The sequence below is a fragment of the uncultured Umboniibacter sp. genome, from assembly GCF_947497555.1.
Lineage (GTDB): Bacteria > Pseudomonadota > Gammaproteobacteria > Pseudomonadales > DSM-25080 > Umboniibacter.
Genome location: NZ_CANMGY010000001.1, coordinates 403,700 through 461,370 on the forward strand (window position 1 = coordinate 403,700; position 57,671 = coordinate 461,370).

Annotated in this window: 48 protein-coding genes (2 of these 48 running past the window's edge); 18 read left to right on the forward strand and 30 right to left on the reverse strand. The window is 49.9% G+C overall.

Annotation, left to right across the window (positions count from 1 at the left end; genetic code table 11):
* From Q0698_RS01765 to Q0698_RS01780, 4 genes are all read right to left on the reverse strand, one after another.
* Positions 1-633: the 5' end (the start) of an N-acetylmuramoyl-L-alanine amidase gene (locus Q0698_RS01765; RefSeq protein WP_298633121.1), read on the reverse strand. Its footprint begins 666 nt before the window's first position; only the first 633 of its 1,299 coding nucleotides appear in the window; it begins with the start codon at positions 631-633; its stop codon lies off the left edge, out of view.
* Positions 633-1,091 carry a tRNA (adenosine(37)-N6)-threonylcarbamoyltransferase complex ATPase subunit type 1 TsaE gene (gene tsaE, locus Q0698_RS01770; protein ID WP_298633123.1) on the reverse strand — a complete coding sequence of 153 codons (459 nt, stop codon included), beginning with the start codon at positions 1,089-1,091 and terminating at the stop codon, positions 633-635. Before tsaE ends, Q0698_RS01765 begins: the two co-directional genes overlap by 1 nt.
* Positions 1,082-2,545 (reverse strand): NAD(P)H-hydrate dehydratase, encoded by a 1,464-nt coding sequence (locus Q0698_RS01775; protein WP_298633125.1) that lies wholly within the window; start codon positions 2,543-2,545, stop codon positions 1,082-1,084. The genes tsaE and Q0698_RS01775 overlap by 10 nt, the downstream gene beginning before the upstream one ends.
* Before the next feature lie 69 nt (positions 2,546-2,614).
* On the reverse strand, positions 2,615-2,935 hold the full coding sequence (locus Q0698_RS01780; RefSeq protein ID WP_298633127.1) for a cytochrome c: 321 nt from the start codon (positions 2,933-2,935) through the stop codon (positions 2,615-2,617).
* A 111-nt stretch (positions 2,936-3,046) separates the two neighbouring features.
* Between Q0698_RS01780 and queG the strand changes: the two genes are divergently transcribed.
* Positions 3,047-4,147 (forward strand): tRNA epoxyqueuosine(34) reductase QueG, encoded by a 1,101-nt coding sequence (gene queG / locus Q0698_RS01785; protein ID WP_298633129.1) that lies wholly within the window; start codon positions 3,047-3,049, stop codon positions 4,145-4,147.
* A gap of 45 nt (positions 4,148-4,192) precedes the next feature.
* Here the strand turns inward: queG and orn are convergent, their stop codons facing one another.
* Positions 4,193-4,735 carry an oligoribonuclease gene (gene orn / locus Q0698_RS01790; protein WP_298633131.1) on the reverse strand — a complete coding sequence of 181 codons (543 nt, stop codon included), beginning with the start codon at positions 4,733-4,735 and terminating at the stop codon, positions 4,193-4,195.
* Between the two features lie 159 nt (positions 4,736-4,894).
* Here orn and Q0698_RS01795 point away from each other — a divergent pair, with 159 nt between their 5' ends.
* From Q0698_RS01795 to asd, 4 genes are read left to right on the forward strand one after another with little or no spacing between them, the layout of a single operon-like run.
* On the forward strand, positions 4,895-7,738 hold the full coding sequence (locus tag Q0698_RS01795) for a pitrilysin family protein (RefSeq protein ID WP_298633133.1): 2,844 nt from the start codon (positions 4,895-4,897) through the stop codon (positions 7,736-7,738).
* Between the two features lie 54 nt (positions 7,739-7,792).
* Positions 7,793-8,809, forward strand: coding sequence for a small ribosomal subunit biogenesis GTPase RsgA (gene rsgA, locus Q0698_RS01800; protein ID WP_298633135.1), 1,017 nt, complete (start codon positions 7,793-7,795; stop codon positions 8,807-8,809).
* 9 nt (positions 8,810-8,818) lie between these two features.
* Entirely contained in the window at positions 8,819-9,622 is an 804-nt protein-coding gene (locus tag Q0698_RS01805; RefSeq protein WP_298633136.1) for a rhodanese-like domain-containing protein, read from the forward strand.
* Complete coding sequence (asd, locus tag Q0698_RS01810) at positions 9,619-10,518, forward strand: archaetidylserine decarboxylase (RefSeq protein WP_298633138.1); 900 nt, start codon at positions 9,619-9,621, stop codon at positions 10,516-10,518. The genes Q0698_RS01805 and asd overlap by 4 nt, the downstream gene beginning before the upstream one ends.
* A gap of 125 nt (positions 10,519-10,643) precedes the next feature.
* On the opposite strand, the gene Q0698_RS01815 is transcribed toward asd, so the two are convergent.
* The 11 genes from Q0698_RS01815 to pilM all read right to left on the reverse strand — a co-directional run bounded on the left by Q0698_RS01815 (position 10,644) and on the right by pilM (position 25,816).
* Entirely contained in the window at positions 10,644-11,978 is a 1,335-nt protein-coding gene (locus Q0698_RS01815; RefSeq protein ID WP_298633140.1) for an HD-GYP domain-containing protein, read from the reverse strand.
* Positions 11,979-12,122: 144 nt separating this feature from the next.
* The gene (hemE, locus tag Q0698_RS01820) at positions 12,123-13,187 is read right to left on the reverse strand and encodes a uroporphyrinogen decarboxylase (protein ID WP_298633142.1); all 1,065 of its coding nucleotides are present in this window, start codon (positions 13,185-13,187) and stop codon (positions 12,123-12,125) included.
* Between the two features lie 81 nt (positions 13,188-13,268).
* On the reverse strand, positions 13,269-14,687 hold the full coding sequence (locus Q0698_RS01825; protein WP_298633144.1) for an FAD-dependent oxidoreductase: 1,419 nt from the start codon (positions 14,685-14,687) through the stop codon (positions 13,269-13,271).
* 10 nt (positions 14,688-14,697) lie between these two features.
* On the reverse strand, positions 14,698-19,137 hold the full coding sequence (gltB, locus tag Q0698_RS01830; protein WP_298633146.1) for a glutamate synthase large subunit: 4,440 nt from the start codon (positions 19,135-19,137) through the stop codon (positions 14,698-14,700).
* Positions 19,138-19,337: 200 nt separating this feature from the next.
* Positions 19,338-20,423, reverse strand: a complete 1,086-nt coding sequence (gene aroB, locus Q0698_RS01835; RefSeq protein WP_298633148.1) for a 3-dehydroquinate synthase — start codon at positions 20,421-20,423, stop codon at positions 19,338-19,340.
* Positions 20,410-20,940: a shikimate kinase AroK gene (gene aroK / locus Q0698_RS01840; protein WP_298633150.1), complete on the reverse strand. Its 531-nt coding sequence runs from the start codon at positions 20,938-20,940 to the stop codon at positions 20,410-20,412. Before aroK ends, aroB begins: the two co-directional genes overlap by 14 nt.
* Before the next feature lie 7 nt (positions 20,941-20,947).
* Positions 20,948-23,023: a type IV pilus secretin PilQ family protein gene (locus Q0698_RS01845; RefSeq protein ID WP_298633152.1), complete on the reverse strand. Its 2,076-nt coding sequence runs from the start codon at positions 23,021-23,023 to the stop codon at positions 20,948-20,950.
* A gap of 15 nt (positions 23,024-23,038) precedes the next feature.
* Positions 23,039-23,581, reverse strand: coding sequence for a pilus assembly protein PilP (locus tag Q0698_RS01850; RefSeq protein ID WP_298633154.1), 543 nt, complete (start codon positions 23,579-23,581; stop codon positions 23,039-23,041).
* Positions 23,581-24,189: a type 4a pilus biogenesis protein PilO gene (gene pilO / locus Q0698_RS01855; protein WP_298633155.1), complete on the reverse strand. Its 609-nt coding sequence runs from the start codon at positions 24,187-24,189 to the stop codon at positions 23,581-23,583. Before pilO ends, Q0698_RS01850 begins: the two co-directional genes overlap by 1 nt.
* Positions 24,190-24,753 carry a PilN domain-containing protein gene (locus Q0698_RS01860; protein ID WP_298633157.1) on the reverse strand — a complete coding sequence of 188 codons (564 nt, stop codon included), beginning with the start codon at positions 24,751-24,753 and terminating at the stop codon, positions 24,190-24,192. It lies immediately after the preceding gene.
* A complete protein-coding gene (gene pilM / locus Q0698_RS01865) occupies positions 24,740-25,816 on the reverse strand; it encodes a type IV pilus assembly protein PilM (protein WP_298633159.1) in 1,077 nt (358 codons plus the stop codon). Before pilM ends, Q0698_RS01860 begins: the two co-directional genes overlap by 14 nt.
* 285 nt (positions 25,817-26,101) lie before the next feature.
* Here pilM and Q0698_RS01870 point away from each other — a divergent pair, with 285 nt between their 5' ends.
* Complete coding sequence (locus tag Q0698_RS01870) at positions 26,102-28,504, forward strand: PBP1A family penicillin-binding protein (RefSeq protein WP_298633161.1); 2,403 nt, start codon at positions 26,102-26,104, stop codon at positions 28,502-28,504.
* 92 nt (positions 28,505-28,596) lie between these two features.
* Here Q0698_RS01870 and fba read toward each other — a convergent pair whose 3' ends face one another.
* From fba to tkt, 4 genes are read right to left on the reverse strand one after another with little or no spacing between them, the layout of a single operon-like run.
* Positions 28,597-29,661, reverse strand: a complete 1,065-nt coding sequence (gene fba / locus Q0698_RS01875; RefSeq protein ID WP_298633163.1) for a class II fructose-bisphosphate aldolase — start codon at positions 29,659-29,661, stop codon at positions 28,597-28,599.
* A gap of 52 nt (positions 29,662-29,713) precedes the next feature.
* A complete protein-coding gene (locus Q0698_RS01880) occupies positions 29,714-30,880 on the reverse strand; it encodes a phosphoglycerate kinase (protein WP_298633165.1) in 1,167 nt (388 codons plus the stop codon).
* Positions 30,877-31,893, reverse strand: a complete 1,017-nt coding sequence (locus Q0698_RS01885; RefSeq protein WP_298633166.1) for a glyceraldehyde 3-phosphate dehydrogenase NAD-binding domain-containing protein — start codon at positions 31,891-31,893, stop codon at positions 30,877-30,879. The genes Q0698_RS01880 and Q0698_RS01885 overlap by 4 nt, the downstream gene beginning before the upstream one ends.
* Positions 31,894-31,901: 8 nt before the next feature.
* Positions 31,902-33,899, reverse strand: coding sequence for a transketolase (gene tkt / locus Q0698_RS01890; RefSeq protein ID WP_298633168.1), 1,998 nt, complete (start codon positions 33,897-33,899; stop codon positions 31,902-31,904).
* 190 nt (positions 33,900-34,089) lie between these two features.
* Between tkt and Q0698_RS01895 the strand changes: the two genes are divergently transcribed.
* The 4 genes from Q0698_RS01895 to Q0698_RS01910 are packed head-to-tail and all read left to right on the forward strand — an operon-like array spanning position 34,090 to position 38,421.
* Complete coding sequence (locus tag Q0698_RS01895; RefSeq protein WP_298633170.1) at positions 34,090-35,067, forward strand: metalloregulator ArsR/SmtB family transcription factor; 978 nt, start codon at positions 34,090-34,092, stop codon at positions 35,065-35,067.
* Positions 35,060-36,289 (forward strand): methionine adenosyltransferase, encoded by a 1,230-nt coding sequence (gene metK, locus Q0698_RS01900; protein ID WP_298633171.1) that lies wholly within the window; start codon positions 35,060-35,062, stop codon positions 36,287-36,289. Before Q0698_RS01895 ends, metK begins: the two co-directional genes overlap by 8 nt.
* Positions 36,290-36,308: 19 nt before the next feature.
* Entirely contained in the window at positions 36,309-37,673 is a 1,365-nt protein-coding gene (gene ahcY / locus Q0698_RS01905; RefSeq protein WP_298633173.1) for an adenosylhomocysteinase, read from the forward strand.
* Positions 37,674-37,680: 7 nt separating this feature from the next.
* The gene (locus Q0698_RS01910; protein ID WP_298633174.1) at positions 37,681-38,421 is read left to right on the forward strand and encodes a 16S rRNA (uracil(1498)-N(3))-methyltransferase; all 741 of its coding nucleotides are present in this window, start codon (positions 37,681-37,683) and stop codon (positions 38,419-38,421) included.
* Here Q0698_RS01910 and Q0698_RS01915 read toward each other — a convergent pair.
* The 8 genes from Q0698_RS01915 to pilG are packed head-to-tail and all read right to left on the reverse strand — an operon-like array spanning position 38,418 to position 50,015.
* Positions 38,418-38,912, reverse strand: a complete 495-nt coding sequence (locus Q0698_RS01915) for a chemotaxis protein CheW (RefSeq protein WP_298633176.1) — start codon at positions 38,910-38,912, stop codon at positions 38,418-38,420. The two genes, Q0698_RS01910 and Q0698_RS01915, sit on opposite strands and share 4 nt — an antisense overlap.
* 11 nt (positions 38,913-38,923) lie before the next feature.
* On the reverse strand, positions 38,924-39,778 hold the full coding sequence (locus Q0698_RS01920; RefSeq protein WP_298633178.1) for a chemotaxis protein CheB: 855 nt from the start codon (positions 39,776-39,778) through the stop codon (positions 38,924-38,926).
* Positions 39,778-45,645 carry an Hpt domain-containing protein gene (locus Q0698_RS01925; protein ID WP_298633180.1) on the reverse strand — a complete coding sequence of 1,956 codons (5,868 nt, stop codon included), beginning with the start codon at positions 45,643-45,645 and terminating at the stop codon, positions 39,778-39,780. Before Q0698_RS01925 ends, Q0698_RS01920 begins: the two co-directional genes overlap by 1 nt.
* A 14-nt stretch (positions 45,646-45,659) precedes the next feature.
* Entirely contained in the window at positions 45,660-46,475 is an 816-nt protein-coding gene (locus Q0698_RS01930) for a CheR family methyltransferase (RefSeq protein WP_298633181.1), read from the reverse strand.
* Positions 46,476-46,491: 16 nt separating this feature from the next.
* Entirely contained in the window at positions 46,492-48,579 is a 2,088-nt protein-coding gene (locus tag Q0698_RS01935) for a methyl-accepting chemotaxis protein (protein ID WP_298633183.1), read from the reverse strand.
* A gap of 49 nt (positions 48,580-48,628) precedes the next feature.
* Positions 48,629-49,198, reverse strand: coding sequence for a chemotaxis protein CheW (locus tag Q0698_RS01940; RefSeq protein WP_298633185.1), 570 nt, complete (start codon positions 49,196-49,198; stop codon positions 48,629-48,631).
* Between the two features lie 7 nt (positions 49,199-49,205).
* Positions 49,206-49,583, reverse strand: coding sequence for a twitching motility response regulator PilH (gene pilH, locus Q0698_RS01945; protein WP_298633187.1), 378 nt, complete (start codon positions 49,581-49,583; stop codon positions 49,206-49,208).
* A 33-nt stretch (positions 49,584-49,616) separates the two neighbouring features.
* On the reverse strand, positions 49,617-50,015 hold the full coding sequence (gene pilG / locus Q0698_RS01950) for a twitching motility response regulator PilG (protein WP_121875571.1): 399 nt from the start codon (positions 50,013-50,015) through the stop codon (positions 49,617-49,619).
* Positions 50,016-50,196: 181 nt separating this feature from the next.
* On the opposite strand from pilG, the gene gshB reads away from it, so the two are divergent.
* The 4 genes from gshB to ruvX are packed head-to-tail and all read left to right on the forward strand — an operon-like array spanning position 50,197 to position 52,995.
* A complete protein-coding gene (gene gshB / locus Q0698_RS01955; RefSeq protein ID WP_298633191.1) occupies positions 50,197-51,147 on the forward strand; it encodes a glutathione synthase in 951 nt (316 codons plus the stop codon).
* A 7-nt stretch (positions 51,148-51,154) separates the two neighbouring features.
* Positions 51,155-52,006, forward strand: a complete 852-nt coding sequence (locus Q0698_RS01960) for an energy transducer TonB (RefSeq protein ID WP_298633192.1) — start codon at positions 51,155-51,157, stop codon at positions 52,004-52,006.
* A gap of 18 nt (positions 52,007-52,024) precedes the next feature.
* Positions 52,025-52,579 carry a YqgE/AlgH family protein gene (locus tag Q0698_RS01965; RefSeq protein WP_298633193.1) on the forward strand — a complete coding sequence of 185 codons (555 nt, stop codon included), beginning with the start codon at positions 52,025-52,027 and terminating at the stop codon, positions 52,577-52,579.
* Complete coding sequence (gene ruvX, locus Q0698_RS01970; protein ID WP_298633194.1) at positions 52,576-52,995, forward strand: Holliday junction resolvase RuvX; 420 nt, start codon at positions 52,576-52,578, stop codon at positions 52,993-52,995. Before Q0698_RS01965 ends, ruvX begins: the two co-directional genes overlap by 4 nt.
* Here the strand turns inward: ruvX and Q0698_RS01975 are convergent, their stop codons facing one another.
* Positions 52,996-54,138, reverse strand: coding sequence for a PilT/PilU family type 4a pilus ATPase (locus Q0698_RS01975; protein WP_298633196.1), 1,143 nt, complete (start codon positions 54,136-54,138; stop codon positions 52,996-52,998).
* Positions 54,139-54,147: 9 nt separating this feature from the next.
* Positions 54,148-55,182 (reverse strand): type IV pilus twitching motility protein PilT, encoded by a 1,035-nt coding sequence (locus Q0698_RS01980; RefSeq protein ID WP_298633198.1) that lies wholly within the window; start codon positions 55,180-55,182, stop codon positions 54,148-54,150.
* 20 nt (positions 55,183-55,202) lie between these two features.
* Here Q0698_RS01980 and Q0698_RS01985 point away from each other — a divergent pair, with 20 nt between their 5' ends.
* The 4 genes in view from Q0698_RS01985 to Q0698_RS02000 are tightly spaced (at most 36 nt apart) and all read left to right on the forward strand, a layout consistent with a single transcriptional unit that may run on beyond the window.
* On the forward strand, positions 55,203-55,916 hold the full coding sequence (locus tag Q0698_RS01985; RefSeq protein WP_298633199.1) for a YggS family pyridoxal phosphate-dependent enzyme: 714 nt from the start codon (positions 55,203-55,205) through the stop codon (positions 55,914-55,916).
* Entirely contained in the window at positions 55,913-56,734 is an 822-nt protein-coding gene (proC, locus tag Q0698_RS01990; RefSeq protein ID WP_298633201.1) for a pyrroline-5-carboxylate reductase, read from the forward strand. Before Q0698_RS01985 ends, proC begins: the two co-directional genes overlap by 4 nt.
* A gap of 2 nt (positions 56,735-56,736) precedes the next feature.
* Positions 56,737-57,321 (forward strand): YggT family protein, encoded by a 585-nt coding sequence (locus tag Q0698_RS01995; protein WP_298633202.1) that lies wholly within the window; start codon positions 56,737-56,739, stop codon positions 57,319-57,321.
* A 36-nt stretch (positions 57,322-57,357) separates the two neighbouring features.
* A protein-coding gene (locus Q0698_RS02000) for a homoserine O-acetyltransferase (protein ID WP_298633203.1) crosses the window boundary here: on the forward strand, positions 57,358-57,671 show its start. 817 nt of this gene lie beyond the right edge of the window; only the first 314 of its 1,131 coding nucleotides appear in the window; its start codon is at positions 57,358-57,360; the stop codon falls past the right edge of the window.

A 57,671-nucleotide genomic window follows, 5' to 3' on the forward strand; every position in this document is an offset into this window, starting at 1 on the left:
GGCGATGTCGTTTCGCCCTCGCAGCGGGATATAGTAATCACCATCACGGGTTAAGTAGGCTTCGTAGCCAGCCGTTGCGTTAAGCTTATCCACTAAGCGTTTGGCGATATCGAGGACAACATTTTTTTCTCGCAAGCCTCCGGGCCCAGAGGCACCGGGATCCTCACCGCCATGACCGGGATCCACAACTACCCTAATGTTACGGTTAGCGGAGGTATCAACGGCAATAACGGAAGAGGGCGCGTCGACTTCAGGAACGTCGACCACCAGCCGAGGGCCCGCATCAGCCGTTGCACCAAGAGTAAGGGTTTTAACCCCTACACTACGGCTTAAATCAATGACTATGCGCAGTTTGTCGTCACTGGTTGAATAGCGTAAGCCATCCACACTGCTGCTTTCTTCAAAGCTGGGTAGGCCTACGTGAGAAAGTAAGCTACCCCTCTCAATATCAATCACAAAACGGCTAGGATTATCTAACGCGAAGGAGCTGTAGGAGGCTGCTTCATTCATATCGAACACGATGCGGGTGTTATCCGGGGCGTGGTAAGTTCGGATCCCCTGCACCGTGTTAGCGAGACTAGCGGCGCTAATAAAGATCAGAATAAGGGCAATACAACCGTTACGCAGTATCATTATTGGCCATCCTGCGACGTAATGGCCGCAACCAAATTCTTTGCCGCCTCACTGCGATGTTCAAAACTAACTTCCCGGCCTTCATTCTTCGCATTCAAATTAATGATCAAGTCCGGCGAAGGCAACATTCCTGCTCCACGTTCGTCCCACTCAATCAGCGCGATACTTCGATCCGAAAAGTAATCACGAATACCCATGTATTCTAATTCTTCGGGATCACCCAAGCGGTATAGGTCGAAGTGGAAAAGTTGCCACGGTTTGAGGTCGTAGGGTTCTACTAGCGTGTAGGTTGGACTCTTCACCGCGCCAGCATGACCGAAGCCTTGTAAAATACCACGACTGAGCGTGGTTTTACCCGCGCCTAGGTGCCCGCGAAGAAAGACCACTGCTCCACCCTGTAAGCCACGCGCTATGCTCTTCCCTAGCGCAATTGTAGCGGCCTCGTCTGCTAACCACATGTGCCTAACTCTACTCCATTGATATGCGCTCGAATGAGCACCAATAATTCACTCACACTTAATCCGCGTTCGCCATGATTGTCTCGCCACTGGTCGGCTGCCTTACCGTGCCAAAATACGCCAGCGGCGGCGGCCTCAAAGGGAGTAAGTCCCTGTGCCTGAAGCGCCGCAATCACTCCGGTGAGAATATCGCCCGAACCGGCCACGCCCAGCGCTGGGTTACCCGATGAATTGATGATACATCTATCCGCGTCACACACAATGGTTCCCGGGCCTTTTAACACCACAACACCACCAAATCTCCGCTGTATCTGCTTAGCGGCTGTTATTCTATCAGCATTTACGGCCGCTGCAGAAACTCCTAATAGCGCCGCGGCTTCACCTGTATGAGGTGTTAACACCCACTGGTTAGAAAAGCTTGGCTTCGTCGCCAACAGCCTGAGCGCTCCGGCATCCAGGACGGCAGGGCAATCTAATTGATGGCAAAGCGTCAGCGGGCTATGGTCATCGTCAGCCAAACCTGGACCCAGTGCCAAAACAGAGAGCGACGCAATATGCTCTAGCTGTTCATGGCGACACACCATAATTTCGGGCCGGCGAGCATTGATGGCAGCTTGTCCTAGCTCATCGGTAGCCAACGTTACCAACCCAGCACCACTAAATAGTGCCGCTTCCGCCGTGAGTATGGCGGCTCCCGCAGTTTGCCGTGCGCCGCCATAGACGACAACATGCCCTGCTTGGTGTTTAAAATGATTGATCGAGCGCGCGGGCAATGAATCTACGGATATTAACAGTTCGGCCTGGCGCTGATAGGGTTCAATGAATCGAGCATGGCAACCTAGGTCAAATTTTTCTACTTGCCCAGCAACCTCTTTGCCGCCCCCGGTAAGCAAACCCGGTTTCAAGCTGAGGAAGGTTGCGGTGACTTTTGCAGGAATTGCATTGACGGCGTCTCCTGTATCAACATTTAAGCCCGAGGGACAGTCCACGGCAAGGACAGGAATGTCACTGTCTATAACATTTTGAAACAGTGTCTTTAAGTTGGGTTTTAAGGGAGGTTCGAAGCCCACACCAATTAGCGCGTCGACGAGTAGATCGGCATTAAACGCCACACCTTTAGACCAATTCAGCCAAGATACCCCAATCTGGGCAGCCGCTTCGAAGGCTAATTTAGCGTCGCCCATGAGTGACCCTGGGTCTACCACAGTGACAACCTCCACGGACCAACCCGTTTCTTTGAGTTCGGCGGCTATTTGCCAACCGTCGCCACCATTATTACCACCGCCACATAGCACGATGCAGTGCTGGGGATTGAAATGTGTCTGGATAAGCTCCACACAGCAGTGAGATGCCCGTTTCATGAGGGAATAGCCGGATATGCGTTCTACCTGTTGAAAATCCCTATCAAGCAGCTTTACGTTGTCACTTGATAGGGTGGGCTGCCAATGCAACATGGCTAATCTCCGCTTCGTTTATAACCAGTGTTCCGTGTTACAAAGCGAGTTGCAAGGCTAGTTTTACAGTTAGTTAGCCATCGCTGCGTAATAGGCGGCAAGGTTTTCGATATCCGCATCGGATAACGCCGCTGCTTGGCCGGCCATCACTGCACCGTTACCGACGGGTTTTCGATCGCCACTTCGGTAAGCTTTGATTGAGTTGATCAAGTAGAGCTCATTCTGCCCCGCTAGATTTGGGTACCCTGGAATCACGGCCTTACCATCTGCGCCATGACAGGCAGTACAGACGGCGGCCTTTGCTTCCCCAGCGACGGGGTCACCCGCACCGATAGCAACCGAGCTTAGCGCGATACCTAAAGTCAAAGTAGCTAGATTAGCTTTATTCATATCATTATCTCCATGAGTGAAATCGTGATTGTCTACGCTTTATACGCTAAGATTCGCAATTCGTCTCTGTTGTTGATAGCAGAAATTTCAACGTCACCCCAAGTGAGTGTTATGACCGAATCACACCCTCTTAATCTGCAAACGGCAGCCCGACAAATAAAGACCTGGGGCACGGAGCTAGGCTTCAATGACCTTCGTATCACCGATACGGATCTCGAATTGGATGCGGCACGCCTGAAGGCATGGCTCGGCAATAATATGCACATGCCATTAGAGTGGATGACGGACCATGGCGACATGCGCTACACCCCTAATTCTCTTTTGGAAGGCACTCAGCGGGTGATCTCAGTAAGACTTAACTATTTACCTGAAGACGTTGACCTTATTGCTCCGCTAAAGAACGAAAACGCGGCCTACATTTCGCGCTATGCCTTGGGCCGCGATTATCACAAACTGTTTCGTAAGCGTCTCGCTAAGTTGGCAGCCAAAATTTCCGAGGCCTTTCCCAACAGTACTCAGCGGGCGCTAGTGGACTCGGCGCCGGTGATGGAAAAAGCACTCGCTCGCAAGGCTGGTCATGGCTGGGTAGGTAAAAACTCGTTAATTATCCACCCTGAAGATGGCAGCTACTTCTTTTTGGGGGAAATTTATACGGATCTTGAATTGCCGATTGATCAACCCGATGATGCGGACCGCTGCGACGATTGCGAAGCTTGTCTGAAGGTTTGCCCTACCGACGCGTTCATAGCGCCCTACCAGCTAGAAGTGAAGCGCTGTATTTCGTATCTAACCATTGAGAATACCGGCCCCATTCCACTCGAATTCCGTGAGGCGATTGGCAATCGGGTTTTTGGGTGTGATGATTGTCAAATTATCTGTCCCTGGAACAAACAGCCCGCTACCACCAATGAAGTCGATTTCTCGCCGAGGAACGATCTGGACAGTGCGGATCTATCGCGGTTATTTCGCTGGAATGAGGAGGAGTTTTTGACAGCCACCGTAGGCTCGCCATTACGGAGATCTGGCTATCACAATTTCCTGCGCAATTTGGCAATCGGCCTCGGTAACGCCCCAAGTAGCGACGAACATATCTCCTTGCTTAAACAGCGCCTCGCGGAGAATATCAGCGAACTGCTCAACGAACATATTCAGTGGGCTATCGAACGCCAGGAGTCGCGCCGCAAGCGTCGCCGCAAAAGTAAACGAGCCTAGAACCCAGAACCCAGAACCCAGAACCCAGAACCCAGAACCCAGAACCTAGAGCTTAAAAAGCTGCTCTCGATAGACTACCAACTCGGCGATAGAGTCCCGAATATCATCTAAGGCAAGGTGTGAGCCTTTCTTATGTACCTGATCAAGCGTGGCAGGGCTCCAGCGACGAGCCAATTCCTTGAGCGTAGAAACATCGATCATACGGTAGTGAAAATACGCTTCGAGTGCCGGCATATACTTCACTAAGAATCGACGATCTTGACCAACTGAATTGCCACAAATCGGTGAGACGCCGCTGGGCACCCACTGTTTTAGAAATTCAATCGTCTCCGCTTCGGCTTTAGCAAGATCAACGTGGCTGCGTAGACATCTTTCGGTCAGCCCTGAACGACCGTGATGCTCTATACACCATTCATTCATAGCAGCTAACGCTTCCTCACTATGGTGAATGGCGATGCTAGGCCCCTCGGCCAATACATTAAGTTCGGCGTCAGTAACAATGGTGGCAATTTCAAGAATGGTATCAACCTCAGGCTCTAAACCCGTCATTTCTAGGTCAATCCAAATTAAGCGCTGATCAACAGACATAGTGGCTTCCTAATTAGTCTCATCGCGATGATAGCACAGCTTAAGCCACCACGTAGAATCCACAGTAGAGCACCTCTTAGTTTCACTGGCAACTACTGTATCCCCCGCAGAAACTGTGCAATACTCGTACTTCGAAAAAATCAATTATGGACTCAAAAAATGAAGAAGCTGCTTGCGTTTTCCCTTGCTATCTTCGCGGTCACTGGTTGCCAACAAAACAGTTCTTCTGACGAACTCGTTTTACCGGCTGGCATGCGCCTCGTTGAAACCGTCAACTCCACTCCTGATGATGTGGTTATCTCCTATCAGAAGTTCGAACTCGACAACGGCCTAACCGTCGTTCTCCACCAAGACTTATCTGACCCGTTAGTTGATGTAGATGTAACCTACCACGTAGGCTCAGCACGTGAGCAGATTGGTTATTCGGGCTTCGCTCATTTCTTCGAGCATATGATGTTCCAGGGTTCTGAGCACGTCGCAGATGAAGAACATTTCGGTATCATTACAGAATCTGGCGGCACCCTAAACGGTACCACCAATAGTGATCGTACTAACTACTTCAATACCGCACCGTCAAATCAGCTGGCAACGTTGCTATGGCTTGAGTCGGATCGTATGGGCTTCTTATTGGATGCCATCACCGAAGAGACTTTCGAGAACCAGCGTGAAACCGTAAAGAACGAGCGTGGCCAGCGTGTCGATAACGCCCCTTACGGTCGCGTATGGGAAACCATGTCAATGCATACCTATCCGGCCGGCCACCCCTACTCATGGCCAGTCATCGGACATATGGATGATCTTAACCGCGCCCAAGTCGATGCGGTTAAGCAGTTCTTCCTACGTTGGTACGGACCTAATAACGCCACCCTTACTATTGGTGGCGACATCGACGTCAGCGAAACGCTGGAAATGGTTGTTAAATATTTTGGCTCTATCCCTGCAGGGCCTGACGTTGAAAAAATGCCCGCCATGCCGGCTGTATTGGACAGTGACCGTTATGCGACGCTAGAAGATCGTATCTTCATGCCAGCGATTGCGATGTCCTTCCCAACTGTCAGCTTATTCGATCAAGATGAACCTGCACTAGATGCTGCCGCCAAGATTATTGGCCAAGGCGCTTCGTCCATTCTTTACACGAATCTTGTTCAGACTGGCCGCGCATTATCCGCAAGCTTAAACCACAGCTGTGCTGAGCTCGCATGTACCATGACTGCAATTGTGGTACAGAATCGCCAAACTGGTGAAAATCTTGCGGACATGGAACAAGCTATTCGCGAGAGCTTCGATGAATTTGTGGAACGAGGTGTTAGCGATGATGACGTTGCTCGTTTTATTAGTGATGTAGAACGCAGCCAAGTATTCGGCCTTCAATCCGTATCTGGCAAAGTACGCCAGCTAGCCTATTACGAGACCTTCTTGGGCACTCCAAATGGGATGGCAAATGAGCTATCTCGCTACCGGGCGGTTACGGCCGCTGACGTCACTGACGCCTTCGATCGATTCATCGTGGGCAAGCCTGCTGTGATCGTAAGCGTTGTTCCGATGGGTATGACTGAACTTGCCGCCGGTGAAGACAATCACGAAGTAGAGCAACTCGCACCTGAGGAGCCAATGAGTGGTTTGGCTTTCCGTCCTGCTACGGATAACTTCGATCGCAGTAATCGCCCAGCCGTTCCCAATGCTAAGTCAATCAGCTTGCCAGCAATATGGGAAGGTGAGCTTGCTAATGGCGTTCGAGTGCTCGGCGTTACCAACACCGAAACACCAACAACTCGTGTAGTGGTGGGCTTCGAAGCAGGTCAGCGTGATCTAGAAGAGGGTCAAGAGGGGCTTTCAAGCTTCACCGCTTCACTCATGAGTGAAGCGACTACCAACTACACGCTTGCTGAACTTGATGCTATGCAGGAACGTATCGGCGCCAGCGTAGGCTTCAACATGGGTGACTATCAAGCGAATGCGAGTTTGTCAGTACTCACTGACGGATTAGATGGCGGCGTTGAAATTTTGCTAGAACGTCTGCTTAACCCAGCCTTTAACGAAGCGGATGTTGAACGTATTCGCGGCGAAATTCTTCAGGGCATCCAGCAGTCCAAAACCAGTGGCCCAGCGCTCGCACAGGATGCGTTGAACCAGGCCATGGGCGATGCAAGTAACCCACTCGCTCACCCGAGTTCGGGTACTACTGCGAGCATTAGCGGCTTTAGCCGTGACGATCTTGTAGGCTTCTACTCAGCCCACTTCCCAGAGCAAATGGCGGTAGTGCTTGTCAGCTCAAATCTAAGCCAGGAAGAGGTGCTAGCGGCTTTGTCCCCACTTGGTGAGATCGCTGTAGACATGCAGGAACGACCTCTTGAAAGCCTCAACTGGAAAGCGCCTGAGACTAATACCATTTTCTTCATGGACAAGCCTGAAGCGGCACAGAGCTCAATCCGCGTTGCGACTAACGGTCCACTATGGGACGTTAACGGTGACTACTGGCATGCACAGCTGATGAACTTTAACCTTGGTGGTAACTTCAACAGCCGTATCAACCAGAATCTTCGTGAAGACAAAGGTTACACCTACGGTGCCCGTTCTGGATTCCGAGGCAACCTCGAGACGGGTACTTTCATCACTAGCGCCGAAGTGCGAGCCGATTCAACCCTGGCTTCTATCCAAGAAGTATTGGCAGAATTAGCAGCATTCAAAACCGATGGCATGACAGAGGAAGAACTCAACTTCATGCGTTCGGCCTATAGCCAGCGTGATGCTCGCTCCTACGAAACTCCGTCGCAAAAGCTTCGTCTAATCAGTCAAATGGCAACCTACAACGTAGATGCCTCTTATCTTGATCAGCGTAACGAGGCACTAACAAATGCTGAGCTAGGTGAGCTCAACGCGCTCGCCAATAGATTGATTACTAATGATCAATTAGCCATCGTGGTGGTCGGCGACCGAGCTACGGTCTACGAAGACCTCGAAACGCTTGGCTTGCCAATTGTGGAACTTCAGCCAACAGAGTAACTATTTGTTGCTAAGTACGCTATTATTCGGGTCTCTAGGGACCCGAATTCTATTATGGCTAAAAGAAAGTTAACCCGCCGTCAAAGCTGGCGTATCCAAAAGATCCAAGACGAGCGCAGTGAACGAGCTGGAAAGCGGGCCGATAAAGCCGAGTCTAAACTTCACGATACACACTTGGGCGATGAGGAGTTCGGCGTAGTCATCGCGCACTACGGTGTTCAAATCGATGTGGAGTCTAAGCTTTCGGGCGATGTTGTTCGCTGTCATGTCCGCGCTAACGTACCCGCTCTGGTGACTGGAGATCGAGTTGTCTTCCACAACGGCAATCCTACCGGCGTAGTTGTGGCGCAAGAGGAGCGCGACAATATTCTTGAGCGCCCCGATCATCGGGGTCAACTGAAATTGGTTGCCGCCAACATTAATCACATGTTGCTGGTCGTTGCTCCATTTCCTGAAGCACACGCCAATCTCATTGACCGTTACCTCATTGCGGCTGAGACCAACGACATTGAGCCGGTTCTTCTGCTTAACAAGACTGATCTTATAGACCCTGAGAAGCACGCCAAGCTTATTCGCATGGTCGATAGTTACGAGGAACTTGGCTATCGAGTCGTTCGCGCTTCCTGTGTCAATGAGGCGGGATTAAGCGAACTTACGGACTTTTTAAAGGATAACACCACGGTGTTCGTAGGTCAGTCTGGTGTTGGCAAGAGTAGTTTGATTAATGCTCTCATGCCTGGGACCGACACTCGCGTCGGCACACTATCCGAATCAACACAAAAGGGGCGCCACACTACGACCACGGCGAAGCTGTTCCACTTCCCCTCGGGTGGTGATCTCATCGACTCTCCAGGAATTCGTGAGTTCTCTCTCTGGCACATGCAGCCGGAGGACGTGTATGGCGGATTTAAAGAAATTCGCCCCTACCTAGGATTGTGCAAGTTTCGCGACTGCAACCACGATCGTGAGCCTGGCTGCGCTGTTCAGACCGCGCTTGAGAATGGTAATATATCAGCCAATCGTTGGCAGTCTTGCCAGCAGATAATCCAAGGCCTTGGACAACCCAAATAGGAAACAAACATGCACCTGCCACGCTTAATCGAACCCGAAGCGCTAGTCGAGCACCTCGACAACCCTCGCTTACTGGTTATTGACCTCAGCGCAGCCGAGCACTTTGCTCAGGGTCACGTTCCTGGCAGCATCAACTTGAATTTTCGTGAACTCATTGTCGGGACTTTGCCAGCACCGGGCAAGATACCTCCGGAAGCAAAGCTGATCTCACTACTGCAACAACTTGGTATCACCCAAGATTCATGGGTGGTAGCGCTAGATGACGAAGGCGGTGGTTGGGCGGGTAGACTAATGTGGACGCTAGATTTATTTGGCTTCACCCGCACTAGTTACCTCAATGGTGGTTTGGTTGCGTGGCGCAATGAAGGCTTTACGTGTTCAACTAAAGGTCATGAAAGTGTACCAAGCAGCTTCCAAGGCTCAATTAATCCAAATAAACTTGTTGAAGCTAAGGAACTCATTTCCTCATTCAACTCGGACAATCCAATTCAGATCTTGGACGCTCGATCACCAGCGGAGTTTAGCGGCGAGAAACAGCTTTCGCTGCGAGCAGGGCATATGCCCAAAGCCATAAATGTCGAATGGACGGAGCTAATGGATCATCAGCGTAATTTGCGAATTCGCACTGACGCCCAGACATATTTACAGCAAAAAGGTATCACCCTCGATCAACCGATCGTCACCCATTGTCAGTCACACCACCGATCCGGGTTCACCTGGCTCGTTGGAACCCTATTAGAACTCGACATCCGCGCGTACCATGGTTCATGGTCGGAGTGGGGTAATCGAGAAGATACACAGGTAGAACTATGAGCACAAAATTTTCAGATCAACTCTTTGTCGCACTTCAGCACGTGTTACCGCAACATACACTGTCCCGTATAGTGGGCAGACTAGCTGCTAGCGAAACCCCCTGGATCAAAGATGCGTTTATTCGCAACTTTGCAAAGAAGTTCGATATCGATATGAGCGACGCGCAGGAGCATGACTTAACGGCTTTTGCCTCATTTAACGACTTTTTCACTCGCGCGCTAAAGTCCGAAGCTCGGCCCATTGATGCTAACGTAAACACGCTAGTTAGCCCTGCCGACGGTGTCGTGAGTGAATGTGGCACGATCGAAAATGGTCAGCTCATGCAGGCGAAGGGTCAGTACTTCAGCCTTCATAGTTTGCTTGGCGCACAACCAGAGCTAACTGATACCTTTGCTAACGGTAGCTTTGCTACCATCTATTTATCGCCACGCGACTACCACCGTGTGCACATGCCATTCGGCGGCACCTTGCGTAAGGCTATCTATGTGCCTGGGGATCTATTCTCCGTTAACGGCGTCACCGCACAATTAGTTCCTGGCTTATTCTCCCGTAACGAACGATTAGTCTGTGTATTCGACACCCCTAAGGGTCCCGTTGCGCTTATCTTGGTTGGCGCCATGATAGTTGCGGGTATTGAAACGGTTTGGGGCGGGCAAGTTTGCCCACTGAGTAAGGACATCGTTGTTAGTCAGTTTGATAAAGCCGGTCGCTCTCCCTCAGTTAAGCTCAATAAAGGCGCGGAAATGGGACGCTTCAAACTTGGCTCCACGGCTATCGTAGTCACCCCAAAAGATGCCAGTGAATGGATTGATGGTTTGTCAGCGGGAAGTGCTGTTCGTATGGGTGAAGCCATTGGTGAGTTTAAGGATAGCGAGAAGGAAACTAGTAAGGCTTAATGACTTTTTCCAGTTAGATGCTTATCTCGTTTACTGATTTGCGCCGCAGCGGACATAAAAAACCAAAGATTATTTTCAACCTTTGGTTTTTTTCGACCTCAGCGAATTAACTAGTTGCGTTAACGCTAAGCGCCAAAACCGAACAACTTCTTAAGATTGAAGCCGCCAGTATTGATATAACTGTCGCGGATCGCTGCTATGTCAATATCGATGGTTCCAGGCTCGATATCGGCTTTAATTGTAATTGGTGACTCGCCCCTGGAAAGTTTGAGTTCGGCGTCACTACTCATATCAAGAATTTTCATTTTCTCTAAGGTTTCGCCCAGTGCGTTGCGAACAATGGCTACAACAGGTCGTAGACGACGAGCAAAGTTTTGCTCGACAACGACACCTACATCACCGGTAGATAATTCAACTACAGTACCCGTTGGGTAAACTCCGATAGCTTGAATGAACTCAACTACTAACTGCTCTTGGAATAGACGATTACGAACTTTGTATAACCAGCCAATAGCCTTACTCGGCGAAAGAGTCTGTCGAGTTCCTCGCGGGTTAGATATCTCGTCATAAACCGTGACTAGGCCCGCAATCTTAGCGAGCAACGGAATCTTGTCTCCAACCAATTGATTGGGAAAGCCGCTTCCATCCAGTCGTTCGCAATGGCTCGCCACAACCTTAATGACACGACGATCTAACTCGGGAATTGAACGGAGAATGTTAACACTGTGATCAACGAAGGTCCGGTATAACTTTTCCTGTGCAGGGTTACGCTTACCAACTACTAATACTGAAGCCGGAATCTTAATCTTCCCTACATCTTTCAGCAGTAGACCCGTTGCTAAAATCTGGAGTTCTTCGCGTTTCAGCCCAATATGACGACCAAACAAAACAGCCCATACCGATGAACGCACCGAATGACCCCAGGTGTGCTCATCTCTATCGCGAATACGGGATAACCAGGTGAAAGCGTCTGGGTTACGGAGAACACTATCGACCATTTCTGTAGCGGCTTTTTGCGTACCCGCTAAATTGGGAGACCCTCCCGCTGAAACTTGCTCGTAAACCTTTTCCACTGCGTCAGTGACATGCTTGTGCATCTGACGGGCTTGGATTACTTCTTTCTTGAGAGGAGTTACTTCGGCGTATTCATCGTGAACGATTGAAATGCGTCTAACATCAATTGCCTGATTAGCTATCGACACGGCATCCTTAGCCACACGTTTACTTTGGCCCGGTGAAGCTTCCGCGTGTTTGCGGTCTACATTGATAGGCTCTCGGCCTTTCTCAGTATCAATGTAAACATACTTACAATGGAAGCTTAATTCCTTAATATCGTTCGCTGACTTGATAAAGAATCCCTGAAGAGGGAAAGAGGTCTGCGTCCACGGTTTATCCAATCTAGACACGTACATGCCCAAAGTTAGATCCGTTGTGAAAACTTTAACCTGTTTTAAACCCATCTTATAATCTCTTTACCAACTGCATTAAGAACTGAATTTCTCCAGAAGCTGTAACTGTAATCCTAATCTCGAAAGTCGCACGGACTAGTGTCACAATTTGACGCCCGCCCATTTTCCGAATGTGAACTAGTTAACATTACAGTTCTACGAGCGACATGACAAGTCCACGACTGCATCAAAAAAGGCTTTTACGGCATCAGGTTTAACATGGGGAGTAATTCCATGACCCAGATTGAAGATATGTCCGGGATTATCACCAAATTGGTCGAGGATTCGTTTAACTTCACTACGGATCTGCTCAGGCTCTGAGTACAGTACAGCTGGATCCATGTTTCCCTGAAGCGCGACGCGGTGACCAACTCGATCGCGGGCCTGATTAATCGGGGTAGTCCAGTCTAGTCCTAGCGCATCGCAACCCGAATCGGCCATGACCTCTAGCCATTGACCGCCACCTTTGGTAAACAGAATAACCGGCACTTTTCGTCCTTCGGACTCGCGCTGAAGTCCTGCAACAATCTTCTTCATGTAGAAAAGGCTGAACTTTTGATAGGCATCATCTGATAGGGCGCCGCCCCAAGAGTCAAAGATCTGCACCGCTTGTGCACCCGCAGCGATTTGCGCATTAAGATAATCAATAACAGAAAGCGCCAGCTTGTCTAACATCTCATGCAGTAGCTCCGGGGTTCGATACATCATACTTTTCAGGTTACGGAAATCCTTAGACGAGCCGCCTTCAACCATATAGGTTGCTAGCGTCCAAGGACTGCCCGAAAAACCAATAAGCGGTACGTCGCCAGCAAGAGCATGTCGAATGGACGTGACCGCATCCGTCACGTAGCTGAGATCCCTTTGAGTGTTAACAACGGGAAGTGCGGCGACATCCGCCTCTGTTCTGACCACTTTTCGGAAACGAGGGCCTTCGCCAGTCTCGAAGTAGAGCCCAAGCCCCATCGCGTCAGGAATGGTTAAAATATCTGAGAAGAGAATCGCAGCATCGGCTGGGTAGCGGCGAAGAGGCTGGAGCGTCACCTCAGTAGCCAGCTCGGTATTCTTACAAAGACTCATGAAATCGCCGGCTTGAACTCGTGTAGCGCGGTACTCAGGCAAATACCTTCCAGCCTGACGCATCATCCAAATAGGAGTGCGGTCTACGGACTCACGGTTAAGTGCGCGGAGAAATCGATCGTTCTTTAATTCAGGGAATGACATAAGGGCTCCTTCTTCACAGGGGCCTATTGTCGTACAAAACGTCGCCAACAGAAAGCCTGTGAAGTAAAAAAGCCCCTAATACTATACGTCGAGGTAATCCATGATTCCGGCCGCTGCCTTGCGACCTTCATCAACGGCGGTTACCACTAAATCCGATCCTCTAACCATATCGCCTCCAGCAAAGATTTTCTCATTAGTTGTCTGGTAGGCGAACTCGCCCTCAGAGGGAGCAACCACGCCATTCCAGGAATTGAGCTCAACACCATAGTCTGCGAACCAGGGTGCCGGACTCGGTTGAAAGCCAAAGGCGACGAGGACAATATCAGCCTCAATCACCTGCTCGGAGCCCGCGATAGGCTCAGGGCGACGGCGGCCGTTTTCATCTGGCTCACCGAGGGCGGTCTCAACAACCTTGATACCCTCAACACGTTCATCACCAACAATTGCAATCGGCTGGCGATTAAAGAGAAACTTAACGCCCTCTTCTTTAGCATTGGCAACTTCGCGACGTGAACCCGGCATGTTTGCCTCATCACGTCGATAAACACAACTCACGGCAGCGGCCTGCTGTCGGATAGAAGTGCGGTTACAGTCCATCGCGGTATCACCACCACCCAGAACGACCACCCGCTTGCCCGCTACCGAAATGAAGTCGTCGATAGATTGCTCCCAACCTTGGTTGCGATTAACGTTTGATATTAAGAACGGCAACGCATCATAAACGCCTTGTTTCTCTTCACCTGGGAAACCGCCACGCATGGAGGTATAGGTACCCATTCCCAGAAAAACGGCATCGAAATCACTAATTAGGGACGCAAAATCAACATCTTTGCCCACTTCGGTATTGAGTTTAAACTCAACGCCCATCTCTTCGAATACTTCACGACGCTGGCTCAAAACTCGCTTTTCAAGCTTAAACTCGGGAATACCAAAGGTCAGTAGTCCACCAATTTCGGGATATTTATCAAACACAACGGGCATCACACCGTTACGAACTAGCACATCTGCACAGGCTAAACCTGCTGGTCCTGCGCCAATAATCGCCACGCGCTTATCCGTCATGACTCGCGCCGATAAATCCGGACGCCAGCCCAAAGCAAAAGCCGTATCGGTAATATACTTCTCGACGTTACCAATGGTCACCGCACCAAACTCATCGTTCAGAGTACAGGCGCCTTCACAAAGACGATCCTGTGGACACACTCGACCACAGACTTCGGGAAGTGAATTAGTCTCATGGCACAGGTCAGCCGCCTCAAAGATTTTGCCCTCCGAAACTAAACGCAACCAATTTGGAATGTAGTTATGCACAGGGCACTTCCATTCACAATAAGGATTGCCGCAATCTAGACAACGGTGCGACTGCGCGGCCGCCTGCTTCTTCTCAAAGGGTTCATAAATTTCTACAAACTCCGCTTGGCGTGAGTTCAGAGCAATTTTATTGGGATCTTTACGATCTACGTCCAGAAACTGGAAGTCATTATTTAAACGCTTATTCATTACCGTATCCTCACTCTGGTCGGGTACGAATTTGACTGAGCAAATCGTCCACCGCTGCTGCCTTGGGCTTCACTAACCAGAAGTGGCTAATATATCTATCGAAGTTTTCTAGAACATCCTTGCCCCATGCTGAGCCGGTGCTGTCTACGTGCTTCTGTATCAGTTCGCGGAGGTGCACACGATATTCTTCGAATGCCGCGCCGAACAGTCGACGGATCTCAACCAGCTCACGGTTGTAACGGTGAGGGAAGTTATCTTCTAGATCCAATACAAAACCAACACCACCGGTCATCCCGGCACCGAAGTTGTAGCCTGTCTGACCTAAGACAACAACTTGGCCACCCGTCATATACTCGCAACAGTGATCACCAGCTCCCTCTACGACAACCGTCGCGCCAGAGTTACGAACCGCAAAGCGCTCGCCGGCCTGCCCCGCTGCGAATAGCTCTCCACCCGTCGCGCCGTATAGGCAAGTGTTACCAACAATGGAAGTATCCTTCGCGAGGAAGCGAGACCCTGTCGCCGGACGAATGCTGATTCGCCCGCCAGACATACCTTTACCTACGTAATCGTTGGCGTCGCCCTCGAGATTGATGTGCAAACCGGAGGCGTTGAATACGCCTAGCGACTGCCCCGCGACACCCTTCAGATTGAGAACTAAAGGTTCGTTCTGCAGCCCCTTATCACCATGGCGAACTGCTATCTCACCCGAGACACGAGCACCAATTGAGCGATCCTCGTTATCGACCGGATAACTAAATTCACCACCTTGGCCCGCCTTGATGGCTGCCAAGGTATCGCGTACCATCTGTTCGGCTAACTCAGCCTTATCATAGGGATCATTACTTTCGACTTCGCAGAATTGCGGCTTCGAGTCTAAGAATTCATCCGTATGGATAAGCGGACCTAGATCTAGAGCCGCTCGCTTCGGCATATTTGTGTCCGTGCGCTCGAGTAGATCTACTCGGCCAATAAGCTCCGCCATGGAACGTAATCCGAGCTGTGCAAGTAGTACTCGAGTCTCCATTGCAACGAACTTGAAGAAGTTCATAGCATTCTCAACGGTGCCACTAAAGTGGTCGTCACGCAGCTGCTCATTCTGAGTTGCCACGCCTGTCGCACAGTTGTTGAGGTGACAAATACGTAGATATTTACAACCTAAGGCAACCATTGGAGCGGTACCAAAACCAAAGCTTTCAGCTCCCAGCATAGCCGCCTTGATGACATCAAGGCCTGTTTTCAGACCGCCGTCAGTTTGCACGCGTACTTTGCCTCGTAGGTCGTTCGCCCGAAGCATTTGATGCGCCTCGGCTAAACCTAATTCCCATGGCGAACCTGCATGGCGAATGGATGTCAGTGGCGATGCCGCAGTGCCGCCGTCGTAGCCCGAAATGGTAATTAGATCGGCATAGGCTTTTGCAACACCCGCAGCGATAGTTCCAACGCCAGGTTCTGACACTAACTTCACAGAGATCAGCGCGTTAGGATTAACCTGCTTCAGGTCGAAAATTAGCTGCGCTAAATCTTCGATGGAGTAAATATCATGATGCGGTGGTGGTGAAATAAGCGTCACACCTGGTACCGAGTAACGCAGGCGTGCAATGAGTGCATTCACCTTGCCACCCGGTAGCTGACCACCTTCGCCCGGCTTCGCACCTTGAGCAACTTTGATCTGAATGACTTCTGCGCTTCGAAGGTAAGCTGCGGTGACACCGAAACGCCCCGACGCAACCTGCTTAATCTTTGAGACCTTCTCCGTGCCGTAGCGCACTGGATCTTCGCCACCTTCACCTGAGTTGGAGCGGCCTCCCAAACGATTCATTGCTACGGCTAGCGCTTCATGGGCCTCGGGTGAAAGCGCACCTAAGCTCATGCCTGCGGAGTCGAAGCGTTTGACGATAGCTTCCCACGGTTCAACCTCACTCAGGTCAATCGAGGCTTGAGGCTTAATACGAAGCAAGTCACGCAACGTCGCCACTGGACGATCATTGACTAACGCTGCGTATTTTTCCCAATCTCCATAATCCCCAGATTTTACGGCGACTTGAAGTGCCATGACGACATCGGGATTGAATGCGTGATACTCGCCGCCGTGAACATATTTAAGCAGGCCGCCTGCATCAAGCCCTAGACGCGCCTTCCAAGCTCGCTTCGACAGCGCTTTAATATCGGTTTCTAGCTCACCAAAACCAGCTCCTTCAATACGGCTGGAGGTTCCTTTGAAACACAGTTCAATGACATCGGACGACAGTCCGACCGCTTCGAATAACTGCGCGCCGCGGTAGGAGTTGATGGTAGAGATACCCATCTTAGATAGGATTTTGAGTAGGCCCTTATTGATGCCCTTCTCGTAATTCTTGTAGCCGCGTTCGCGATCTACGAGTACATCATCGCTGGCTACCATATCATCGATAATGGCGTAGGCAAGGTAAGGGAAAACAGCCGTGGCGCCATAGCCAATCAGCGCCGCCACCTGGTGTGAATCACGCGCTGAGCCCGTTTCAACCAAGAGGTTAGTATCACAGCGTAAACCACGCTCAATAAGATAATGGTGTAGCGCACCCGTCGCCATAAGCGCTGGGATTGACAGGGTATTAATCGCGGGGTCGCGATCAGTGATGACCGTGACGCTGAAACCGTCTCTAACCGACTGCGCTGCCTTCTCACATAGTGCTTTTACTGCAGTCTCTAGATTGTGCTGCGCAGGGTCGTAGCTGAGGTCTAAATTGAACACGCGATGCGCTTCAAAGCCACTGCGCACTAGCGTATAAAATTTGTGCGGTGTCAACACCGGCGAACTCATGATAATTCGAGATGCGTGGTCAGCCGTGGTGGTAAACATCGACTTTTCACGTCCAACACAGGTCTCGAGCGACATGACAATAGCCTCTCGCAAAGGGTCGATTGGTGGGTTCGTAACCTGCGCAAATTTCTGACGGAAGTAGTCGTATATCGACCGCTCTTTAGCTGACAATACCGCCATCGGCGTATCGTCGCCCATTGAGCCAACACCTTCCTGACCGCCTTCAGCGAGAGGGCGCATGACTTGGATTCGCTCTTCCGTGGAAACACCATGTAACTTTTGCAAGGTGCTTAACTGATCACCCGAGACCGCGGGCAAATCGCCGTCATAGCTTAAATGCTCTAGACGAATTGCTTCACGACGGAGCCAATCGCGGTAGGGCGCAGCTTCTTTCAATAGCTTATCGATATCTTCGGTACGAAGTAACTCGCCGGTATGGGTATCAACAGTAAGCATCTGGCCTGGCCCTAAACGACCTTTTGCCACGACACTCTCTGGTGCGTAATCGTAAACGCCAATTTCTGAAGCGATAGTGAAGAAGTTGTCGTCAGTCAACACCCAACGGCTTGGTCGTAGCCCATTGCGATCCAGCGTACACACCGCATAGCGACCATCCGTAATAACAAGTCCAGCCGGGCCATCCCAGGCTTCCATGTGCATCGAGTTGTACTCATAGAAGGCGCGAAGGTCAGGGTCCATATCTTCCAGATTCTGCCAAGCAGGCGGCACTAGCATACGAACTGCCTTATGTAGCTCGGTGCCTCCAACAAGCAGCAGCTCCAGCATGTTGTCCAGGCTAGAAGAGTCTGATCCTGAACGGTTTACCAGCGGGCCGATTTCCTTCAGCTCGGGCAGCAGTTCACAGTTGAACTTGCTAAGACGTGCCTCGGCCCAATTGCGATTAGCCGTAATGGTATTGATCTCACCGTTGTGTGCGAGCATACGGAATGGCTGCGCTAGGTGCCATTGCGGCAAGGTATTAGTAGAGAAACGTTGGTGGAATACACAGATTCCTGTTTCGAGTCGCTCGTCCTGAAGATCGCTAAAGAAATTCGGCAGATCTACCGGCATCATCAGGCCTTTATAGCTAACAACACCCGTTGACATACTGGCGATATAGAAGCCTTTCTGACCAGCTAGCTCAAGGTGAATACGGCGACGAGCGGCGAGCATTCGTGCATTGAAGACATCATCTGCCAACTCGTTGGGGTCAATAAATACGTGATAGAAATCAGGCTGCGAGCTCAGGGCGATAGGACCTAGACAGTCGGCATTAGTTGGTAGCTTTCGCCAGCCCAACACTGACATGCCTTCCTTCGTGATCCAGCCGTTTATAGTCGCCTCTTGCGTAGCGAAGCTCGACGCGTCTTTGGATGCCATGATAACCGCGACTGCGTAGCGGTCAGATAGCTCAAAGCCCGCTTCTTTTGCCGTAGTACGCATGAAGGTATCTGGCATCTGCAGTAACAAGCCACAGCCATCTCCGGTCTTTCCATCGGCGGCGATACCGCCACGGTGGGTCATCGCTGCGAGCGATTCGATTGCGGTAGAAAGCAGGCGGTGACTCGGTTCGCCATGCATGTGGGCGATCAGGCCGAAGCCACAATTATCTCGAAATTCATCGACGTTGTATAAACCGTTCGACATGGGATCCCCTCGGAAAAAGTAGACTGGGTGAAGCATTCTCGGGTAGGCACGCGAGAGATCACGGACCTCGCAGTGTACACTAATTGCGAAGATACGGGCTATTACGACTTACAATGCACCTTGTAACGTGTGGTTATGCGTGCGGTTGCCTAGCGGAGAGGCCCGTATTCACGGGCGAATGCTCTCGGACGCGTGCCGAATCAAATTTCCTTTCGGCAGCGATCAAGCGCTACTTTAACAGATTCTTCGGTAATATCGTCAAAAATGGCACTTTTGCCGTGCCCAACGTTGAGTATCAGCCGTAGCTGACCGTCTAATACCTTTTTATCAACCGCCATGAGCTGAAGAAACTCAGTGTTGCTCATCTCCGAGGGGACATGAGTAGGCAAGCCTGCGGCTGAGATTAACTCGCGAATTCGAATTACGAATTGCTCACTGATATAACCGCGCACCTGAGAGAGTTCAGCGGCGACGACCATTCCGGTTCCAACGGCCTCACCGTGAAGCCAGGTACCGTAACCCTGATGAGTTTCGATAGCATGGCCGAAAGTGTGACCTAGATTTAAAATAGCTCTAAGACCACCTTCTCGTTCGTCAGCCGCAACTACCTCGGCCTTAGTGGCGCAAGATTGCTGAATAGCGTATTCCATCAGCGCTAAATCACAGGCCATCAGCCCTGAAATATTGAGCTCTAACCACTCGAAAAAGCTATGATCCCAAATTAATCCATATTTAATCACTTCAGCTAAACCCGCTGATAACTCTCGGGCGGGCAGGGTCTTTAATACGCTCAAATCGATCGTTACGGCCTGAGGTTGATAGAAAGCACCAATCATGTTCTTACCAGCTGGATGATTAACACCAGTCTTACCGCCAACGGACGAATCAACCTGTGATAATAAGGTCGTAGGGACTTGGATAAAATCAACACCCCGTTGGTAGCACGCGGCGGCAAATCCAGTCATATCTCCAATTACGCCTCCACCAACTGCGATGAGTGTGGTAGTTCGATTATGCCGCTCCTCGAGAAGCTGATCGAAGATGCGCTGGAGTGTATCGAGTGTTTTAAAAGATTCACCATCTGGAAGCACTACGGTAGTTAATTGAAATTCGCTCAACGCAGCGGCCACTTGCTTGGCATAACTGTCAGCGAGGGTATCGTTAGTAACAATACAAACTTGAGTAGCGCGAATATGCTTCTCAAAGAGCAATTTGTCCGACAGGAGGTCCGTACCAATATAGATAGGGTAACTACGCTCACCCAGTTCAACGTTAAGAGTTTTCATGATGTTGGTCCAACTGTCGCAGAATATCATTCACCAAAAGACGCGGTGCGGACTTATCGGTTGCAACGGTGATATCTGCTAATTCTTGATAGAGGGGTAGGCGAGAGTCGAAGATTTCAGCAATAACTTTTCGCGGATTATCGTTCTGGAGTAACGGTCGACGTGTATCTTTCGCAGTGCGATCTACTAACTGATCGATCGTTGCGAAGAGAAAAATAACAATACCGTCGCGTCGAATTGCTCGACGATTCTCTTCATTAACTACGATTCCACCGCCAGTCGCGATAACTAACGCCTGCTCTTTCGCCAATTCGGCACAAACCGCTTGCTCTCTTCGGCGGAATCCCGCTTCACCTTCTACGTCGAAGATCCAAGGGATATCTGCGCCTGTTCGCTCTTCGATCACTCGATCCGTATCGTAAAAATGCCGACCCAATCGATCGGCAAGTAATCGGCCAATGGTTGTCTTCCCCACTCCCATCGGCCCAACTAAAAAAATATTCTGACGAGACTTCATTCCTACCCTATTGGCTATCTAGGGGCGCCTCCAAAATACGTGGCGTAATAAAGATAAGCGTTTCTTGCTTATCATTTTGACGACTCGTTTGCTTGAACAGATGCCCGATTACCGGAAGATCACCAAGTATTGGCGTCTTAGCCTCCGATTCGACCACAGCTTGTTCAAAAATACCACCTAAAACAATGGTTTGACCGTTATCAGCAATGACTTGTGTTTCAAGTTGAGTCACATCGATGGTCGGAACTCCCGCTACGACCTCACCGATGGAATCTTTATTAATCACTAACTGCATGATAATTCGGTTGTCCGGTGTAATTTGCGGGGTTACTTCCAACTTTAAGGTTGCTTCCTTGAACTGGACTGCTGTCGCACCGCTGGACGTTGCCTGCTGGTAGGGAATCTCTGAACCCGATTGAATGACAGCCGTTTGTTGGTTACCTGCTATAACTTTAGGTTGAGAGATAACTTCACCGCGACCTTCAGCCTCCAAAGCCGAAAGCTCTAAGGTCAGGAAGTTGCCACTCGAAGATAATAAACCTACCGCGAACGAGGTAGCAGTCCCTGCGGAGGGTGTCGCTGCTAAATCAACTACCAGGCCGCCCGGACCATCTCCGTAATTTATCGGATCACCGTTGACAATATCGACAACTCCGTCAACGGTGCCCGTACCAATAGTTGCTTCACCGTCACTTCCTGAATTCGCGTAGTCATAGCCCCAGCGAACACCAAGGTCACGACTGAAGCCAGTACTTGCCAAGACGATACGCGCCTCAATAGATACCTGACGAACGGGGATATCTAGTTTATGCAATAGCTCCCTAAATTCCATCAATTTAGCCTGTGTATCGCTCATAATGATGGAGTTGGTACGTTCATCGACAATAACACTGCCGCGTCCACTTAGCAGGCCTGAAGCCGTTTCTTCATTCATCTGCTGGAATAATGCATTAATCTCCGCCGCATCTGCATAATTCACCTCGAAATGCTCGGTGAACAGCGGAGCGAGCTGCTGAAGATCAATGCTGTTCTGAAGCTCTACTCGCTCACGCTCGGCAATCTCAGCCGCAGGAGCAACCATAAGAACATTACCAACTAACCGTTTGTCTAGACCCTTGGTTTTTAGCACTAAGTCAAGAGCTTGGTCCCATGGAACGTTGACGAGTCGCAAAGTGATCTCACCCTGAACACTGTCGCTAGCAACAAGATTCAACTGTGTAATATCGGCAATAATCTGTAGCAGCGAACGAATTTCGATATTCTGAAAATTAAAGCTTAACGTCTCGCCCTGATAGGCAAACTCAGCTTCTCGCTCGACGCGTTGCTCTCGAGTCAATGGCGCTACACTCACCACAAACTCGTCATTAGCTTGATAAGCAGACATATCGAAATCATCAGAGGTATTGATGGTCACAACGGCATCTTGTCCGCGTTGTTCGAAAGATACTAAGCTCACTGGCGTAGCAAAGTCCACGACATCCATACGGCTCAGCAACCTTGCTGGTACGGTATAGTTCGGGATAGTGACAACGATGTCGCTACCTCGTGTATCGACGTCAACATTCGCGCTAGCACTGCCTAGATCTAGTATGACATTGCCTTCGCCACGATCGCCGCGGCGAAAATCGAAATCAGCAAGTTGATTAGCCGACGTTGCTGCGCCCGAAAATTGTTGCGTCATACCTTGTGAAGCGGACGTAGCTCGTGGCTTATCAATAATCACTGACACTTTATTTCCACGTGTTAGCATTTCATATTGGCCAGCCCCACTCAGATTAAAAACGAGACGGGTTTTTTCGTCCGTTGAGAGCAACATGGCACTCGTTGCAACGTCGCCAGATAGATTAAATCGACGTTGATCAACACCGTTGTCAGTATCAGGCAGGTCAACAATTATCCTAGCGGGGGACTCCATGAGATAACCCGAAGCTGCTGGCGCCTCGGTATCAAAAGTTAGGACTGCCTCAAGCTGCTCACCCGGTAGAGTATTGAACTCAATATTCGTCAATTCCGAAGCCAACAGCGGTACTGAAGTTAGCGCGCCTGCCAGCATAGTCAATGCAATTTTAGTTTGACGGATCATCTATAGTCTCTCTTTTTAGTTGCTGCCCAATTGTTCCAACCCGACCATTTGCATGGTACGGGGCCGCTCAATCCAAGAGCGTGGGCCATTGGGAACAATTTCAAGTAATTCAATGTGTGTGGCGGTGATTTTAGTAATGCGCCCGTAATTCTTTCCGATATAACTTCCAACCCCAATTCGATGAACAGAGCCGCCAGCGTCCTGAAGCGTCGCCCACCGTGCACCTTGGTGGTCCACGTAGCCAATCATACGTAAATCTGAGATCGCATAGAGCTCTAGTGGCTGCTGGATATGATCGGCTGGCGGCTGAATCTCACTGACCTGTGCCGCACGTTGCGCCAACATCTGCTCCGCTGAAATTGGTAGTTCAAATGGCGCTCGTCGGCCCGATGCCGCATAGACGAACGTCTGATAGGGTGCAAACTCTGGAAGAGGTTCCACTCGGCCAGCTGGTCTTGCCTTGACTTGGTTAACATAACCTTGAAGGTCTGACTGGTCGGCCGAACAACCACTTAACGCAATGGTAAAAGCCAAGCCACTTAGGAGAGATTTCTTCATTACTCATCACCTCCCTTGTAGCGATAGGTACTGGCAGTAATTTCCATCTGCAAATCGTCAGGATTGCTGCCACTAATATCAAAATTGTGCAGGGTGACGATTCGTGACAGCCCCGCAACGCCACTAACGAAAGTTCCCATATCGTGATAGCCACCTGAAACGGTGATCTGAATAGGGAGCTCAATGTAATATTCGCGAACCTGTTCTGGACGCAGCTGGATCGTCTTAAAAGACAAACCGCTGTTAATGCCGGTCTCTGAAATATCATCGAGCAGCCCAGGAACCTCTGTTTCAGATGGAAGCTGTGAAAGTAGCGCCGAAAACGATTGCTCAATTTCTACCAATTGAGCGCGGTAGACGTCAATACTAGAAGCCTGTGCCGCCATCGATTCAAACTGCCGACGCTTCTCAACTTCCTGCGCCTTAGATTGCTCTAGCTGATCGATCTGCGGTTGAATCACAAACCAGTAGCCTACTCCCGCGACAATTACCGCGAGTAGTAACCAAACAAAGATTCTCCCACCAAGCGACCAAGTTCCAATATTCTCAAAGTCGATATCATTGATATCAATCTCATTCAACTTGGATAGCGATTCTTGTAACGACATTTAGCTATCCTCCTCTTCTTGCGATGGCTTTGTGATTTGCATCACCAGACTAAACTGACTAGCAAACTCTCCGTACTGCGGAGCCGCCTTAATCTCGGTCGGTCTCGGGTCATCAAACCACTCAGATGCCTCTAAACGCCTTATCAATGCAGAGATACGAGCACTAGACTCAGCTATCCCCACAATTTGAATGCGATCACCTTCACGCTTGACGGTATTATAAAAGACGCCCTGAGGTAAGGTTCGCGCCAACTGGTCGAATAGGTGAACAATCATTGGTCGATCACCCTGCAGACTTTGGATTACAGTCATTCGATCAATCATTTCTTGCTTTTGCTCTCGCAACGAACGAATTTCTGCGACCTGAAGTCGTAACTGGCGTATCTCGTTATCCAACAGCGCATTGCGCTGAGCCTGGTTATCCTGAACTGCGGAATACCATTGAGACACTGCAAACAGGGCGCCCGCTACGGAAACTACAACCAAGAAGCAAATCTGAATAAATTCTTTCTTCTTGAGCTCGCGGCGCTTGTCGCGCCACGGGAGTAGGTTAATGTTTGCCATCAATAAAACTCCACATCGCTAAGCCTGTTGCTACGGTCATCGCCTGGGCATCTGACTGAAGGGCGCGCTTATTAATTCGCTTCGCGAAATTAACCCGAGCGAACGGATCCGCGACAAAACTTTGAATACCAGTACGGGCTTCGAATGCCTCCGCAAGTCCCGGTATGGCAGCACCTCCACCAGCCAATACCACATAATCAACTTCATCAATTGCCGCCGCAGAAACATAGTTGCGCAGGTTGCTTTGCAATTGATCCACTGCATCTTCAATCCAGGGGGCGAGCACCTCTGACTGATAGTCATCCGGCAAGCCACCCAAGCGCTTTGCCTGCCCAGCTTCCTCCAAGGAGAGGCCATATCGCTGCATAATCTGATCGGTTAGTAGATGACCACCAAAGTTCACCTCGCGCGGAACCCCAGTAGCCCCTCCCTGGATGACGGTAATGTTAGTTGCAGTAGCACCAATATCAAATAGTGCTATGGCTGAGTCTTTATCAGCCTCTAACTGTGGCGCAACAAAGCTAAATGCTCGAGCCAAGGCAAACACTTCTACGTCGACAACCTCTGGCACTAGGCCCGCAGCAGAAACCACATCCGCCAGCATTTCAACATTTTCGGAGCGACAAGCCACGAGGAGAACATCTAGCTGACCTTCTGTTTGAGAGGGTCCAAGCACCTCAAAATCCAACGAAACCTCTTCGATCGGGAAAGTGATATACTGCTCAGCATCCATGATAATCCGCGTTTCCAGGTCAGACTCCGAGAGCTCTGCCGGCATTTGTAAACGCTTGATAATCACCGAAGATCCGGTTACTGCGACGGCAGCACCCTTTAACTTGGTTCCAGTACGGGAAACTAGCTTTCGTATCACCGCGGATACTGCTTCAGGATCCTTTATTGTACGATCAACAACGGCCCCTTCAGGAATACCAAGAACGCCGTAGGCTTCTATTCGGTATTTATCTCCAGATTTACTCAACTCCAGCAGTTTGACCGCTGTTGAGCTAACATCAAGACCAAGAAGGCGACGCTGGGGTTTTGCAAACAGCCCCTTTAAACTCATTATTTCGATTCCTAACGAAGAAATATTATTCAGTAATGTTATCTTACACAAAATTCGCGTTGCAAATGTGATACGTTCGTCAGCTCGGCCAGAAAAGCACGATATACTGTAAACTTACTCGCCCACGAATCGAATTGGTAAGTATATTTTTATTCCTGAGACCCAGTGTTAAACTGCACTCGGCAACCGTTAACTATTATTGGAAATTTGGCTCTCACTATGCAGCTACCCGCTTTTATACGTTTTATTCTCTGGTCTGTCATCGCCATTTTAGGTAGCGGAATCATGACAGCAGCTGGCATATACCTCTATCTGAGCCCAAAACTGCCGCCGTTGCAAGAGCTCAACGACATTCAAATGCAGACCCCGCTCATGGTCTACTCACGAGATAACAAATTAATTGGTGTTTTTGGCCAACAAAAACGCATTCCTATCTTAGCCGAGGACATCCCCGAAGTAGTGGTTAAAGCGTTTTTAGCTGCAGAGGATGATCGTTTTTTCGAACACAGCGGAGTTGACTATCGCGGCATAGCGCGAGCGGTTCTTCAGCTAGCTAGCACCGGCGAGATTCAAGGCGGGGGCTCCACAATAACCATGCAGGTCGCTCGAAATATCTACCTGCATCGTGGACAGACCTTCACCCGAAAGTTTTCTGAGATTTTACTTTCCTATCAGATTGAACAACAACTAAGTAAAGACGAAATTTTCCAACTTTACGTCAACAAAATCTTCCTTGGCAAACGTGCCTATGGCATTGAAGCGGCCGCAGAGGTTTACTACGGCAAACACATCGAGGAATTAAACCTCGCTCAGGTAGCAATGATTGCCGGACTTCCAAAAGGCCCAAGCATCTTCAACCCCATCGTAAATCCCGAACGAGCGCTCATTCGCAGAGACTGGATATTGGGACGTATGCTTGAGCTAGATTACATCAACGCAACTGCCTACAACGAAGCAATAGCTCAACCTGTTACAGCCAGCATCCATGATGTGGTCGTTGACGTACAAGCTCCATATATAGCGGAAATTGCGCGACAGTTCGCTGAGGAGACTTATGGCTCTAGTTACCAAAGTTCTGGATATCGAATCTACACCACGATCGATAGCGAGCTTCAGCAAGTAGCTCAGCAGAGTGTTATTGACGGTCTCGATGAATTTGACTCAAGAAAGGGCTACAGAGGTCCGGAAACGAGCTTTAATCAGTGGAGTCCAGACAATCCTGCACCAGCAGATTGGGAGCCTAACTCCGAACTATGGGCCGCCCAACTCGCCGACATGCGTCAAGTTGGCGGTAAGATCCCAGCAGCAATTCTCAGCCTAGACGATGGCACAATCAACTTGATTACCGGCAGCGGCGAGCAAATCGCGTTGGATTATCGCGACGACTTATCTGATTTTCGGCGCTATATTAGCGAAGATCTTCGTGGTAACACCCCGGTAAGCTTAGCCGAGGTCTTCGCAGTAGGAGACGTGGTGCGCCTCAATGAAGCTCAGAATGCCATCGTCCAAATACCAGATGCTCAAGCGGCATTAGTCTCAATTTCGCCTAATGATGGATCTGTTCGCGCCCTAGTAGGTGGCTACGATTATTTTTTGAGTAAATTCAACCGCGCACTTGAAGCAGTTAGACAGCCGGGCTCTAGCTTTAAACCTCTTATTTACACAGCGGCGCTTGAGAGCGGAATGACCGCTGCCACCATGATTAACGATTCGCCTGTTGTCATCGCTGACGTCGGCGGGGAAAACATCTGGCGCCCCACGAATGACGGCGGTCGCTTTAGCGGCCCAATACGCCTCCGAGAAGCGCTCTACCGTAGTCGAAACATGGTATCGATCCGCTTAGTCCAGCAAATGGGCGTCAATCCAACGCGTAGTTTTTTAGCTCGGTTTGGTTTTGAACGTCGTGATCTGCCAGCTGTCGCCTCAATCGCGCTAGGGTCTTACGCTACCACACCGCTGAAAATGGCAGAAAGTTACGCAGTCCTCGCCAACGGCGGTTACCATGTGCAGCCATTCGTCATTGACCGCATTGAAGATCGGTCTGGACGCACTATCTTCGAACATCCTCGGGTCGTCGTCTGCGATACTGAGTGTGAACGACAGCGTGTCCAAGCTCAAAGCACAGAAGAGGATGTTGAGGCACTATCGTTATCGGACTTCAGTATTGACGATGGAAAAGTTAGCACCGATGCCCCGAGAGTTGTCGATGAACGCGCTAATTTTATTCTTGATAGCATTCTTAAGGATGTGATTCAGCGTGGTACCGGCCGAAGAGCTCGCGTACTCGAACGCCCCGATATTGGCGGCAAGACCGGCACAACCAATGGTCCTGTAGATGCATGGTTTTCGGGCTACCAACGGAATGTGACCACTTCTGTTTGGGTTGGCTATGACAGTGCTCAAAAGTTAGGTTCAAATGAATATGGAGGGTCTGCGGCGCTACCGATTTGGATAAATTATATGCGAGCAGCATTACAAGATGAACCCGTCTATGAACGATCAATTCCTGACGGCGTTGTCTCCGTTCGAATTAACCCAGAGAATGGATTACGTAGCCACGACAACCAAAACAGCGTACAAGAATACTTCCGTCGAGAGTTTTTGCCAGAATATGAGTCCAACGCAATTCAAGACATCTATCAATCTGACGAGACTCAACAAAGTCGAGATCTCGAAGACATTTTCTAGTAAGCAGTGAATTTTCATCTACAAAAAAGGCCTCTACACGTGCGTAGAGGCCTTTTTGATCGAACGACGCTAAGTCGACTTTAAGAGACGCCTTAGCGAATCTTAGGATTCAACTCACCGCTGTCGTAGCGCGCAACCATATCATCCAAAGAGATCGGCTTAATCTTACTCGCCATCCCTGCCGTGCCAAAGGCTTCGTATCGATTAACCACAATGTCCTTCATCGCCTCGGTAGAGCGCTGAAGGAACTTACGAGGGTCAAATTCACTTGGATTCTGAGCCAAGAAGCGACGCACCGCACCGGTTGACGCTAAGCGAAGATCGGTATCGATATTAACCTTACGAACACCATGCTTGATTCCTTCACAGATCTCCGACACTGGCACACCGTAAGTTTCCGGAATCTCACCGCCAAATTCATTAATTACCGCCAACCATTCCTGCGGCACTGAAGATGATCCATGCATAACTAGGTGAGTGCCCGGGATACGCTGATGGATAGCTTTAATACGATCAATCGCTAGAATATCGCCCGTTGGTGGGCGAGTAAACTTGTAGGCTCCGTGCGAAGTACCAATGGCAATCGCCAAAGCATCCACATGCGTCTTTGCAACAAAGTCTGCCGCTTCCTCTGGGTCCGTCAACATCTGTTCATGGCTCAGAATACCCTCTGCACCAATCCCATCTTCTTCCCCAGCCTGCCCAGTTTCCAAGGAGCCCAAACAACCGAGCTCACCCTCTACCGATACACCACACGCGTGAGACATCTCAACCGTTCGGCGTGTGACGTTAACGTTATAGTCGTAGTCAGTTGGGGTCTTGCCGTCTTCGCCCAACGAGCCGTCCATCATCACCGATGAAAAGCCCAACGCGATTGAACGCTGACATACCGCAGCGCTAGTACCATGATCTTGGTGCATGACCACAGGAATATCCGGAAACTCCTCAACCGCAGCAAGAATCATGTGACGAAGGAAAGGCGCACCCGCATATTTGCGCGCGCCGGCCGATGCTTGGAGGATCACGGGGCTGTCTGTGGCTTGCGCCGCTTCCATAATTGCCCGCGTTTGCTCTAAGTTATTAACGTTAAATGCCGGAACACCGTAATTGTATTCAGCGGCATGATCGAGTAACTGCCTCAACGAAATGAGTGCCATGGTTAGATCCTCTTTGTTGTTGCGCGTGCGCAACGTTCCCTATTTGCTTTGATTAGGCCCTTGATTCCAACATCGCAACTGCTGGCAACACTTTCCCTTCAACATACTCAAGGAAAGCACCACCGCCGGTTGAGATATAAGATACCTGGTCTTTTATGTTGTACTTATCGATAGCCGCCAACGTATCACCGCCGCCCGCTAACGAAAATGCAGGGCTCTTTGCGATAGCCTGTGAAAGCGCCTCCGTCCCTTTTGCAAATTGGTCGAACTCAAAAACGCCGACCGGTCCATTCCACAAAATCGTTTTCGCCTCAGTGAGGAGAGTCGCCATTTGACGAGCCGATTCTGGACCTATATCGAAGATCATATCGTCTTCGCTTACATCCTCCACTGCCTTCACAACCGCTTCAGCAGTAGGAGAGAATTCCTTGCCCACCACCACATCAACGGGCAATGGAATATTTGTTTTCGCCATGAGCGCCTTAGCAGCTGGGATCAGGTCCGCTTCATAAAGCGACTTGCCCACAGGGTGACCCGCGGCCGCCAAGAAGGTGTTGGCAATGCCTCCGCCAACGATCAATTGATCAACCACATCAACGAGCTGCTCCAAGACAGTGAGCTTCGTCGACACTTTTGATCCGCCTACAATGGCAGTCATCGGCTTAGCCGGCGCCTTAAGAGCAAGCGATAGCGCTTCAAGCTCTCCCGCTAAAAGTGGCCCCGCCACCGCAGTGGGTGCAAACTTCGCGACACCATGAGTACTGGCTTGGGCTCTATGGCTTGTACCGAAGGCATCCATCACGTAGATGTCGCAAAGTGCCGCCATTTGCTTGGATAATGCCTCGTCGTCCTTTTTTTCACCCGCATTAAAACGAACGTTTTCAAGGAGAACGATTTGTCCTGCTTCTATCTCTACGCCGTTGAGCCAATTTTTGATCAGTGGTACTTCCTGGCCCAACAACTTGCTTAGGCACGCCGCGACCGGTGCTAGCGAATAAGCGGCATTTTCTTCTTCAGTACCGCCTTCTACTGGGCGTCCTAAATGAGACATCACCATCACCGCAGCACCCGACTCCAACGCCAACTTTAAGCTGGGAAGCGCAGCTAGAATCCGCGCATCGCTAGTCACCTTCCCATCACTGATTGGTACATTCAGATCTTCGCGAATTAAAACGCGTTTGCCGGCCAGTGATTCGTTTGCCATTAACTTTACGGTCATGTTAGCTCTCCCAAGCTGATCATTTGTTGAAGATGAAGCGCACTATCCACCAGTCGGTTCGCGTAGCCCCATTCATTATCGAACCAAATTAGTACCTTCACTAAATGGTCGTTTACTACCGCACTTTGCGGTATATCAATCACTGCACTGTGATCGTCGTGGATGAAGTCACACGATGCCAGTGGTTCGGTAGTGATCGTAATATATTGGTTATCATCCGCCAGTCGCTGAAGGCTCTGTGTGAAAGCACCGCGATCTACTGCATGTTCTGTTTGTACAGTAAGTTCTATAGCCGAGACATTTGACGTCGGAACGCGGATAGAAGAGCTATTTAATCGGCCCTCAAGGTGAGGCAGCAATCGATAGACACCTTTATCAAGGGCCGTCTCAACCGGAATCATGGACTGCATGGCACTGCGAGTCAGCCTAAGATCAACATCATGGTAAGCGTCGATAACTGGCTGATCGTTCATTGCCGAGTGCAGTGTTAAGCTACTTCCAGCTACCACGCCGAATTGTGCATCCAACTCCGCCACCAGCGGAATAAGCGCATTGGAGGTGCAAGATCCACAGGAAATCACGCCGTCGCTCGAGGTAACTTGGTTTTGGTTAAAGCCGTAGATCAACGTGCAATCTACCTCCGGCTGGGAGGGGTTGGAAATGAGAATATGCTTCAAGCGGCCGCGAATTTGTCGGCGTGCCACTTCAGCACTAACACTCCCTGAGCACTCTATAAGTACATCACAGTCGATTTGCAAGGCAGAGAACTCGGCCTCATGAGTAATATCAATAGCATGGCCGTTGACCACTAAACGACTATCTTCGATAGTCACTGAGCCCGGAAACCGTCCATGTGTGGAATCATACTTGAGCAAGTGACAAATCGTTTCAATAGGCGCCAGTTCATTAATTGACACCACCGCTAAGTGGTGCCAAAGATCGCGTTCAACTATGGCGCGAAGTACCGATCGACCGATACGTCCGAAACCGTTAATGGCAAGTTGAGCGCTCACGCGAACTCCTAAGCTAGCAGTTCCAGCGACACCGTCACCACGTTATCCACGCTAAAACCAAACATTTCGAACAGCTCATTCGCTGGTGCTGATTCACCGAAAGTTTCCATGGCAACAATGCGACCGTCTAGACCTACATACTTGTACCAGTAGTCACGGTGTGCTGCTTCAATAGCAACACGCGGCAATACAGCGCTCGGCAAAACTTGCTCGCGATAAGCTGCGTCCTGCTGATCGAAACGCTCACAACAGGGAAGGGAAACAACGCGCACGTTCTTACCCTGTGCTGCGAGCGCCTTCTTAGCCTGAACAGCTAACTCAACCTCTGAACCCGTTGCAATCAGAATTAGCTCTGGTGTGCCTTCGCTATCGGAAAGAATGTAACCACCGCGGGCTACGTCGGCAACCTGATCAGCGCTACGCGGCTGCGGCTCAAGACCTTGACGCGTGAAGATTAGCGCACTTGGACCGTCGTTACGCTCCACTGCCGCCTGCCAACTCACAGCGCTTTCTACCACGTCACAGGGGCGCCAAGTTTCCAGGTTCGGAGTAGAACGAAGCGAGGTGAGCTGCTCTACTGGCTGGTGAGTCGGGCCATCTTCGCCCAAGCCAATTGAATCGTGGGTGTACACGAAAATTGCACGCTGCTTCATCAATGCTGCCATACGAACTGCGTTGCGGGCATATTCCATGAACATAAGGAAGGTACCGCCGTAAGGGACGAAACCGCCGTGCAGCGCAATTCCGTTCATAATTGCGCTCATTCCGAACTCACGAACACCGTAGTAGATGTAGTTACCCGACGCATCTGCACCGGTTACACCCTTACTTCCGTCCCATTTGGTCAGGTTAGAGCCCGCAAGGTCAGCTGAGCCACCAACCATTTCAGGTAGGATAGGGCCCAATTGATTTAAGCAAATCTGACTTGCCTGACGCGTTGCTACCTTCTTCGGATTTGCCTGCGCATCGGCGATGAAAGCAGCCATGTCTGCAGCAAAGCCTTCCGGCAGTTCGCCCGCCATACGACGCTTGAATTCCGCTGCTAGCTCAGGGTAATCGGTTGCATACTCGGCAAAGCGATCATCCCACTCCGCTTCTTCAGCAGCGCCTTTATCTTTGGCATCCCATGCTTCATAAATATCGTCAGGAATCACGAATGCATCGTGGGACCAACCTAGCGTCTTACGAGCTGCGGCGATTTCTTCATCACCGAGTGGAGCCCCATGAACACCAGAAGTGCCCTGCTTGTTCGGCGAACCAAAACCAATCACGGTCTTGGCGCAAATCAAGGTTGGCTTCGAAGTTTCATTCTTAGCCGCTTCGATGGCAGCTTCTAAAGCCGCTGCGTCATGGCCATCCACATTCGGGATAACGTGCCAGCCATAGGCTTCAAATCGCGCTGGCGTATCATCACCGAACCAACCGCCAACTTCGCCGTCGATCGAAATGTTATTGTCATCATAGATGGCAATTAGCTTGCCTAGCTGAAGTGTACCAGCCAGTGAACAAGCTTCATGAGAGATGCCTTCCATTAGGCAACCATCGCCGAGGAAGGTATAGGTGTGATGGTCAACAATGTCATGGTCTTCACGGTTAAACTGCGCTGCCATCATCTTTTCAGCCAACGCCATCCCCACGGCGTTAGTGACACCTTGGCCGAGCGGGCCAGTGGTGGTCTCAATACCCGGTGCGTAACCATACTCAGGGTGACCAGGTGTTTTTGAATGTAATTGACGGAAGTTCTTCAACTCCTCAATTGAAAGTTCATACCCACTGAGATGCAAAAGTGAATAGATCAGCATCGAACCGTGACCGTTCGACAACACAAAACGGTCTCTATCGGCCCAGTCTGGATTACTTGGGTTATGCTTCAAAAATTTATTCCAAAGAACCTCAGCAATATCCGCCATCCCCATCGGGGCGCCCGGATGACCACTGTTAGCACGCTGAACAGCATCCATTGATAATGCGCGGATAGCATTGGCTAAGTCTTGACGAGAGGGCATGTGAAGCTCCTTGTTGAATAGAATAAAAGGACGAAAAGCATCTGAATCGTAGCAATGGCTATTTTCACTGATGCCTGAACTAAGAGCAACGGCAAAATGAGTGCTTTTCGGCTATGTTAATTTAAAGATCATAACGACCCTTTATATCAATATATTTTGATATATTGAAATTTTTTGATACTATGTCGCCATGAGTCGAATTAACGCACCAATTTCACGCTTGGATCACACTGGAGCCTTTTTAAAAGCAGCTGCGGATCCTCTGCGTCTGATGATTCTGCGTGTTTTAGCAAGCAACTCATACAATGTAGCTGAGCTTTGCCAAATCTTCTCGTTGCGACAACCTGCTTTGAGTCATCATTTAAAGTTATTGACTCACGCGGGGCTAATTCTAAGCCGCAAGGAAGGTACTAGCGCGTTTTATCGCCGAGTACCCGTTTCGGGTGAGCTCTCAGCGCTTGCTGATGCGCTTTATTTGACGACTGACCGACTAGAATTTGATGATTCCATTCAAGGAAACGTGGCCGATGTTCATCAGGCTCGCGCAGTCACCGCTCAACATTTTTTCGAAGTGAATGCCACCTCACTTCGAGAACAACAAGATCTCATAGCGGATTTCGGTGTGTATGGCGAGCAGGTTGCAGAGATGATTGATCGGCTGGGTACGCAACGGGACACTGCACTGGAGATTGGCCCTGGTCGCGGCGAGTTACTCGCGTTCCTAAGTCAGCGTTATCAGAACGTTCAAGCTGTAGATATTTCATCAACTATGCTTGATGTGACTCGCCAGACGGTGGCACTGGAAGGCCTAGATAACGTGACCCTAATTCATGGCGATACCAGCCACGGAGATATTCATACCGCTGATTTAATTGTCGTCAATATGGTTCTCCACCACACGCCATCACCGGCACGGATTTTTAAAGATCTTGCTGGCTATTTGAGCCACCAAGGGCTTTTGGTCGTATGCGACTTAGTCCGCCACGACCAAAGCTGGGTAAAGGATGCCTGTGGAGACCTCTGGCAGGGATTTGAACAGGAAGAATTATTAAGGTGGGCGCATGACGCTCGCCTGAAACCCGTTGACAGCCAGTTTTTTGCCTTACGCAATGGTTTTCAATTTCAACTTTTTACGTTTACAACACAAGTGGGCAACACAGATGAGTGAGTACACCCTTTTTACTTCAGAGAGCGTCTCTGAGGGACATCCCGATAAACTAGCAGATCAGATCTCGGACGCCATTTTAGACGCCATGATCGCGCGCGACCCCCATGCTCGTGTAGCAGTTGAAACACTTGTGAAGACTGGCATGGCAGTTGTTGCAGGCGAGGCTACGACTACCTGCTATGTCGACCTTGAAGATATCGTCCGTAAGGTGATTACCGACATTGGCTACAACAGCTCGCTAGTCGGCTTTGACGGCGAATCCTGTGCGGTAATCAATGCCATTGGCAAGCAATCCCCTGACATTGCGCAAGGTGTAGATCGCAGTGCGCCAGAGGAGCAAGGCGCGGGTGACCAGGGATTAATGTTTGGTTATGCCACTAATGAAACCGAAGATTTTATGCCTGCCGCACTCTACTACTCTCATAAGTTAGTTCAGCGTCAGGCTTATCTCCGCAAGAACAAGATTCTTCCGTGGTTGCGCCCAGACGCCAAGTCTCAGGTAACCTTGCGATATGATGAGGCGGGAAAGCCGGTAGCTATTGACGCTGTTGTTCTTTCAACTCAGCATGACCCGGACGTATCGTTAGAAACACTTCGCGCGGCGGTGCTTCGTGAAATCATCGAAGCGGAACTTCCCGCTGAATGGCTTCATGCAGACACCAAGTATCACATCAACCCTACCGGTAATTTTGTGATCGGCGGCCCTGTTGGTGACTGTGGCTTAACTGGTCGAAAGATTATCGTTGATACCTACGGCGGTGCAGCGCGTCACGGTGGTGGCGCGTTCTCCGGCAAGGATCCATCAAAAGTAGATCGTAGTGCGGCATACATTGGTCGATATGTAGCGAAAAACTTAGTGGCTGCTCAGCTTGCTGATCGTGCTGAGGTTCAGGTCTCTTACGCCATCGGCGTTGCAGAGCCTACCTCAGTTTCCGTTAACAGCTTTGGTACCGGTAAGTTGAGCGATGCGCGTTTGGCCGAGATCGTTCGCGAAGTATTCGATCTTCGTCCCTATGCAATTACTAAGCAGTTAAACCTGCTTTACCCAATGTATCAACTAACCGCTGCGTACGGTCATTTTGGTCGTAAGCCGTTTGAACACACCTATGAATGGACCGAAAGCGAGAAGGGCGTGGTTACCAAACACTCCAAGACCTTCACCGCCTTCACCTGGGAAAAAACTGACAAGGTTGACGCGCTGACAGCCGCTGCCGCCCTATAAAGAATTTGAGGTACTAACCATGACTGATTACAAAATCCGCGATATCAACCTAGCCGACTGGGGTCGTAAAGAAATTCACATTGCCGAACAGGAAATGCCGGCATTGATGGCACTTCGTGCTCGCTACCAGGCCGAGAAGCCGCTTGCTGGCGCGAAGATTTTGGGCTGTATCCACATGACCATTCAAACCGCCGTGCTGATTGAAACACTGGTGGCATTGGGTGCTGAAGTTCGCTGGTCAAGCTGTAACATTTTCTCTACACAGGACCAAGCGGCCGCGGCTATCGCAGCTTCTGGCGTTCCCGTTTTTGCCTGGAAGGGTGAAACCGAAGAAGAGTACGAGTGGTGCTTACATCAGACCATCCTCAAGGACGATAAGCCTTGGGATGCCAACATGATTCTTGATGACGGCGGTGATCTTACGTTACTTATCCACAACGAGTACCCAGAGATTCTTGAACGCATTCACGGTGTGACGGAAGAGACCACTACCGGTGTTCACCGCCTCTTCGAAATGATGGAGAAAGGCGAGCTAAAGATTCCCGCGGTTAACGTTAACGATGCGGTAACGAAGAGCAAGAACGATAACAAATATGGTTGCCGTCATTCACTTAACGACGCCATTAAGCGCGGTACAGATCACCTGTTAGCGGGCAAGAAAGCGCTCGTGATTGGTTACGGTGACGTAGGTAAAGGTTCAGCACAGTCACTTCGTCAGGAAGGCATGATTGTTCGTATCACTGAGATTGATCCAATCTGTGCCATGCAGGCATGTATGGACGGATTCGAAGTGGTCAGTGCGTACAACGACGGAATTAATACCGGCAAAGTTGAAGATACTAACACTGAAGTACTGAGCAACACCGACTTACTGGTAACCACTACCGGTAACGTCAACGTGGCTGATTCAGCCATTCTAAAAGCCCTTAAGCCGGGATGTGTCGTGTGTAACATCGGTCACTTCGATAACGAGATCGATACCGCATACATGCGTGAGAACTGGGAATGGGAAGAGGTTAAGCCTCAGGTGCACTTAGTTCACCGTGACCGCGCCACCAACGACTACCTGATTCTGCTTTCAGAAGGTCGTCTAGTGAATTTGGGTAACGCAACGGGCCATCCGTCACGCATCATGGATGGTTCATTTGCAAACCAGGTCTTAGCACAGATGTATCTCTTCGAGCGTAAATTTGCCGATCTATCCAGCGCCGAAAAGACGGCCAACATCACCGTTGAGCTTCTGCCGAAGAAGCTCGATGAAGAAGTTGCAGCCAACATGGTAGCGGGCTTTGGCGGGGTGTTAACTCAGCTAACGACACAGCAGGCAGAGTACATTAATGTCCCAGTTGAAGGCCCTTACAAGCCTGAGACCTACAAGTACTAAACGCTGAATGGCTAGGTTGATCCGTTTACTAGACCGAGCGCTTACACTTCCTGTGGAAGTGCTCGAGCTATCGACCGCGCCTAGCCATCACCTCCTAAAAGTTCTCCGCGCCAAGCCCGGTCAAGCTGTTGAAATATTCAACGGCAGTGGCGAGTTTGTCAGGGGCAGCCTAGCAGAGCAATCAAGCAAAAAGACCGCGGTGATAGCCGTTACCGAGTCAGGCACTTCCTCAACTGAATCTCCTCTTGAGATAACACTCTGTATCGCCATTTCTAAGGGTGATCGCTTTGATTATGCACTTCAAAAGGCAACCGAACTGGGTGTGAGCCGGATCATTCCGATGATTGCGGAACGTAGTGAGTTCAAGTTAAAGGACGAGCGACTAGAGAAGAAGCTTCTTAGTTGGCAAGGAATTGTTGACGCGGCGGCAGAACAATGTGGCCGTTTTCATAGTCCGATGGTTGAGTCACCTCTCACCACGGCTTTACTTATTCCATCCCTTGGCAGTAACTTCGATCTGAAATTAGTATTACACCATCGATCGGTAAGTAAGCTTCAAGAGGAACTATCGGTCAAGAATGCGGTGCTACTGATTGGTCCGGAGGGTGGGCTAAGTGAGAATGAAATTATCTTGGCAGAGGCATCGGGCTTTAAATCGGTACTTTTTGGACCCCGAGTACTGAGAACCGAGACTGCGCCGATTGTCGCGCTAACTATTCTCCAACAATTTTACGGTGATTTCGCTTAGCGATTCGCTATGCGCTCCACAAATGAAATCCAGTGCTGTTCTATTTCCACTAAATCAGGTAACCAATACTGTACTTCATTAATTTTTAGCGCCATGGCCATACCAGGGAGCGCTACGTTCTCGACCTCCGTCAAATCAGGCGCCATCAAACGCAGAATCCTAGGCACAGTTTGAAGTCGAATAGCGAAGAAACGATAATGATCACTACCACCTGCACTGTTTAACACCGCAATAGGATCGCCTTCTTGGTAATCGTAACTGCGCTCTGTCGCTAAAAATTGTAGGTCTATCAACGGCACCGCACGCTCTCTCCAGCGCACTTCACCTGACAGCCATTGCGGTCCATCTTTTACGGGCCGAATAACTACGCCGGATACAATTTCCGCTACCGACATTGTTGGCAGCGCTACACTAATTTCGCCCAAGCTCATTAGGAGAGTGGGGATGTCGACGCTAGGCTTTTCCAGTAATGGATGATCTACAAACGACACTTAGGCCTCCTTTATTTTGTCCAATTGAGCACTGCATCAGCCATCTCGCTGGGAAGTAGTTGTGCATCAACATGAATAATATCTTTCACATCGTTAATCATTCCGTCAGCAACCGCTGACGATGGTTCCTGAACCCAAATGGTAGCGCCTGCTCCATGAGCGAGACGCGCTCCGCTGGGGCCTTCACCACTCAACCCGCTTAAATAGATCACCAAACACTCACCACGAAAGCGAGTTGTTACAGAGCCTACAACGTGATCAATCGATGGAGAAAACTGGCCACTCCATGGGGTACTTGATCGAGCTAATGTTAGATTACGGCTAAAACTCACCTTGTCCTCGGCGGTCAAGACATAGACTCTGCCACCTCGAAGTTGACTCACAGACTTAACGGCTACAACTGGCCATGGCCCGGTCTTTGAGAACTGCTCTATCATCGAGGTTTCAGCGCCCACCGACTGATGCTGAACAATGAGCACCGCCGTATCTTCGATCACCGGCAGGCTGGTCAGTAACTCACTAATTACCTGAGGGCCGCCAGTTGAAGCCGCAACAATGACCAACTTGGACAGCGACAGGCACCCATGTTGGTCAAGCTGTTTTAGTCTATCAACCCAACTATTAAAGCCTCGCGCCTCAAAGCTTGGTAATTCGCCATCGCTGACCAATACCGCCTGTGATTCGGCCTCGTCGCTACCAGCCCCATGCAGCCAACAGTCTACACCCTTCTGGCTAGCATTCGGCTGCCAGGCTTCGTCTATCTGGGCACTAAAGGCGACCTTAAAACCCGCAGCTTTAGCGATGGCTCTTTGCTTGGATAGCGCCAACAAATCGTTTGCAAGCAACCCAATCAACGGCATTTCCATTAATTGAACTCAGCCAGCCCCGCGCGCTCAGACAAAAACTCCCTGATCTGCGCAAGTAGGCGATCTTCTTGATAGGGCTTGCCCATATAGTCTTCAACACCAATTTCTCTAGCTCGCTCACGGTGTTTTTCACCAGTACGTGAGGTAATCATGATAATTGGCACATGCTTTAACCTCACCGAGGTCTTAACAGTTCGTGCAACCTCAAAACCGTCCATATTCGGCATCTCGATATCGAGTAGCATAACGTCAGGTACCACATCTTGGAGTTGGCGAACCGCGTCAACACCATCTTTAGCCGTCACAACATCGAATCCTTCTCGGTTTAGTAGTCGACTAGTCACTTTACGAACCGTTACTGAGTCATCGACTACCATAATCAATGGCGTTTCTCTCGTTGATACTGAATTCTCAAGGAGCTCGTGGGCGTGCTTTTCGTATCCAAGAGCAAGCTCAGCTCGTAACATTGCGACCAAATCAAGAATCACAACGACCTTACCATCACCTAGAATAGTGGCGCCGTTAAGGCCTGGAGTCGTCGCAAACTGGGGCCCTAAACTCTTCACCACTATCTCGCGCGAGCCGTGAAGTTGATCTACATGCATGGCGAAGTGATGATCGTCGGTCTTAACTAAAACCAACGGAATAGCTCCGGTGTCATCGATACTTTGCGGCTGCGCAGACAGCCCCATGGTTTCTCCTAGATAACGTAAGTCATATTCACGATCCGCAAAATTGAACTTAGCTTCAGGGTTGTTATAAAGCGCTCTCAATTGTGCCGGCTCAATTCGGGCGATGCCCTCAACACTCGATAATGGAAGGGCAAACGTATCGTCTGCCACTGAGATCATCAAGGCGCGGTTGACCGATAACGTAAATGGTAAACGGACTACGAATTGGGACCCCTGTCCCTGCTCTGAGAAGACTTCAATCTGGCCACCTAGCTGACGTACTTCTTGAGCTACTACATCAAGACCAACACCTCGACCGGAGACCTGGCTTACGTCGTCACGGGTTGAGAATCCAGGGCGGAAAATAAACTGATAAATTTCTTGCTCGCTGAGCTCCAAAGAATCCGCTAACAAGCCCGAGTCAATTGCCTTACGACGAACACGCTCAACATTGATCCCATCGCCATCGTCGGCTAAGCCAATGACAACTTGAGCACCCTCGCGTGCAATGAATATCCGAATAACGCCTTCGGCTTCCTTACCATTAATCGCGCGTTTTTCCGCGCTCTCGATACCATGGTCAATCGCATTACGAAGCATATGCTCCAATGGCCCAACCATTTTATCCAGCATGTTTCGGTCGAGCTCGCCTTCAACGTTACCAAGTTCGAGCCTAACTGGCTTACCTAAGTCCGTTGATACCTGTCGAACTACGCGCCTTAATCTTGGTACAAGACGAGAGAACATAACCATCCGGCTACGCATCAAGCCTTCCTGTAGGTCCGTATTAATACGCCCTTGCTGGAGTAGAAGGGTTTCCGTATCTCGCGCATTATCAAGTAATGACGATTTCAAATCTTGCAGATCCGACGCTGACTCGGATAGTGAGCGAGATAGTTGCTGAAGTGTAGTGTATCGGTCCATTTCAAGTGGATCGAAACCTTCAACACTCGCTAATTCGGCCAACTGCTCCTGACGGAATAGAATTTGAGCTTCCGTTTCAATATCGAGACGGCGAACCTGCTCTCTTAAACGATCAATGGTGTTATCCATCTCATCAAGGTTGAAAGCAAAATCGGTAACTTGTTGTTCTACCCGAGACCGAGCAATACTCGTCTCACCGGCAAGGTTAACCATTTCATCGAGTAACGTAGAAGAAACTCGAACGACTTCTTGGGGAGCTTTATGTTCGAACTGAGTGTTACCAGCCAAGTCGGCAAAGCTTGTAGCTGGCTTCGCTGTTGGCGAACTATTACCCTCTACGAGTTTGCTCAACGCTTGGTTACTGTCATCGGCGCTGACATTTGCATTGGATTCATCTGCTAGCTCGAGGGTAGCTTGCTCATCCGAAGTAATCGCTTTTACGGCATCTAAGCTAGGGTCACCGTGAAGTATGCGCTCAATAAGGTTGAAATCTTGAACACCCAACCAGGCTCGACTCTGCTCGACGCTATATCTAAGCTGATCAATTGCTTTACTAAGTGTTCCGCGCTCCGCAGTAGATACATCGGCTTTAAAGTACTGAATCAGCCAACTTTCAAGATCGTGAGCGATCTCGCCAGCAACGTTTAAGCCGGCCATTCGTGCACTACCCTTGAAGGTATGTAAATGGCGCTGAATATCTTCATTAGGCGCAGCCGCAGCAGTATCCTGATTCCAAAGTTCAGCAGCGGAATCCAACAATACGACTAACTCTTCTGCTTCTTCGACGAACAGGGTTAGAATTTCAGCATCAACTTCGAGCATCGCGGCTTCGACATCTATGTTGATTTGTTCAGCTGATTCTTCATTCGCCATAGTTTCGGTCGGCACCGAAATTTGAGGTTCACTGACAGGCTGCTCTTCGATAACGATGACACTGTCTGCTGGTTTGTCCTCGCCGACTAATTCCGACGCGTCACTGCTTGCCTCTGGCTCCATCTCTGTCGCACTGTGATAGTCTTCGTTCGGCGTGTCTCGCCCACTCAGATCCACATCGATGTTCGCGGGAGTCTTATCGTCTGCAACCACCTCAAGAGGGGCTTGAGCCTCAGACTGCGTGAGTTCAGTTTCTGCAGTGTCAGCATCACCGTCAATAGTATGATCTTCACTAGGCTTCGCGCGGTCGACGGAAAGTGCTAATCGTGACACTAATTGCTCAATAAGCTTTAATTCGTTGTCAATCGACGTCATCTTCTGACTAGCGACTAGTTGATTAATTCGGTCAATCAAAGTATCGCAAAGGTGGCGAATGCCAACGACGGTGGTTTCATCGTTACTTGAGAGCCTGTGATCTTCGAGCAAGGCAATAAGGCCCGCCATAAAGCCCGACAAGTCCTCTTCGTTGGTTTTTAGTGACAGATCATAAAGCGCTTTTGTGGACTCAACTAACTTAGGAATAGCGCTATCGCTTCCTTCATCAACCCAAGCGTCAACGATTTCTTCTGCATCGAATAATGCATCAATCGCTGGCGAAGATATCAGGGCGATAAACTCGGGATTTGAACTATGAAACTGTCCGGGTGCACCACCGAGGATTGGCTCAACCCAACGATCATGAAGCCCTTCGATCATTGCGAATAACGCATCCTGATCAATTAAATTAGCAACTGAGTTACCCGCCACGACCTCTGGAATTAACGCTTCAATTGTCGTCACGACGCCGGCAAGTAGGTCAGTGTATGACTTATCAACCTTAATTTGGTGTGCTATCAATGCCTTCGTCAAACGCTCCACAGGCGCGGCAATCTCCGCCAACTCTTTGAGATCAGACATGTATGCCGAACCCTTTAGGGTATGAAGCGCTCGACGTACATCTTCGATTGGAACATATTCAAGCGGCTCATTTTTGCGAACCTCAGCCACGAAATCCTTAATCGCACCGAGATGGAGTTCAGCCTCGGCAACAAAAATTTCAATAAGCTCGTGATCGATCTCTACGGTGAGTTCCGCGGCTAAGCCTGCATCAGAAACCTGCACGTCGGATTCAATAGCCAGCAATTTCGCTGCAGCATCTAAATTTCCTTCCTTGAGGCTAGCGGCTGCTTTAATCAGACGTTCTTGCAATTCAACAGCTGGGTCTGGTTGAACCGTTGCAAAGGCGGATACCAAATGCGGCGCTAGCTCACGAACACTTTGAATAAGTTTAATTCCCGGGTCGGACGCGACTACGCCACCATCTAGGAGACGATTTAAATAGTCCTCTACGGCCCAGGCTACGTCGCCGAGTGATTGCGCACCCACCATTCGGCCGCTTCCTTTCAACGTATGGAAGGCACGTCGAAACTCAGTGAGTGCACTACGATCACTCCGATCCGCGCACCACAGGGCAAAATGGACATCAATGTGCGCAAGCACCTCTTCAACTTCTTCTAAGAATATTTCGAGTATCTCTTCATCAATATCGGGGCGCGCTACCGTCCCTGCCGCTTCATTTCTCGAAGAGGTGATCGCTTCGGAAGTGCCTTCGTCATCGGGCTTTTCAGGCATTGACGAAACGTCTGACTCAATATCGGTAGACGCAACTATTTGGGGGATATCATTGGTATCTATAGGTGGCTTCGATAAATCAATAGTCGATGATACGGGAGCTACCGCATAACCCAATTTAGCGACATCGTTCTGTGCTTGAAGCGTGAGACGTTCGCGTTCGGCCCCCGAGATATTGATACTCTCAACGAGGTACTCAACCGCGGTGATTGCGCTTGCCAATGTATCAAGCTCGCTCCACTCAACCCGATCGCCACGGGCGAGTCGCTCCTTCGCATATCGCGCTAACGCGCCGAGTACTCGGGCTGCATCCAACTCCTCAGCAGCTTCCAGGCAAAACCGGGCATCGGTCAGGAGTTTAGGAACCGGTCCGATGGCGGCCGGGTTAAATTGTTGAGCGATAAATTCGCTGATCGCCTCTTTACAGCTTTCCAGTCCAGTGAGCGCTTCATCGACTGCTCGATACTGCTGAGCATCGCGTTCTACCGATTCTTCGGTAGGCCGCCCAGCCTCAATTTTGAGAAGCTGCTCTAGGACTTTGTCTATGGTTCTAATAGCGAATGAATAGTCACTCACCTCATCGCTAACGATATTTCGCAGAAGCGCTTCAAGCTGCCCCGAGTACTTGCCTTCACCTAAAAGAGAAAGCGCGTCGGTGGCGCGACGCAACGATCCTATGAGGCGTCGCTGATTACCCGTTTGAGCAACGTGATTAAATTGCTCTGAGGTGCGTCTAGCATCGTTCAGCTCGAGGCGAATCGCGGCGACAATTCGCAGACGATCAACTGCGCTTAGCACAGGCCAAGCATTCCCAGAGTCTGCGTCCACCTCGAGACGTGGCAGAGCCGTTGCAAGGCCATATCGCTTGCGAACCGCTTTAACGTGATCAGCCGAGCTGCTAAGCATTGCAACTTCGTACAAGAGATTTTTAATTAGGCCACGCGGCGCCATCTCGATGAGTGCTCTCGCACCGTGCTGTTCAATGAACTTAAGGTGTCGATCAAGCTGCCGAAGCACGAATAGCAAAGCATCAGAGGGTTTTGCCTCGCCTTCCTTGAGTCGGCAAGCAAGCAGGTAAGCCAGATCCCAAATCGGTTCAACCGATGTCTGTTTAGTAATGGTTGAGACTCGAAGTGTCACTTCAACTAAATAAGTAGCCGCCTTTTCTTGATCTTGTTTTCGCAATAATGCAAGTAATGCATATTGATACATCTTCCGAAGCTTGGTGATTGCGCCCTTGAGTGTAGCTTCATCAAACTTCGGCTCAACATGACTCGTCGACGCAGTCTCTAGTGGTGCAAGATTTGGGAGGAATATTGGCGTTTCGCTGAACAGGTTATGTGACCTAACTGCACGAATATCATTAAGGATAGGCAATAGTGGCAAAGGATCATCTGCGCGTTCTGCAACAGCAGCCTTGACGAAAACAGGTAAGCTTTCAATTCCCTTGCGGAGAACGCTGGTTGCACGACTAACTTCAGCTACACGGCTGGTGATAATCGCATGACAAAGCAGTTCTAGCTCCTCTGCTAAAACCGCGACACCATAGCACTCTACCATTCGTAAGCTAGCGGCAGATTGGTGTAAGTAGCTCAGGCAAAAGCGAAGTTGAGCTTCATCGTCTGTCTTTTGTAGCCATTGGTTTAATGACTGTGTTGCAGCATTTAGTACTTCGTCTAGTTCGGATGAAATCCAATCCAGTGCTGTGAAGTTACGGTCAACCGCCATAACATCTACCTTTTTTATTCTATTATTTTTTGGTAAGCGACAACATCACCCTTACCAACGAATTGTAACTTCGGATGTTGCCATTGAGTCATCTCTCCGGGACCAATGATTAACAATCCTTTAACGTTCATTCTCGAGACCATTAGATCTAGCACTCGACGGCGTCTCCACTTACGGAAGTAAACCAATAGATTCTGACAGAACAGGACGTCATATTTGAGGCCATCTCTGCTCATTTCAATAATATTACCCACGTTGAACGCCACGCGCTGTCGCAGTTCTGGCTTGACTCGGTAGCGCCGATCGATCGATTCCAAATAACGCTTACGCTCTCCCGTCGTTAGCTGTGCCACCTGCTGCTGTCCATAATCGCCGTCTCGACTCTGGCTAATTGCCTGCATACTGACGTCAGTTCCCTGGACTGCAAAGTATCCGTCGTGCTCAACCGCAAGATTGAAGCAATCATTGGCTACCATTGCCAGTGACCACGCTTCCTCGCCAGAAGAACAACCGACACTCCAGAGGCTATAGAGCGAACCAATAGACCCCTCTGCTAATCGCCCATTAATGTGCTCGCGTAGAAATTCAAACGATGCACGATGACGAAAAAAGCGCGTATCCTTAACGACAAGCTCATCAACCAGAAGCGACCACTCTAATGCCGCTCCGGGCCCTTGCATCAACTCCCAGTATGCATCTTCATGTGCCGCATCCGAGGCTGCAATTCGCCGCTTTACCGCACCTTTGACATGCGCGGAACGGGCGCTAAGGAATACCCCAGTTCGGTGCTCGAGGTATTCCTCCCACCGCGCAATATCAATATCCGTCAAAACTTAGACTCAACCCTTAACCAACGGTGGTTGGAACGGGTGACTCTTCATCTGCAAGATCGATCAATTCATCAATAGCATCTTCAGAAACATCTTCCGCCACATCACTCGGGAGCTTGAAGCCTGCCACCGAATCTTGTAACTCAACGGCCATTTCTGCTAGCTGTCCAATCGAGTCTGCCGCATCACTCGTACCCTGCGAAGTCTGTACTGTAATTTCCTGAATCACGTTCATGGTAGTCGAAATATGACCTGCAGATGCAGCCTGCTGACGCGCTGCGTTAGAAATATTCTGAATCAATTCAGCCAAGTTCGACGATACGTTCTCGATCTCTTCGAGTGAAACACCAGCTCGCTCCGCTAAGGTAGCACCGTTAACTACTTCTGCAGTAGTTTGCTCCATCGAAACAACCGCTTCATTAGTATCATTCTGAATTGTTTTAACTAGGCCTTCAATCTGCTTGGTTGCGTTTGCTGAACGTTCTGCTAGTCGCTGAACCTCATCCGCAACAACCGCGAAGCCTCGACCAGCTTCACCCGCCATCGATGCCTGAATTGCAGCGTTCAAAGCTAGAATGTTGGTCTGGTCCGCAATATCGTTAATCAAGGATACGATATCACCAATTTCCTGTGACGATTCACCAAGTCGCTTAATACGCTTCGAAGATTCCTGAATCTGTTCACGAATGTTATCCATTCCAGAAATGGTGCTCTGTACAACCTCGGCACCGTTTGCTGCGATCGATACTGATCGCTCCGCAACACCCGCGGACTCAGCCGCGTTAGCTGATACTTGGTCAATGGTTACCGCCATCTCGTTTACTGCAGCCGATGCACCCGCAATTTCCTGGGCCTGGTGATCCGACGCTTCAGCAAGCGTTAAGGCAGTTGCTCGAGTAGTCTGAGCCGCGCTGGTTACTCGTGTTGCAGTGTTGTTAATTCGAGTAACAAGCTCGCGTAATTGGTCAATGGTGTAGTTGATGGAGTCAGCAATGGTGCCAGTAAAGTCCTCGGTTACCGTTGCTGTGGTGGTCAAATCACCTTCAGCCAAGTCAGCTAGCTCATCGAGTAATCGTAGAATCGCATTCTGGTTACGTTCGTTTTCACGCTCAACGGTCGCAGTGCGATCAGCGCTTCGGCGGTTGTAAAGTAGGGCGATCAACATCATCAAACCTACAGCAATCGCTGCCGCAATGGTCACCATCTGTTGGTTGATGTCGCGCATACCGCTCAGAGCATTGATGATGGTATTTAACTCATCAAGTTGGGTCTGGAATGTCGGCGACGTATTCAAAACATCTGCACCGGCAGATCGAGATTCTAGAAGCGCCGGAGTCGCAGCAAAAATTTCATCAACTGACTCATCTACGAACGAGAACAAGCTTAGAATTTCGACAAGAGACTCGCGTGCGAACTCATCTTCGATGGGTGCAATGCCCAAGGCAATACTACCTTCTAACTGCGCATTTAGAACCTCACCAAACAGACTTGCATCGTAGTTAAAAACGTCAGCCGCTTCATCAGCATCGGCAGTACCCGCCAGCATTTTATCAACGTTACGTGCAATACGCTCCGCTCGCCAAGATTGCATCTGAGCCAGAGCAACCTGCTGCGCATCATTCCCTTCCTCAAGCAATGACTCAACAACGTTGTTGTATTCCTGCTGAAGAATAGGAATGGTTTCATTCAAACGCGAGGCAACCTGGTGGAGGAACAAGATGGTATCGCGGTTAGCGTCAAGTGCGGTCGCCGCGGTGTAAATCGTGTCTGCGTTTTGAGAGACTAGCGTTAGCTGCTCGGCATTAACGTTTTGAGCCGCTAGCTTATCGCGCAAACCCTGCCAGTTACGGTTCAGCGACTGCGAGGAGCCTGACAAGCGCAAAAACGCGTCTTCTTGGCCCGCCAACGAGTCCTGCGATGCCACAACCAAGGCCAACGAGTCGGCACGTAAGTCTGCCAACTGTTGACGAGCTGCCGCATCTTGACGTTCATATTCACCTAGCATGAAGAAGCCAAAGCCTACCCCACCTAAGACAATTACCAACAGGAAGCTTACTAAGCCAATTAATTGACCCTTGCCTGCTCCAGTACTCTGTTTCCTCATTTTAAGCTCCTGGCGTCGCCTCGCCTTTACTTAACAAATTGCACGTCGATTACGACGGCTCGTTATTATTAATCGTTAATATCGAGCGCTGATCAGCACTCATAAAATTTGACTTACTGAGAATTTCTTCCATCGAGCACACCGACCAAATGCTATCTTTTGCGGCATAAGCGCCAATAACAAAGGGTTTAAGCCGCTCGTTTTCACCACTTTCCCCAAGGATTTCATCTTCCGGAAAATGCTGAATGCCGAATACATCATCTACTAACAAACCTGCAAATAATTCACCTTGCTCGACGACTAGAACACGATTCTTCGCGCCTTTTCTTCGCTCGCCACCAAGCAATATTGCAAGATCAGTAATTGGCAGTAGTCGACCTCGAACGTTAGCGACCCCACGGACCCAAGGTTGCACCCCAGGGAGACGTGTGAGAGCCGGTAGTTCTAAGGTTTCAACCACATCATCAATGGCCACTACAATGCGCTCACCCATTAGCTCAAAGCCCACACCGCTCCAATAGGTGCGACGCTCTATCTGAGCCGGCAAGCCCGCAGCGTGCCTGAGACTGTGCTGTGCTACGGAAAGGAGGCTATCGAAGGCAGCGGTATCTGTGCTCATAAGACGCCTAAACCAGCACTTCGCCGGCAAGCACTCGTTCTGCCGCTTTCAACAGAACCGAATCGGTGACGGGCTTAGTCAAATAGCCCACTGCACCCTGACGCTTACCCCATACTCGATCAGTTTCCTGATCTTTGGTGGTCACGATTATCACCGGCACTTCCGAAGTCGCGGCATCTTTTGACAATTGACGGGTTGCCTGAAAGCCGTTTAGCCCTGGCATAACCACATCCATTAACACCAAGTCCACGAAGTTAGCTTTGGTCATTTTCACGCCATCCTCTCCGGAGTGCGCCTCTAATACTTCGTGTCCAGCCTTCTCAAGAACCTGGCGGAATCTATAAGTTTCCGTGGGGGAGTCATCTACAATTAAAATCTTAGCCACAATGCAATTCTCTTATCGGTAATACGGTTCAGCTTAAGCTGACTTCTCGGTTGGGTTGATGTGCGATTGAATCGCATTCATCAGTTCACTTTTGCCAAAGGGCTTAGTTAGATATTCATCTGAACCTACAATTCTTCCTTTGGCTTTATCAAACAAGCCATCTTTCGATGACAACATGATCACAGGCGTCCCTTTGAACTCACTGTTATTCTTTATCAGGGCACAGGTTTGATAGCCATCTAAGCGAGGCATCATAATATCTACGAAAATGATATCTGGGCGACTGTCAGCAATTTTGGCCAGCGCGTCAAAGCCATCAACCGCAGTAATTACCTCACAACCTGCTTTAGCAAGAAGTGTCTCCGCGGTACGGCGAATGGTTTTACTATCGTCAATGACCATGACCTTAACGTTTTCTAAACTTACGCTCATGGTAAGATCCTTGTTTTCTATAATGCTAGAACTGAGGGTTTTTACTAACCTCTTATGATTACCTATCTTTTAACAGATTTTTACGTGTTAATCTAGAAACAAGCTACTCAATTATTAAACAGCACCAAGAATCGCTGGCATTATGCAGCGAAAGTGAGCACTACTTAACAGTGAGGACCGCATGAGTCTACATATCGCCATTGTCATGGACCCTATAGACAAGATCAATTTCAAAAAAGACACTAGCCTTGCACTCCTATGGAGCGCACAAGCTCGTGGCCACAAACTTTGGTACCTAACGCCCGAAGACCTTTTTCTCGCTGAAGGCCGAGCAATGGCAAGTATGCAGCCATTATCAGTCTTCGAGAATCCGGAGCATTTCTACGAATTAGGCCCCGAAGTAACACGTCCACTCGCGGACGTCGATGCCGTGCTAATGCGCAAAGACCCGCCCTTTGATATGAACTTCATCTATGCCACCTATCTGCTTGAAATGGCTGAGCGCGAGGGCACGCTAATTGTCAACCGGCCACAGAGCCTACGCGACTGCAACGAAAAGCTATTCGCTACCTGGTTTCCACAATGCTGCCCACCTGTAATGGTTGCCGCTAGCGCAAAACAGTTGCGAGCATTTCATGCGCAACAGGGCGACACTATCTTTAAACCACTTGATGGCATGGGGGGTAGTGGTATTTTTCGCATCAAGGAAGGCGATTCTAACATTGGTGTTGTTCTGGAAACCCTCACTGAACATGGCAAAACTCCCATTATGGCGCAGCGCTATTTGCCGGAGATTAAACAGGGAGACAAACGTATTCTAATTGTTAACGGGGAGGTAATCCCCTATGCGTTAGCACGGCTACCAAGTCAGGGCGAACTACGTGGCAATCTAGCCGCCGGCGGAACTGGGGTAGCGCAGCCTCTTTCTGAACGAGATCACTGGATTGCGAGCCAAGTCGCGCCCTCGCTGGTAGAAAAAGGGTTATTATTTGTTGGCTTGGATGTAATCGGCGACTATTTGACCGAGATTAATGTTACCAGCCCAACCTGCTTACGCGAGATTGAAGCCAGTTATGACATCAATATTGCCGATAAGCTGATTATTGCAATTGAACAGAACCGAGAGCTCTAGGAGCGAGATGGCAGCTACATCCCCACAAATTGGCGCCGGCGATCGCCTAGGCTTCACTGTGTTTATCGCCGCAATTGTGCATGCCGCACTTATTTTCGGCATTCACATTAGCGCGCCTGAGCACTCGCTAGATAGCTCGCAAATGAGAGTGACCGTGGCGGTGCGAAACGAGGATAACCCAAACGAAGCCGACTTCCTCGCTCAGGCCTCGCAACAGGGTTCCGGGTCCGAGGATGAGGTGCTAGAGCTTAACTCCGCCCAACTGCAGCAAATAGCCGATCACGGCGACGCCAACGATCTGCATGCTGGACAGTTAGCTGACACACAAGCTCAGCTCAGTAAAGCTTGGCAGCAGAGTGCTAGCTTAATCATGCTGCTGCCTACAGAGGCTGCTCCAATGCCCTCCGACGACCCTCAGTCTGGAGACGGCTCTCTATCCCCTCAAATCGCGGTCTTAGAAGCTAGGGTGCACGAACTCCAGCAGCTCTATGCTAATCGCCCTCGAGTTAGAACACTTACGGCGGTGTCTACCAAAGCGGCGGCCGACGCAGCCTATCTCGAACGCTGGCGCCAGCAGGTAGAAGATTATGGCAACACTCACTATCCCTCAGAGGCAAGAGCTAGGAGGTTATTCGGTAGTCTCCGCCTGAAAGTTAGTGTACTGGCTAATGGTTCGCTGCAAAGTGTCGAACTTCTTCAGTCCTCTGGAGTCCAAGTGCTGGACCAAGCAGCCATTGATATCGTCCGCGAAGCAGCGCCTTATCCGCCATTTCCAGACGCTATTCGTAGCTCTACTGATCAACTTGACATTATTCGAACATGGCGCTTTGAACCCACTGGTCGTTTGGGGACACAATAGGTTTTAGCAGGTAACAGTATGAAAAACTCTTTAGCACAACAGTTTTTAGTTGCGACGCCGAAAATTAGTGACGGTATTTTCCAAGACGCCCTAGTACTGGTCTGTGAACACAATGACGATGGCGCATTTGGCTTGATAATCAATAAACCATCCAGCCATAATCTTGGCGAGCTATTGGTCGACCTCGACTTGTCTGCAGACAACAAAAGTGCCGAAAAACCTGTCTACCAGGGTGGGCCGTTGGGACTTGAGCGCGGCTTTATCCTCCACTCGGGAGGTAAGAATTGGGAGCACACTATCGATCTTGGCAAAGAGGTGTTTCTCACCACCAGCCAAACTATTTTGGAAGATATTTCTCGTAACCTAGGTCCTCGCCAATCCCTAGTGATATTAGGCTATGCTAGTTGGGAGGCTGGGCAGCTCGAGGCCGAAATCCTTGCCGATGACTGGATGTGCCTACCACTGAGTCGCCAAGTACTATTTAACACCCGCTCTAGTGAACGGCGCAAACGCGCCGAAGCGCTTCTCGGGATTGACCTCAACCTGCTAATGAGCAACAAACCTATCCAATGAGCAACCAACTCGTACTCGCCTTCGATTTTGGCATGCGCTCCATCGGCTGTGCCGTAGGTCAGACTATTTCCGGGACTGCGAGCGAACTGAAACCCCTCAGTGCAGTGAACGGCGCCCCACATTGGGCGGAAATGGAAGCATTAATTAATGAATGGCAGCCACACACTCTAATAGTGGGGTTGCCATTAAACATGGATGGCTCAGAATCTGAGATGTGTCAGTCTGCTAGACGCTTTGGCAACCGTCTCAACGGGCGATTTAAGCTTCCTGTTGAAATGGCAGATGAACGCCTTACCACACGCGAAGCGAAGCACGAGGCACATTTAAGGGGCCGTAGGGGTAGCTACAAAACAAACCCCGTTGACTCTATCGCCGCCCGAATGATTCTAGAGGGCTGGCTAAGCAAACAACACTAATCAGAATCGGTTGTTTTTATCATCCGTATGGAGAAGGCTGAATTCACTGGCAGCCGAATTAAGATCTTCCGCGCTCGATTCGGATTGCAGTTTGATTAGTAGACGAAGGTCATTCGGACTATCCGCACACGCAAGCGCATCTTCATAAGTAATCTCGCCTTGATCATAGAGGTCAAACAAAGCTTGATCGAATGTCTGCATTCCCAATTCACGAGACTTACTCATCACGGGCTTGAGTTCAGCTACCTCACCCTTACGTATTAGATCTGCTACTAATGGTGTGTTTAACAACACCTCAAGCGCGGCGCGACGCCCCCCACCATCGGGGGTAGGAATTAACTGCTGCGCCACAATCCCACGTAGGTTTAGACTCAAATCCATCCACAGCTGACTGTGTCGGTCTGCGGGGAAAAAGTGCAATATTCGATCTAACGCTTGGTTCGCATTGTTAGCGTGAAGCGTAGCTAGACACAAATGACCTGTCTCGGCAAATGCAATAGCATGATCCATCGTTTCGCGAGAGCGAATCTCACCAATCATAATAACGTCAGGCGCCTGTCGGAGCGTGTTCTTTAGCGCTACTTCGTATGACTCGGTATCAATTCCTACTTCGCGCTGAGTCACGATGCAGCCTTTGTGCGGATGGACGAATTCAATAGGATCTTCAATTGAAATAATATGACCATGGGAGTTTTCATTTCGATGGCCAATCATCGCAGCCAATGAGGTCGACTTACCTGTTCCGGTGGCTCCCACAAAGATAACTAGGCCACGCTTGGTCATGGCCAGATCTTTGATCACTGATGGTAAGCTAAGTCCCGCTACCGAGGGTATCTCGGTTTCGATACGCCGAAGCACCATGCCCACATCGTTACGCTGATAAAAAGCGCTAACTCGAAAACGGCCAATATTATCTCTGGCAATAGCGAAATTAAGCTCACGATGCTCGAGGAACTCCTCGCGCTGCTCTTGATTCATCACACTGAGAACCAGCGCTTTGGACTGCTCGGCAGATAGGATCTGTTTGGCAATCGGTGATAACTTACCGTTTAATTTAACCGACGGCGCACAACCCGAAGTTATGAAAAGATCCGAGGCCTTTTTCTTTGTCATGTAGGCCAACATGCGATCAAATTCTGTCATACTTCCACCTTAGAAATTTTCCGGCACTTTGGCTTTTTCTCGAGCATTTTCGCGAGTAATCAAATTACGCGCTACTAAGTCCTGTAAACCCTGATCTAAGGTCTGCATTCCAACTGAGCCACCAGTTTGAATAGCTGAATACATCTGGGCGATTTTGTCTTCACGAATTAGATTTCGAATGGCAGGTGTGCCACGCATAATTTCATGACAAGCTACTCGCCCACCGCCGACTTTCTTCAGCAATGTTTGTGAAACAACCGCCTGTAGTGATTCAGATAACATTGAACGAACCATCGATTTTTCTTCGGCTGGGAACACATCCACAATTCGGTCAATGGTTTTGGCAGCAGAGCTCGTGTGCAGGGTTCCGAAGACCATGTGTCCGGTCTCCGCTGCGGTAAGTGCTAAGCGAATAGTTTCTAGATCACGCATCTCACCAACTAGAATAATATCGGGATCTTCTCGTAATGCCGATCTAAGCGCTTCATTGAAGCCTAAGGTATCGCGGTGAACTTCTCGCTGGTTCACCAAGCATTTCTTCGATTGGTGAACAAATTCGATAGGATCCTCAATCGTGAGAATATGCTCGTACTTATTATCATTAATATAGTCGAGCATTGCGGCTAGGGTAGTTGATTTTCCTGAGCCCGTGGGCCCCGTCACCAAACAAATACCGCGGGGAATCATGGAGATATCACGGAAAACCTGACCCATGCCTAAGTCTTCCATGGTTAATACCTTAGAGGGAATCGTACGAAATACCGCACCCGATCCGCGATTATGATTAAACGCATTAACACGGAATCGTGCCACGCCTGGCACTTCAAAGGAAAAGTCAGTTTCCAGAAATTCTTCAAAATCCTTGCGCTGCTTGTCATTCATAATTTCATAGATCAAACTATGAACTGCTTTATGATCCATTGGCGGAAGATTAATACGGCGTACATCGCCGTCCACACGAATCATTGGCGGCAAACCTGCCGAAAGGTGTAAATCAGATGCCCCTTGCTTATTGGAAAAGGCGAGGAGTTCAGTAATGTCCATTGATAAAGACGCCCTAAATTATGACTATGATTGCCACCAATATAGCCACTGTGAGGCATCGAGTACAACTTGCATCACAAAATAGCGGTCGAAAAGACGACGCAGTCCTCATTCTGGCCGTCAGTAAGACGAAACCGCAAAGCGCTATTCGCGAGGCAGCGGCTTGCGAGCAGACCCACTTTGGCGAAAACTACGTGCAGGAATTTGTCGAAAAGGTTGATGCGTTAGCTGCACTTGAACTCTGCTGGCACTTCATAGGCCCGCTTCAGAGCAACAAAACTCGTCCGGTAGCGGAACGAGCGGATTGGGTCCATACCGTCGACCGAAAGAAGATTGCCACGCGACTCAACGATCAACGTCCAGATCACATGCTCCCGCTTAATGTCTGCATTCAGGTTAATATCGACAACGAGGCATCGAAAGCCGGCGTGGATAAAAACGAACTTGGCTCGCTTGTGGAGCACATCATGGCGCTTGAAGCGCTAACGCTGCGCGGCCTCATGGCGATCCCGACCGCTAAAGCGAGTGCAAAACACACACAAGACAGTTTTAATCGCCTCAGCCAGCTGCTGAAGCAACTCCAGCAACATTTCCCGGACCACGCTCCGCAGCTAGACACTCTCTCCATGGGAATGTCCGCAGATCTTGAACTGGCGATTAACGCGGGGAGCACTATGGTTCGAGTCGGCACCGATATATTTGGTGCACGTGATTACCCAGGGGATAACGCATGAATAAAATCGTTTTTATCGGTGCCGGCAATATGAGTGGTGCCATTATCGAGGGAATGCTCTCGGCAGGTATTCCCCCAACAACGCTATGGGCAACCAACCGGAGTGAACACAAACGCGCGCAATGGGCAGCCAAAGGCCTGAATACCAGCGCGGATAACATGACGGCCGTAGCGGGAGCCAGTGTTGTAGTACTAGGTGTTAAACCAGTACATATGAATGACCTGCTCGCCGCGCTCGCCGCGAATATCCCAGAGAATGCACTGGTGATTACTGTCGCCGCTGGCGTGCCGCTTAAGAACTATGAGCACTTTCTCCCCAACAATGCCATTTGCCGTGTCATGCCGAATACCCCATGCCTGGTCAAGACAGGCGTTTCGGGCGTGTTTTATAGTAGTAACTGTAGCGAGGAAGATCGTTCAACGGTTGCCCAGCTATTCCACCCACTTGGCCTAGTTCACACCTGCCAAACCGAAGCGGAGATTGACTCAGTTATCGCGGCAGCGGGCTCCGCTCCCGCCTATTTCTTTCTCTTCATGGAGGCGATGATTAATGCAGCAATTTCCCAGGGGCTACGCCCCGAAGACGCGGCGGCTATGGTTAAGCAAACTGCGCTAGGCGCCGCGCGCATGGCCATAAGCAGTGAAGATGAGCCTGCTGAGCTGCGCCGCAAGGTAACGAGTCCAGGGGGCACCACCGCGCAGGCCATTGACCGTTTTACTTCGGAAAATCTGCACGGCATCGTTGCTTCAGCCATGATAGACTGCAGACAACGAGCCCACGAAATGGCCGAGTTGTTTCAACTAAAGCACGGAGAATAACCATGTCCTTCGCAGACATCATTACCCTAATTGTTCATACGCTAGGTACGCTCTTCATCGGCTTAGTCGTAGTTCGCTTGCTGATGCAATTAGCTAAAGCGGACTATTACAACCCGCTGGCACAAACTGTGATGACTGCGACGAGCCCGCTGCTTACCCCGTTGCGCCGACTGATCCCGCCGCTAGGGCCTGTTGACTCTGCCTCGGTTGTGTTAGCACTCGTGCTGACCTTAGTCATGGGCTGCGTGGTCAGCCTAGTCAATGGAATCGGTTTAGATTTCGCGAAGCAAATTGCTTGGGCGGCCATTGCTCTGCCGTTACTTATCGTGAAAATGCTCTGGTGGATTCTCTTAATCACCGTCATTCTCAGCTGGATCCCTGCTACTCATAGCCATCCTGCCGCTCAGTTGGTAATGCAAATAGGCCATGGAATAACCGCGCCAATCCGCCGGCTGATGCCTGCTACCGGCGGGATAGACCTCAGTCCAATCATCGCCTTTTTGATCATCATTATTGGTGAAGGGCTACTCTATAATGTGGCATCAGGCGTTGGAATGATCGGTGGCGTGTTTGGCTGGATCCGCTAGACAAATACTTCGATAGCACTCATTTAAGGCTAAGCTTTGGCTACTCAATCCCTAATTGTTCACGATCAGTTCTTCGAGCATAACGACGTATTAGAGCTCGCCAATGGTGGTAAGTTAGAGAGTTATCGTCTCGCCGTGCAGACCTACGGCGAACTTAACGCGTCAGCTAGCAACGCTATTTTGATTTGTCACGCACTGACCGGTAACCAACATGTTACGGGAAAGTATTCTGCCGAGGATGATAAATCCGGATGGTGGAGTGACTACGTAGGGCCCGGCAAAGCTATTGATACCAACCAATTCTTCGTCGTAGGTGTCAATAATATCGGCGGCTGCAATGGTAGTACCGG

Bases quoted from the DNA above. Each gene is read 5' to 3' on its own strand.
- tsaE (WP_298633123.1), bottom strand. From the start codon at position 1,091: ATGTGGTTAGCAGACGAGGCCGCTACAATTGCGCTAGGGAAGAGCATA.
- Q0698_RS01780 (WP_298633127.1), bottom strand. From the start codon at position 2,935: ATGAATAAAGCTAATCTAGCTACTTTGACTTTAGGTATCGCGCTAAGC.
- Q0698_RS01910 (WP_298633174.1), top strand. From the start codon at position 37,681: ATGGCTAGGTTGATCCGTTTACTAGACCGAGCGCTTACACTTCCTGTG.
- Q0698_RS01845 (WP_298633152.1), bottom strand. From the start codon at position 23,023: ATGATCCGTCAAACTAAAATTGCATTGACTATGCTGGCAGGCGCGCTA.
- fba (WP_298633163.1), bottom strand. From the start codon at position 29,661: ATGGCACTCATTTCGTTGAGGCAGTTACTCGATCATGCCGCTGAATAC.
- Q0698_RS01985 (WP_298633199.1), top strand. From the start codon at position 55,203: ATGACTATGATTGCCACCAATATAGCCACTGTGAGGCATCGAGTACAA.
- ruvX (WP_298633194.1), top strand. From the start codon at position 52,576: ATGAGCAACCAACTCGTACTCGCCTTCGATTTTGGCATGCGCTCCATC.
- queG (WP_298633129.1), top strand. From the start codon at position 3,047: ATGACCGAATCACACCCTCTTAATCTGCAAACGGCAGCCCGACAAATA.
- orn (WP_298633131.1), bottom strand. From the start codon at position 4,735: ATGTCTGTTGATCAGCGCTTAATTTGGATTGACCTAGAAATGACGGGT.
- Q0698_RS01805 (WP_298633136.1), top strand. From the start codon at position 8,819: ATGCACCTGCCACGCTTAATCGAACCCGAAGCGCTAGTCGAGCACCTC.
- Q0698_RS01825 (WP_298633144.1), bottom strand. From the start codon at position 14,687: ATGAATAAGCGTTTAAATAATGACTTCCAGTTTCTGGACGTAGATCGT.
- Q0698_RS01960 (WP_298633192.1), top strand. From the start codon at position 51,155: ATGGCAGCTACATCCCCACAAATTGGCGCCGGCGATCGCCTAGGCTTC.
- Q0698_RS01965 (WP_298633193.1), top strand. From the start codon at position 52,025: ATGAAAAACTCTTTAGCACAACAGTTTTTAGTTGCGACGCCGAAAATT.
- tkt (WP_298633168.1), bottom strand. From the start codon at position 33,899: ATGCCCTCTCGTCAAGACTTAGCCAATGCTATCCGCGCATTATCAATG.
- hemE (WP_298633142.1), bottom strand. From the start codon at position 13,187: ATGTCATTCCCTGAATTAAAGAACGATCGATTTCTCCGCGCACTTAAC.
- gltB (WP_298633146.1), bottom strand. From the start codon at position 19,137: ATGTCGAACGGTTTATACAACGTCGATGAATTTCGAGATAATTGTGGC.
- rsgA (WP_298633135.1), top strand. From the start codon at position 7,793: ATGGCTAAAAGAAAGTTAACCCGCCGTCAAAGCTGGCGTATCCAAAAG.
- pilM (WP_298633159.1), bottom strand. From the start codon at position 25,816: ATGAGTTTAAAGGGGCTGTTTGCAAAACCCCAGCGTCGCCTTCTTGGT.
- ahcY (WP_298633173.1), top strand. From the start codon at position 36,309: ATGACTGATTACAAAATCCGCGATATCAACCTAGCCGACTGGGGTCGT.
- Q0698_RS01995 (WP_298633202.1), top strand. From the start codon at position 56,737: ATGTCCTTCGCAGACATCATTACCCTAATTGTTCATACGCTAGGTACG.
- Q0698_RS01815 (WP_298633140.1), bottom strand. From the start codon at position 11,978: ATGGGTTTAAAACAGGTTAAAGTTTTCACAACGGATCTAACTTTGGGC.
- pilO (WP_298633155.1), bottom strand. From the start codon at position 24,189: ATGTCGTTACAAGAATCGCTATCCAAGTTGAATGAGATTGATATCAAT.
- Q0698_RS01925 (WP_298633180.1), bottom strand. From the start codon at position 45,645: ATGGCGGTTGACCGTAACTTCACAGCACTGGATTGGATTTCATCCGAA.
- Q0698_RS01850 (WP_298633154.1), bottom strand. From the start codon at position 23,581: ATGAAGAAATCTCTCCTAAGTGGCTTGGCTTTTACCATTGCGTTAAGT.
- proC (WP_298633201.1), top strand. From the start codon at position 55,913: ATGAATAAAATCGTTTTTATCGGTGCCGGCAATATGAGTGGTGCCATT.
- aroK (WP_298633150.1), bottom strand. From the start codon at position 20,940: ATGAAGTCTCGTCAGAATATTTTTTTAGTTGGGCCGATGGGAGTGGGG.
- asd (WP_298633138.1), top strand. From the start codon at position 9,619: ATGAGCACAAAATTTTCAGATCAACTCTTTGTCGCACTTCAGCACGTG.
- Q0698_RS01980 (WP_298633198.1), bottom strand. From the start codon at position 55,182: ATGGACATTACTGAACTCCTCGCCTTTTCCAATAAGCAAGGGGCATCT.
- Q0698_RS01870 (WP_298633161.1), top strand. From the start codon at position 26,102: ATGACAGCAGCTGGCATATACCTCTATCTGAGCCCAAAACTGCCGCCG.
- Q0698_RS01895 (WP_298633170.1), top strand. From the start codon at position 34,090: ATGAGTCGAATTAACGCACCAATTTCACGCTTGGATCACACTGGAGCC.
- Q0698_RS01880 (WP_298633165.1), bottom strand. From the start codon at position 30,880: ATGACCGTAAAGTTAATGGCAAACGAATCACTGGCCGGCAAACGCGTT.
- Q0698_RS01795 (WP_298633133.1), top strand. From the start codon at position 4,895: ATGAAGAAGCTGCTTGCGTTTTCCCTTGCTATCTTCGCGGTCACTGGT.
- Q0698_RS01775 (WP_298633125.1), bottom strand. From the start codon at position 2,545: ATGTTGCATTGGCAGCCCACCCTATCAAGTGACAACGTAAAGCTGCTT.
- Q0698_RS01935 (WP_298633183.1), bottom strand. From the start codon at position 48,579: ATGAGGAAACAGAGTACTGGAGCAGGCAAGGGTCAATTAATTGGCTTA.
- Q0698_RS01975 (WP_298633196.1), bottom strand. From the start codon at position 54,138: ATGACAGAATTTGATCGCATGTTGGCCTACATGACAAAGAAAAAGGCC.
- Q0698_RS01940 (WP_298633185.1), bottom strand. From the start codon at position 49,198: ATGAGCACAGATACCGCTGCCTTCGATAGCCTCCTTTCCGTAGCACAG.
- Q0698_RS01860 (WP_298633157.1), bottom strand. From the start codon at position 24,753: ATGGCAAACATTAACCTACTCCCGTGGCGCGACAAGCGCCGCGAGCTC.
- metK (WP_298633171.1), top strand. From the start codon at position 35,060: ATGAGTGAGTACACCCTTTTTACTTCAGAGAGCGTCTCTGAGGGACAT.
- pilG (WP_121875571.1), bottom strand. From the start codon at position 50,015: ATGAGCGTAAGTTTAGAAAACGTTAAGGTCATGGTCATTGACGATAGT.
- Q0698_RS01920 (WP_298633178.1), bottom strand. From the start codon at position 39,778: ATGGAAATGCCGTTGATTGGGTTGCTTGCAAACGATTTGTTGGCGCTA.
- aroB (WP_298633148.1), bottom strand. From the start codon at position 20,423: ATGAAAACTCTTAACGTTGAACTGGGTGAGCGTAGTTACCCTATCTAT.
- gshB (WP_298633191.1), top strand. From the start codon at position 50,197: ATGAGTCTACATATCGCCATTGTCATGGACCCTATAGACAAGATCAAT.